This is a genomic window from Ancylobacter sp. SL191 (genome assembly GCF_026625645.1).
In the GTDB taxonomy this organism is placed as follows: Bacteria; Pseudomonadota; Alphaproteobacteria; order Rhizobiales; family Xanthobacteraceae; genus Ancylobacter.
The window spans coordinates 1890888-1948558 of record NZ_CP113056.1; the positions used below are offsets into that span (position 1 = coordinate 1890888).

The 57671-nt window shown below is 68.1% G+C and carries 44 protein-coding genes (2 of these 44 cut by a window edge); 24 read left to right on the forward strand and 20 right to left on the reverse strand.

The window, feature by feature from the left end; genetic code table 11:
• From OU996_RS08570 to OU996_RS08610, 9 genes are all read right to left on the reverse strand, one after another.
• Positions 1 to 675, reverse strand: partial view of an AprI/Inh family metalloprotease inhibitor gene (locus tag OU996_RS08570; protein WP_267585178.1) — the 5' portion only. It extends 84 nt beyond the left edge of the window; the window shows 675 of its 759 coding nt (coding positions 1-675); it begins with the start codon at positions 673 to 675; its stop codon lies off the left edge, out of view.
• A 2-nt stretch (positions 676 to 677) separates the two neighbouring features.
• The gene (locus OU996_RS08575; RefSeq protein WP_267585179.1) at positions 678 to 1667 is read right to left on the reverse strand and encodes a 2-hydroxyacid dehydrogenase; all 990 of its coding nucleotides are present in this window, start codon (positions 1665 to 1667) and stop codon (positions 678 to 680) included.
• A gap of 92 nt (positions 1668 to 1759) precedes the next feature.
• Entirely contained in the window at positions 1760 to 2263 is a 504-nt protein-coding gene (locus OU996_RS08580) for a MarR family winged helix-turn-helix transcriptional regulator (RefSeq protein WP_267585180.1), read from the reverse strand.
• Positions 2264 to 2383: 120 nt separating this feature from the next.
• Positions 2384 to 2971 carry an NAD(P)H-dependent oxidoreductase gene (locus tag OU996_RS08585; RefSeq protein WP_267585181.1) on the reverse strand — a complete coding sequence of 196 codons (588 nt, stop codon included), beginning with the start codon at positions 2969 to 2971 and terminating at the stop codon, positions 2384 to 2386.
• Positions 2971 to 4386: an FAD-binding oxidoreductase gene (locus OU996_RS08590; RefSeq protein ID WP_267585182.1), complete on the reverse strand. Its 1416-nt coding sequence runs from the start codon at positions 4384 to 4386 to the stop codon at positions 2971 to 2973. Before OU996_RS08590 ends, OU996_RS08585 begins: the two co-directional genes overlap by 1 nt.
• A complete protein-coding gene (locus OU996_RS08595; protein WP_267585183.1) occupies positions 4376 to 5686 on the reverse strand; it encodes a cytosine deaminase in 1311 nt (436 codons plus the stop codon). Before OU996_RS08595 ends, OU996_RS08590 begins: the two co-directional genes overlap by 11 nt.
• Position 5687: 1 nt before the next feature.
• On the reverse strand, positions 5688 to 6467 hold the full coding sequence (locus OU996_RS08600) for an ABC transporter permease (RefSeq protein WP_267585184.1): 780 nt from the start codon (positions 6465 to 6467) through the stop codon (positions 5688 to 5690).
• Between the two features lie 15 nt (positions 6468 to 6482).
• Complete coding sequence (locus OU996_RS08605; RefSeq protein ID WP_267585185.1) at positions 6483 to 7274, reverse strand: ABC transporter ATP-binding protein; 792 nt, start codon at positions 7272 to 7274, stop codon at positions 6483 to 6485.
• A gap of 71 nt (positions 7275 to 7345) precedes the next feature.
• Positions 7346 to 8359: an ABC transporter substrate-binding protein gene (locus tag OU996_RS08610; protein WP_267585186.1), complete on the reverse strand. Its 1014-nt coding sequence runs from the start codon at positions 8357 to 8359 to the stop codon at positions 7346 to 7348.
• 161 nt (positions 8360 to 8520) lie between these two features.
• Here OU996_RS08610 and OU996_RS08615 point away from each other — a divergent pair, with 161 nt between their 5' ends.
• From OU996_RS08615 to OU996_RS08625, 3 genes are all read left to right on the forward strand, one after another.
• The gene (locus OU996_RS08615) at positions 8521 to 8910 is read left to right on the forward strand and encodes a RidA family protein (RefSeq protein ID WP_267585187.1); all 390 of its coding nucleotides are present in this window, start codon (positions 8521 to 8523) and stop codon (positions 8908 to 8910) included.
• A gap of 90 nt (positions 8911 to 9000) precedes the next feature.
• On the forward strand, positions 9001 to 9819 hold the full coding sequence (locus OU996_RS08620; RefSeq protein ID WP_267585188.1) for a creatininase family protein: 819 nt from the start codon (positions 9001 to 9003) through the stop codon (positions 9817 to 9819).
• Positions 9819 to 10859 carry an Ldh family oxidoreductase gene (locus tag OU996_RS08625; RefSeq protein ID WP_267585189.1) on the forward strand — a complete coding sequence of 347 codons (1041 nt, stop codon included), beginning with the start codon at positions 9819 to 9821 and terminating at the stop codon, positions 10857 to 10859. Before OU996_RS08620 ends, OU996_RS08625 begins: the two co-directional genes overlap by 1 nt.
• Before the next feature lie 18 nt (positions 10860 to 10877).
• On the opposite strand, the gene OU996_RS08630 is transcribed toward OU996_RS08625, so the two are convergent.
• Together OU996_RS08630 and ppa are read right to left on the reverse strand one after the other, a co-directional pair.
• Positions 10878 to 11597: a phosphoribosyltransferase gene (locus tag OU996_RS08630; protein ID WP_267585190.1), complete on the reverse strand. Its 720-nt coding sequence runs from the start codon at positions 11595 to 11597 to the stop codon at positions 10878 to 10880.
• A 108-nt stretch (positions 11598 to 11705) separates the two neighbouring features.
• Entirely contained in the window at positions 11706 to 12233 is a 528-nt protein-coding gene (gene ppa, locus OU996_RS08635) for an inorganic diphosphatase (protein ID WP_267585191.1), read from the reverse strand.
• A 225-nt stretch (positions 12234 to 12458) separates the two neighbouring features.
• Here ppa and OU996_RS08640 point away from each other — a divergent pair, with 225 nt between their 5' ends.
• The 8 genes from OU996_RS08640 (at position 12459) to OU996_RS08675 (ending at position 21762) form a co-directional block, all read left to right on the forward strand.
• Positions 12459 to 12791 carry a hypothetical protein gene (locus OU996_RS08640; protein WP_267585192.1) on the forward strand — a complete coding sequence of 111 codons (333 nt, stop codon included), beginning with the start codon at positions 12459 to 12461 and terminating at the stop codon, positions 12789 to 12791.
• Positions 12791 to 13534, forward strand: a complete 744-nt coding sequence (gene aztA / locus OU996_RS08645) for a zinc ABC transporter ATP-binding protein AztA (RefSeq protein WP_267585193.1) — start codon at positions 12791 to 12793, stop codon at positions 13532 to 13534. Before OU996_RS08640 ends, aztA begins: the two co-directional genes overlap by 1 nt.
• A complete protein-coding gene (locus OU996_RS08650) occupies positions 13531 to 14400 on the forward strand; it encodes a metal ABC transporter permease (protein ID WP_267585194.1) in 870 nt (289 codons plus the stop codon). The genes aztA and OU996_RS08650 overlap by 4 nt, the downstream gene beginning before the upstream one ends.
• 11 nt (positions 14401 to 14411) lie before the next feature.
• A complete protein-coding gene (locus tag OU996_RS08655; protein WP_267585195.1) occupies positions 14412 to 15347 on the forward strand; it encodes a metal ABC transporter substrate-binding protein in 936 nt (311 codons plus the stop codon).
• 105 nt (positions 15348 to 15452) lie between these two features.
• The gene (locus OU996_RS08660; protein WP_267585196.1) at positions 15453 to 16427 is read left to right on the forward strand and encodes a CobW family GTP-binding protein; all 975 of its coding nucleotides are present in this window, start codon (positions 15453 to 15455) and stop codon (positions 16425 to 16427) included.
• A 188-nt stretch (positions 16428 to 16615) separates the two neighbouring features.
• On the forward strand, positions 16616 to 17614 hold the full coding sequence (locus OU996_RS08665; RefSeq protein ID WP_267585197.1) for a WD40 repeat domain-containing protein: 999 nt from the start codon (positions 16616 to 16618) through the stop codon (positions 17612 to 17614).
• Between the two features lie 204 nt (positions 17615 to 17818).
• Positions 17819 to 20896, forward strand: coding sequence for an autotransporter outer membrane beta-barrel domain-containing protein (locus tag OU996_RS08670; protein ID WP_267585198.1), 3078 nt, complete (start codon positions 17819 to 17821; stop codon positions 20894 to 20896).
• 125 nt (positions 20897 to 21021) lie between these two features.
• Complete coding sequence (locus OU996_RS08675) at positions 21022 to 21762, forward strand: acetoacetate decarboxylase (protein WP_267585199.1); 741 nt, start codon at positions 21022 to 21024, stop codon at positions 21760 to 21762.
• A 7-nt stretch (positions 21763 to 21769) separates the two neighbouring features.
• Here the strand turns inward: OU996_RS08675 and OU996_RS08680 are convergent, their stop codons facing one another.
• The 3 genes from OU996_RS08680 to OU996_RS08690 all read right to left on the reverse strand — a co-directional run bounded on the left by OU996_RS08680 (position 21770) and on the right by OU996_RS08690 (position 24639).
• Complete coding sequence (locus OU996_RS08680) at positions 21770 to 22717, reverse strand: nickel/cobalt transporter (RefSeq protein ID WP_267585652.1); 948 nt, start codon at positions 22715 to 22717, stop codon at positions 21770 to 21772.
• 41 nt (positions 22718 to 22758) lie between these two features.
• Positions 22759 to 23391, reverse strand: a complete 633-nt coding sequence (locus OU996_RS08685) for a DUF1007 family protein (protein ID WP_267585200.1) — start codon at positions 23389 to 23391, stop codon at positions 22759 to 22761.
• Positions 23392 to 23601: 210 nt separating this feature from the next.
• Entirely contained in the window at positions 23602 to 24639 is a 1038-nt protein-coding gene (locus OU996_RS08690; RefSeq protein ID WP_267585201.1) for an aspartate-semialdehyde dehydrogenase, read from the reverse strand.
• Positions 24640 to 25026: 387 nt separating this feature from the next.
• On the opposite strand from OU996_RS08690, the gene OU996_RS08695 reads away from it, so the two are divergent.
• Entirely contained in the window at positions 25027 to 27162 is a 2136-nt protein-coding gene (locus OU996_RS08695) for an EAL domain-containing protein (protein ID WP_267585202.1), read from the forward strand.
• A gap of 44 nt (positions 27163 to 27206) precedes the next feature.
• Entirely contained in the window at positions 27207 to 29657 is a 2451-nt protein-coding gene (locus tag OU996_RS08700; protein WP_267585203.1) for a sensor histidine kinase, read from the forward strand.
• A 42-nt stretch (positions 29658 to 29699) separates the two neighbouring features.
• Here OU996_RS08700 and OU996_RS08705 read toward each other — a convergent pair whose 3' ends face one another.
• Positions 29700 to 30665, reverse strand: a complete 966-nt coding sequence (locus OU996_RS08705; protein ID WP_420712724.1) for a crotonase/enoyl-CoA hydratase family protein — start codon at positions 30663 to 30665, stop codon at positions 29700 to 29702.
• 715 nt (positions 30666 to 31380) lie between these two features.
• On the opposite strand from OU996_RS08705, the gene bamA reads away from it, so the two are divergent.
• Entirely contained in the window at positions 31381 to 33843 is a 2463-nt protein-coding gene (bamA, locus tag OU996_RS08710; RefSeq protein ID WP_267585204.1) for an outer membrane protein assembly factor BamA, read from the forward strand.
• 1512 nt (positions 33844 to 35355) lie between these two features.
• On the opposite strand, the gene ispG is transcribed toward bamA, so the two are convergent.
• Together ispG and OU996_RS08720 are read right to left on the reverse strand one after the other, a co-directional pair.
• Positions 35356 to 36672 carry a flavodoxin-dependent (E)-4-hydroxy-3-methylbut-2-enyl-diphosphate synthase gene (ispG, locus tag OU996_RS08715; protein ID WP_267585205.1) on the reverse strand — a complete coding sequence of 439 codons (1317 nt, stop codon included), beginning with the start codon at positions 36670 to 36672 and terminating at the stop codon, positions 35356 to 35358.
• Between the two features lie 95 nt (positions 36673 to 36767).
• Positions 36768 to 37433 (reverse strand): Fur family transcriptional regulator, encoded by a 666-nt coding sequence (locus OU996_RS08720; protein ID WP_324290746.1) that lies wholly within the window; start codon positions 37431 to 37433, stop codon positions 36768 to 36770.
• A gap of 214 nt (positions 37434 to 37647) precedes the next feature.
• Between OU996_RS08720 and OU996_RS08725 the strand changes: the two genes are divergently transcribed.
• The 3 genes from OU996_RS08725 (at position 37648) to OU996_RS21380 (ending at position 40727) form a co-directional block, all read left to right on the forward strand.
• Positions 37648 to 38103 (forward strand): hypothetical protein, encoded by a 456-nt coding sequence (locus OU996_RS08725; RefSeq protein WP_267585206.1) that lies wholly within the window; start codon positions 37648 to 37650, stop codon positions 38101 to 38103.
• Between the two features lie 145 nt (positions 38104 to 38248).
• The gene (locus OU996_RS08730) at positions 38249 to 39034 is read left to right on the forward strand and encodes a 3-hydroxybutyrate dehydrogenase (protein WP_267585207.1); all 786 of its coding nucleotides are present in this window, start codon (positions 38249 to 38251) and stop codon (positions 39032 to 39034) included.
• A 16-nt stretch (positions 39035 to 39050) separates the two neighbouring features.
• Positions 39051 to 40727, forward strand: coding sequence for a patatin-like phospholipase family protein (locus OU996_RS21380; protein WP_324290747.1), 1677 nt, complete (start codon positions 39051 to 39053; stop codon positions 40725 to 40727).
• 49 nt (positions 40728 to 40776) lie between these two features.
• On the opposite strand, the gene OU996_RS08740 is transcribed toward OU996_RS21380, so the two are convergent.
• Positions 40777 to 43032 (reverse strand): serine protease, encoded by a 2256-nt coding sequence (locus OU996_RS08740; RefSeq protein ID WP_267585208.1) that lies wholly within the window; start codon positions 43030 to 43032, stop codon positions 40777 to 40779.
• Between the two features lie 214 nt (positions 43033 to 43246).
• On the opposite strand from OU996_RS08740, the gene OU996_RS08745 reads away from it, so the two are divergent.
• Positions 43247 to 44029: an RluA family pseudouridine synthase gene (locus OU996_RS08745; protein ID WP_267585209.1), complete on the forward strand. Its 783-nt coding sequence runs from the start codon at positions 43247 to 43249 to the stop codon at positions 44027 to 44029.
• A 6-nt stretch (positions 44030 to 44035) separates the two neighbouring features.
• On the opposite strand, the gene OU996_RS08750 is transcribed toward OU996_RS08745, so the two are convergent.
• Complete coding sequence (locus OU996_RS08750; RefSeq protein WP_267585210.1) at positions 44036 to 45007, reverse strand: glucokinase; 972 nt, start codon at positions 45005 to 45007, stop codon at positions 44036 to 44038.
• 293 nt (positions 45008 to 45300) lie between these two features.
• Here OU996_RS08750 and OU996_RS08755 point away from each other — a divergent pair, with 293 nt between their 5' ends.
• The 5 genes from OU996_RS08755 to OU996_RS08775 all read left to right on the forward strand — a co-directional run bounded on the left by OU996_RS08755 (position 45301) and on the right by OU996_RS08775 (position 52292).
• Positions 45301 to 46665, forward strand: a complete 1365-nt coding sequence (locus OU996_RS08755) for an RsmB/NOP family class I SAM-dependent RNA methyltransferase (protein ID WP_267585211.1) — start codon at positions 45301 to 45303, stop codon at positions 46663 to 46665.
• A 174-nt stretch (positions 46666 to 46839) separates the two neighbouring features.
• Complete coding sequence (locus OU996_RS08760) at positions 46840 to 48558, forward strand: heparinase II/III family protein (protein WP_267585212.1); 1719 nt, start codon at positions 46840 to 46842, stop codon at positions 48556 to 48558.
• 108 nt (positions 48559 to 48666) lie between these two features.
• Entirely contained in the window at positions 48667 to 50256 is a 1590-nt protein-coding gene (gene purH, locus OU996_RS08765) for a bifunctional phosphoribosylaminoimidazolecarboxamide formyltransferase/IMP cyclohydrolase (RefSeq protein WP_267585213.1), read from the forward strand.
• A gap of 107 nt (positions 50257 to 50363) precedes the next feature.
• Positions 50364 to 51392 carry a YeiH family protein gene (locus OU996_RS08770; protein ID WP_267585214.1) on the forward strand — a complete coding sequence of 343 codons (1029 nt, stop codon included), beginning with the start codon at positions 50364 to 50366 and terminating at the stop codon, positions 51390 to 51392.
• 18 nt (positions 51393 to 51410) lie between these two features.
• Positions 51411 to 52292 (forward strand): LysR family transcriptional regulator, encoded by an 882-nt coding sequence (locus tag OU996_RS08775; RefSeq protein WP_267585215.1) that lies wholly within the window; start codon positions 51411 to 51413, stop codon positions 52290 to 52292.
• A gap of 67 nt (positions 52293 to 52359) precedes the next feature.
• Here the strand turns inward: OU996_RS08775 and OU996_RS08780 are convergent, their stop codons facing one another.
• Complete coding sequence (locus OU996_RS08780) at positions 52360 to 53070, reverse strand: OmpW/AlkL family protein (RefSeq protein ID WP_267585216.1); 711 nt, start codon at positions 53068 to 53070, stop codon at positions 52360 to 52362.
• Between the two features lie 233 nt (positions 53071 to 53303).
• On the opposite strand from OU996_RS08780, the gene OU996_RS08785 reads away from it, so the two are divergent.
• On the forward strand, positions 53304 to 57671 hold the 5' portion of the coding sequence (locus OU996_RS08785; protein WP_267585656.1) for an NAD-glutamate dehydrogenase. 489 nt of this gene lie beyond the right edge of the window; only the first 4368 of its 4857 coding nucleotides appear in the window; its start codon is at positions 53304 to 53306; its stop codon lies beyond the right edge, outside the window.

Sequence of the window (57671 nt, forward strand, 5' to 3'; positions counted from 1 at the left end):
TCGCGCGCCGCCGGCGCCCAGCAGCAAGAGGTCATTCCCGTCCAGCCGCCAGCGATCGGGCAGGGGGCGACCGAGCAGCGGCGCGCAGGTCGCGGCCGCGGTGAGCCGGAACGCGTCGCCGGTCGCGCTGTCGGTCAGGGTGAGGCGGCAGGCCGCCGCGCCGCCCGTCTCCGACACATCCCAGTCACCGACGAGATCGCGCGGCTGCAGCGTGGCGGCGGGCTCCGCGAGGCGCGTATTGACGAGAAAATACACCCCATCCTTTTCGCGCAGCGCCTCCCAGGTGCCGCCGACCCCTTCGGTGAATTCCGCGATCAGCCGGCCCTCCGCGCTGTAGAGCCGGATGGCGTTGCCCGGCCCCGGCCCCCAGGCGGCGATGTCGGCGGCGAACAGGATGGCCCCGGCGCAGCTGGCGCGATCGAGTTCCACGGCGAAATGCGGCGCGCGCGCGGGCGTCTTCGCGCCCTCCTTCGCCACGCCTGGCTGCAGCCGGATCGGGCAGATGCGGTCGCCATCGGCGTTGGTGAGCTGATAGGCGTCGGCAAGCTCCGCAGCGGGCGACACCGCTTGGGGCACTCCTTGTGACGCCTCCGGCGACTGCGCGCCGGCAAGGCCGGCCATCGCCATCAGGCAGAGGCCGAGCATGGTCCCGATTGCGAGCGGGCGCGCGGCCATGGTCAGCGCCGCACGGGGAGCGGGGTCTCCGGCACCGGCGTCAGCGGCTCGCGCCCGTCGCGCCAGGCCAGCAAATTATCCACCACGAGCTGCCCCATGGCGTTGCGCGTCACATGCGTCGCTGAAGCGATATGCGGCAGCAGCACCACATTATCCAGGGCGATGAGCGCGTCCGGCACCTGCGGCTCGTTGGCGAACACGTCGAGCCCGGCGGCGGCGATGGTGCCGCGCTCCAGCGCCGTGACGAGGGCGGGTTCGTCCACCACCGAGCCGCGCGCGACATTGACCAGCACGCCGTTCGGCCCCAGCGCCGCCAGCACCTCGGCATTGATCATCCGGTCCGTCGTCGGTCCGCCGGGGACGATGACCAGCAGCACATCCACCGCCGCCGCGAGCTCCCGCAGCACGGGGTAATGCGCGTAGGGTAGGCCCTCCACGGGCCGCCGGCTGTGATAGGCGATGGGCCTGCCGAAGCCGGCGAGCCGGCGGGCGATAGCCTGGCCGATTCGCCCCATGCCGACAATGCCGATGGAGCGGTCGCGCAGCGTGGCGCTGAAGGAGAAGGCGCCCTTTGGCCAGTTGCCGGCACGCAGGAAGCGGTCCGCCTGCGGGATACGCCGCAGCGTGGCGAGAAGCAGGCCGACGGAGAGGTCCGCCACCTCGTCGTCGAGCACGCCTGGCGTGTTGGTGACAATGATGCCGCGCGCGGCCGCCGCCGTGACATCCACCGCATCATAGCCGACACCGAAATTGGCGACGATCTCGACCTTGGGAAGGCGTGCCAGCAGCGCTTCGTTTACCCGGTTCGCCCCGCCGGCTGTCGCACCGACACCTGTCGCAATGGCCCGGATGTTCGAGCCCGCCTGAGCCAGCATGGCGTCGGCGTCCCCCTTGTCCAGGCGGTGGACGGTAAAGTGCTCGGCGAGCTGCTGCTCGATCATGGCCATCAGCGGGCCGGTCTGCAGCAGTTCGGGGCGGGAGGATTCGACCATTCGCGGGCTCCTCAATTCTCGGGAGCCGTATTCGTCACCAAAGATGCCCCGGTTTCAAGCCGGGCATCGGTAGGGTGAGGGGCGGGCGTCGCTCAGGCCGGCTCTTCCGCCGTCTCGGCCTCGTCATCGGCGTCCGCTTCGGCCAGCGTTTCCGGCGCGGCGCCGAGCTGGGTGGCGAGGTTCTTCTCGATTTTGCGCAGCAGCTTGCGCAGCCTTTTGCGGTCCTTGCCGTCGAGGCCCGCCACCATGATGTCTTCCAGCGAATCCCAGATGCCGTCGATGGCGCCGGCGCGGGCGCGGCCTTCCTCGGTGAGGTGGACGCGCACGAGGCGTGCGTCGCCGTCCGAGGCGCGGCGCTCTAGAAGGCCCTGGGCGGAGAGACGGCCGACGGTCTTCGAGGCGGTCGGCGGGCGCACCCGCAAGGCGGCCGCGAGCTCGGTCATGGTCCGTCCGTCGCTGTTGGTGAGCAGCTTCAGTGCGGTTTCCTGCCCGGGGAACAGGCCGATGTCATGCAGTCGCCGGGCGGCAAGCGCCCGCTGAAGCCGCGCGGCATGATGAAGCCGGTGGCTGATGCTCTTTTCGAAGCCATCCTTCATGGGCGCCCCGCCTCTAGGATCGCAGCATCGGATCGACACGATAGTCAAACGTGATGCCGTGACAGGAGGATGGCTATAAACCGCTTCGCCGTCAAAGTTTTCGGAAACTATCGTGAATTCTCACAATTCGGCGAAGCGCGCTTCCACTTTGGCGAGGAAGCGGGCGCGTTTGGCGGCACCCGCGGAATCCATGCTGTGCAAGGCGAGCCAGAGCTTGCGGGCCCGTGGATGGATGATCCCGCCCAGCCCTTCCATGATGATGCGCCGGCCGGGTTGGCCGACCCACCGCCACCAGTACCAGGGTGAGCCGAGCGTGCTCACCGCCGCCAGAAGGCGGATATTGGTGAGCCGGCGTTCCAGTGGGCGGAAGGGCTTGGGCATGCCGAAGGTCTCGAATGGCACGAAGACGCGGTCGAGCCAGCCCTTGAGCATAGCGGGCGGCCCGTACCACCAGGTGGGAGCAACGATCACCATTCCCTGGACGGCCCGCACGCGGGCAAGATGGTCTGCGACGGGCACGGCGTTGACGCCGGGCGTGTGGTAGTCGAGCCGCGCCTGCCGGCTCAGCACCGGGTCGAACCCCTCGGCATAGAGGTCCAGCAGATCGACCTCGTGGCCGGCGCGCGTCAGGCCCCGGATCACCGCATCCCGTACCGCTGCGTTAAAGCTCTCCGCCACCGGGTGACAATAGACGACGAGCACGCGCATCAGGCCGCTCCCGCGGCGCCGTCCAGCCCGGCGAAGAGATACGTGCGCCCGTCGGCGATATCGAGGTCCGGATGGTCCCAGCCGAGCATCTTGCCGGGGTTGAGCAGACCCGCCGGGTCCGCCGCGCGCTTGAAGGCGAGCTGTCCCGCATCGGTCTGCTTCATGCCGCCTTCCTCCAGCGTGTAGCGGTGCGGATTGAACACCGGGATGCCCACCGCCTCGTGACGGGCGATGATCGCCTCCAGCCGCTCCTCGGAGGAGAAGCGCACCAGCGGCAGGCCGAAGCACGTCACCTTGCCGTCGAAGCGGACGAATTCGAGATGGGCCGGCACCTCGTCGCCGAGCTCGGCATGAATGCGGGCGACGAGATCGAGCTGGTTCGGGAAGGGGTAGAGCGTCTGCAGATAGGTGATCGCCGGCTCAATGCGCAGCGCGCGCAGCGTGGTGTGATTCCAGGAGAGCTCGTAGAGCGGGGGCAGGCCCTTGGCCTCCTGCGTGCCCAGCGCGTCGAGATCGAACAGCAGCTGGCCGCCCCAGTGGGCGGTGAAGCTGTCAAAGGCGGCGCGGGCCATGGGTGCGATCATCACCAGCACGATGTGCTGTCCATCCGGCAGGAAGGCGCGGTGGCGCAGGAAATAGGTCTGCGGCACCGGCGCGGCGATGACGGAGAGCAGCTTCTTGAGGATGGCGTCCTGCTCGCCCAGCGCATTGGCATAGGCGGCGGCGCGGGCGAAATTGTCGAAGCCGACGATGGCCTCTACCCAGTCATAAGCCGGGGCGAGCGGCATCTCGACCTCGAGAATGATGCCGTTGGTGCCATAGGCATGGGCGACCTTCTGCACCTCCTCGCCAGAGAGATCGAGAAGGCGCGGCACGGCTTCCATCGTCGCCACCTTGAGGCGGATGATGTTGCCGAGATCGCGCAGCCCGCCCCAGGTGATGGAGCCGACCCCGCCCGAGCCGCCGGCGATGAAGCCGCCGATCGAGGCGGTGCGGTAGGTGGAGGGGTGCAGGCGCAGCTCTTGCCCGCCGGGCCGGCAGGCGGCGTCGATGTCGGCGATCAGCGCCCCAGCCTGTGCGCGCACCCGGCCGGGGCTGATCTCAAGAATGCGGTTGAGGCCGGACAGATCGAGCACCAGCCCGCCCGCGAGCGGCATGGCCTGCCCGTAATTGCCGGTGCCGGCGCCGCGCGGGGTGACGGGAATGGCCAGCGCGGCGCATGCCGCGAGCACGGTCAGAACCTCGTCCTCCGTCGTCGGGAAGGCGACGATGTCGGCGGTGACGGCCTCAAGCTGGCGCTTCAGCGTCGGCGAGTACCAGTAGAAGTCCCGGCTGCGCTGGCGCACCAATGCCGGGTTCTCCTCCAGCCGGATGCCGGTGAGGCGGGTTCTCAACGCGGCGATGTCATAGGCCATGGGGCATCCCCTTGAGGCTGTCGAGTTCGGCATAGTCCGGTGCCACCGCATTGAGCCGCGCGCCGTCGCGGATGACAATGCGGTCTAACTGTGGGCGCGCCAGCGCCTCGTTGAGGCTGCGCGCCGTGAGGATGATGAGGTCCGCCGGGCGATCAACCGCGATGCGGCCAGCCGCCAGCCCCATCTGTGCCGCCGGCGCGCGCGCGACGATGGCGGGCCAGTCGGCGAAGGGGTGGTCGAGATGGGCGATGCGGGTGGCCTCCCGGTAGACCTCGACGAGGTCGAGATCGCCATAGGCGTAGAACGGATCGCGCGCATTGTCGCTGGCGACCATCACCTCGATGCCGCGCGCCTTCATCTCATGCAGCAGGGTGATGCCGCGCCAGCGCGGTGTGCGGCCGGCGTGGCGGTCCTGAAGGTAGAGATTGCACATGGGCAGCGAGACGACGGCGACGCCGGCACGGGCGACAAGGTCCAGCGTGCGGTCGATGGCGTCCTCGCTCTGGCGGGCAAGCGAGCAGCAATGGCCGGCGAGGATGCGCCCTTCAAAGCCATGGCGCAGCGCCGCTTCGGCGATGAGGGCGAGCGAGTGGGCGCCGGGGTCGGCGGTTTCGTCGACGTGAAAGTCGAGGTCGAGCCCGTGCTCGCCCGCCGCCGCGAACAGCCGGTCGAGCCCGGCGGGCAAAGCGGGGCTCATATAGGTGACGGCACCCAGCACGCCCCGGTGGCGGCGCACGGCGTCGAGCAGCGGCAGGAACTCGGCGTCTTCCAGCACGAGGTCGATGGGGGTGAGCGCCACCGCCTGAAGCGCGATGCGCTCGCGCCAGGTCTCACGCATCTCCCCGAAGACCGGCCAGGAAATGGCGGTTTGCGGGCCGATGGAATCGAGATGGGTACGGATGGCCACCGTGCCGTGGGCATGGGCGCAGCGCAAGGCGAAATCCATGCGGGTGCGCACGTCATCCGCCGTCCAGTGCGCGCGCCGGTCGGCATCAGCGGCGGCCAGCGCCCCGGCGAAGCTGCCGTCCCGGTTCTGCGCGCGTGGCCAGATGAAAGCCTTGTCGAGATGGGTGTGGACGTCCACCAGACCCGGCAGGACGAGCCGACCGTTCAGCGGAATGCGCGGCAGCTCCGGTAGCTCCAGCGCGGCGCCGATGGCGGTGATGCGCCCCGCCGCAACCGCGACGTCGACGCGGACGAGACCCTCAGTGTCAGCGGGGTGGGCGGCATCGATCAGGCAGGCCGGCACGCGGGCATTGGTGAGCACATAGGCCGGCGGCAGGTGGTCGAATTCACGCATGTCAGGCCCCGGCGAGCTCGCTCTCATGCCAGCGCCGCAGCACGGCCCAGGAGAACAGGCTGAGCATGGCATAGATGACGATGCCGCACAGCGAGATCAGCAGCAGCGCGGCGAACAGGCGGGGGATGTTGAGCCGGTAGGCGGATTCGACGATGCGGAAGGCGAGGCCCGAGCCTTGCCCGGCCGAGCCGGCGGCAATCTCGCCGACCACCGCGCCAATGAGAGCGAGACCGCCGGCGATGCGCAGCCCGCCGAGGAAGAAGGGCAGGGCGGTCGGCAGCTTGAGCTGCATCAGGGTCTGCCAGGGCGTGGCGCCGGAGAGGCGGAACAGGTCGCGCAGATTGGGATCGACCGATTTCAGGCCCAGCGTCGTGTTGGCGAGCATCGGGAAGAAGGCGACGATCCAGGCGCAGACCAGCACTGCTGTGCCGGTGTCGAGATAGATCAGCATCAGCGGCGCGATGGCGATGATCGGCGTCACCTGAAGGATCACCGCGATGGGGAACAGCGAGAATTCGATGATGCGCGAGGAGGCGAAGATGAGCGCCAGCGCCACCCCGCCCACCACGGCGAAGAATAGGGCGAGCCCCGTCGTGCGCAGCGTCACCAGCATGGAGTTGAGCAGCACCACATGATCCTTGATGAGCGTCTGGGCGACCAGAGCCGGGCTCGGCAGGATGTAGGGCGGCAGGTCGTTGAGGCGCACGATCAGATCCCAGCCGGCGACCGCAAGCGCCAGCACGGCGAGGGGCATCAGCCAGCGGAACGGGGAATGCTCCATACGCTCACCCCGCCGCTAGCCGGCTTCCATGGCGCGGGCGAGCGCCAGCGACGCCTCCCGGCACAGGCCGGCATATTCCGGCGAGGTGCGGAACGCCTCGTCGCGCGGCTGGTTCGGGTCGATCTCCAGCTCCGCCGCGATGCGGCCGGGGCGCGCGCGGAAGACCAGGATGCGCGAGGAGAGGTAGACGGATTCGAACACTGAATGGGTAACGAAGACGATGGTGCAGCCGAGCCGGCGCCACACCTCCAGAAGATCATTGTTCAGCTTGAAGCGGGTGATCTCGTCGAGCGCGGCGAAGGGCTCGTCCATCAGCAGCAGGCTCGGGCGCGTGACGAGGGCGCGGGCGATGGAGACGCGCATCTTCATGCCGCCGGACAGTTCGCGCGGATAGGCGTCGCGGAAGGCGGACAAGCCGACCATTTCGAGCGCTTCCTCGATGGCGGGCGTCGCCGCCTTGCGGCTCGTGCCGGCGAGGCGCAGCGGCAGGTAGACATTGCCGAAGACGCTGGCCCAAGGCATCAGCGTCGGTTCCTGAAAGACGAAGCCGATGGAGGGGCGCGCCGCCGCGCCGGCCGGCCAGTCGATACGCCCGCTGGTGGGTTCGGACAGGCCGGCGATGAGGCGCAACGCGGTGGATTTGCCGCAGCCGGAGGGCCCGAGCAGGGAGAGGAACTCGCCCTGTCGCACCTGCATGTTCAATCCTTCAAGCGCCGTCACCGCATTGGCGAAGCGCTTCTCGACGCCGGACAGCGCGAGGAGGGGGAGGGTTTGGGTGGCGGCGTCGGCGGTCAGGACGTCTGTCATCTTCAGGCAGCATTCCCGGCGAAGAGCCGTCACCGCTCTTCAATTGCGAGGCGTTGCAAAGGCGGCACAGGCTACTTCGCGAGATCCTTGCCCACGCCCTTGTTCACGAATTGCAGCGTATAGGATTTCTTGTAATCGATGTCGCCGTTCACCACGCCGGCGCGCACCATCTTGTCGAAGAAGCTCTTGATTTTGGCGTCCGTCATGGCGCCGACGCCGAGCGTCTTGCTGTCCCCTGAATCGACGATGCCATACTCCTTCAGCTTGGCGATGGAGAAGGCGATCATCTCATCCGTCATTTCCGGATTGTCCTTCTTGATCAGCGCATTCGCCTTGGCGTTGTCGCCATAGAGATAATTGTACCAGCCGATGATCGAGGCATCGACGAAGCGCTGCACCAGATCGGGGTTGGACTTCACCAACTCGCTGCGGGTCTCGATCGTCGTCGAGTAGGTGTCGAAGCCCTGATCGGCCAGCAGGAAGAGCGACGGCTTGAACTTGCCCTCCTTCTCCACCGCATAGGGCTCGGAGGTGATGTAGCCCTGCATGGCGCTGTTCTTGTCGGCGAGGAAGGGCGCGACGTTGAAGGTGTAGGGCTTCACCTGATTTTCCGAGAAGCCGAAATCCTTCACCAGCCACTGATAGTAGCTCGCCAGACCCTCCTTGGAGATGAACAGGGTGCGGGTCTTCAGATCCTCGAACTTGGTCACGTCCGGGTGGGCGATGAGAACCTGCGGATCCTTCTGGAACAGGGCGGCGACGATGACGGTGGGGATGCCCTCCTTCACCGAGTCGAACGCCTGCAGCATGTTGGCGCCCATGTAGAAATCTATCTTGCCGACAGGGAGCAGCAGGCGGTTATTGGCCTGCGGGCCGCCCGGCAGGATGGTGACGTTCAGCCCGTATTTCGCATAGGTGCCGTCCACGACCGCCTGGTAGAAGCCGCCATGCTCGGCCTGCGCCACCCAATTGGTGCCGAAGGTCACCTTGTCGGCGGCGAGGGCAGGGGCGGCAAAGGCGGCGCAGGCGAGGGCCGCCAGGGCGGCGATCCGAGGAAAACGCAGGCGCGGAAGACGCAGGCGCATCGATGTCTCCATCCGGTGCGAAGAGCGGCGATCAGGGGTGAGGGCGAAGCACTGCCACCATGATAGGCGAGCTTAATACGGATGCACATAGGGCTTGGATGGGCTCGTCGCATCCGGCGCGACGATTGCGCCGAGGCCCGCCCGCGCCTAGCCTTGCCCCCATGCTTCGCCATCTGATCCCCGTCGCTGTCCGCCGCCCCTTCGCCCGCTACAGCCACGCTGTCGAGGTGCCCGCCAGCGCGCGACTGCTGCTGGTGTCCGGCCAACTCGGCATCACGGAGGATGATGTGATCCCCGAGGATGTGGAAGCGCAGGCCGTGCTGTGTTTCCGCGCGATCCGCGCCTGCCTGGCCGAAGCCGGCATGGGGCCGGGCGACATTGTCCGCCTCAATGCCTATGTCACCGACCGGGCCTATCTTGCCGGCTACATGGCGGCGCGGGACCGCTTCATCGTCGATCCGCCGCCGGCCTCGACGCTGATGATCGTGTCCGGTTTCGCCCGGCCGGAATTCAAGGTCGAGATCGAGGCGCTGGCGGCGAAGGCGGATTGAAAAATCTGGAGTATTTTCTCTTCGCGAAAGTCGACCAACTTTCGCGGAAAATGCTCTAGAACCGCGCCGTCACGAACCGGATCGCCCGCCATGCCGCCCAAACGCTTCTGGACCGAACTCACCTGGACCGATTTTCAGGCCGGGGACACAGCGAACTGGATCGCCGTTCTGCCAGTGGCGGCGGTGGAGCAGCATGGGCCGCATCTGCCGGTCGGCGTCGATGCGTTCATCGGCGAGGGCTATCTGAAGGAGGTAGCCCGCCTGCTGCCGGACGACATTCCGGCGGTCTTCCTGCCGATGCAGGCCATCGGCAAGTCGAACGAGCATCTGTTCTATCCGGGCACGCTGACGCTTTCCTCCGAGACGGTGATCCGAGCTTGGACCGAGATCGGCGAGAGCGTCTACCGCGCCGGCGTGCGCAAGCTGGTCATCGTCAATTCGCATGGCGGCAATGTCTCGGTGATCGACATCGTGGCGCGTGAGCTGCGGGCGCGCCTCGGCATGCTGGCGGTCCACGTCTCCTGGCACCGCTTCGGTTACCCGGAAGGGCTGTTCTCGGCGCAGGAGCGCCAGCACGGCATTCATGCCGGTGGGGTCGAGACCTCGCTGATGATGAATTTCCGGCCCGACACGGTGCGGACAAGCGAAATCGCCGACTTTCCGCCGGTGACGCTCGGCATGGAGCAGGAATTCGCCTTCCTGCGCGCCGGCAGCCCGGCCGGCTTCGGCTGGATGGCGCAGGACATCCAGCCCACCGGCGCCATGGGCGATGCCACGCAGGCGAGCCCCGAGAAGGGCGAGACCTGCGCCCATTTCGGCGCCCGCGCCTTTGTCGAGCTGCTGGCCGATGTGCAGCGCTTCGACCTCGCCCGCCTGCCGGCTGGTCCGCTTGGCGGGAGCGCGCTCTGATGGAAGGTGCGATCGCTGGCGTACCGCTCCCCGAAATGGAACTGAGCGTGGAGGAGGCGCGCGCCTATGCCGCCCGCGTGCTCGAGCATTTCAACACAGCGCCGGAGAATGCCTGCATCACCGCGGCGGCGCTGGTGGCGGCGGAGGCGGATGGGCTCGGCACCCATGGCCTTGCCCGCCTGCCGAGCTATTGTGCCATGGTGGCGGCCGGCAAGATCGACGGCCATGCCGTGCCGCGCGCCCAGCGCCTGACGCCGGCGCTGGTGGCCGTGGATGCCGGAAACGGCTTCGCCTATCCCGCCATCGAGCAGGGCCTGCCGCTGCTGGCGGAGGCCGCGCGCGAGAGCGGTATCGGGCTGCTGGCGATCCGCCGCTCCAGCCATTTCGGCGTGGCCGGCCAGCCGGTGGAGGCGCTGGCCACGGGCGGGCTGGTCGGGCTCGCCTTCGCCAATGCTTCCGCCTCGATCGCGCCCTGGGGCGGCAAGAAGGCGGTGTTCGGCACCAACCCGATCGCCTTCGCCACGCCGCTGAAGGATCGCCCGCCGGCGGTGGTGGATTTGTCTGTGGCCAAGGTGGCGCGCGGCAACATCCTCGCCGCCGTGCAGCGGGGCGACGCCTCCATTCCCGAGGGCTGGGCCTTCGACGTGGACGGCAACCCGACCACCGACGCCAAGAGCGCGCTCGCCGGGACCATGGTGCCGATGGGCGATGCCAAGGGCACGGCGCTCGCTTTCATCATCGAGGTGATGGCGGCGGCGCTGACGGCCTCGACCTTTTCCTTCGACGCGCCCAGCTTCTTCGATGGCAAGGGCCCGCCGGCGGCCGTTGGGCAGATCATCATCGCCATCGACCCCGGTCGGCTGGCGGGGGACGCCTATCTCGACCATCTGGAGCGCCTCGCCGCCGCCATCGAGCGCGAGCCGGGCGCGCGGCTGCCGGGCACACGGCGGCTCACCAACCGCTCCCGTGCCGCCCGGCACGGGGTCAAGGTTGGCGCGGCGCTGCGCCGGGCGCTTGCCGGGATGGGCTTTCCGGACTGAGCGCCGGCGCACGCGCCGTCAGGCGGGCAGGGTCGACCAATCCGGATACCAGCCGCCCTCGCCCTTGCGGAACAGCGGGCAGGAGATCGGCGCGTGAACGAGGCCCGGCCAGGCCGGGTCTATGGCGCCGAGCGTCTTCTGCCAGACATTGGTTTCCCTGATCGCGGTGGCGACGCCGACGACATTGGCGCCGATCCGCCGCATCAGCTCCAGCTCAGCGGAGACCGTACCACCGGTGGAGATGACGTCCTCGACCAGCAGCACGCGCTTGTCTTCCAGCCGCTCCAGCAGGCGCGGATCGATGAACACCGTCTTGGGCTTGAGCGGGCTGGTGATGGAGATCACCGGGATGGAGAGTTCGTCCTCGAACCAGAATTTGCGCGAATAGCTCAGCGGCACATAGTGCGGGTGGCCGAGCTTCTTCGCCACCGAGGCGGCGAGCACCATGCCGAGCGTCGGCATGCCGACGACGATCTCCGGCGCGAGGTGGCGCACCTGATCCGCGATGGCGGTGGAGAGCCGGTCTTCCAGCTCGAAGGAGTTCTCGGTGATGCAGAGATAGGCGATGGCCGTCTCGAAATCAGGCGGCAGGGCGAGGAAGGGCAGGTCGGCCCAGTCACCGTCCGGCAGCCGGACGGGGTACCTGTCGCGATAGGGCGGGGGCCCGAGTTCCGGCAGTTCGGCGGCGGGAATGATGCGGTCGCGGTAGCTGCCGCGGTCAGAATAGGTCAGGGGCATGGGCACTCCGGCATGGGGGTGCGCTCCCACCAGCAACCAGAATGCCAAAGGCCGCCGGGATGAGCCGGCGGCCTACGTTCTCAGGCGTCGCGGCCGAAGCCGAGCGCCTCACTTCTTGGCGTTGGCGATCGACTGGAGGATGATCTCGCGGGCGCGGTCGACGCCTTCCCAATCGGCGACGCTGACCTTCTTGCCCTTCTCCAGATCCTTGTAGTGAGTGAAGAAGTGGGCCACCTGCTCAAGGACGAGCGGCGGCAGATCATCGCAGCTCTTGACCTTGGAGTGGTAGGGGTAGACCGAGTCCGCCGGCACGGCGAGGATCTTCTCGTCGCCGCCCTTCTCGTCGGTCATCATCAGCACGCCGACTGGGCGCGCGGCGATGACGGAGCCGGCCAGAAGCGGGATCGGCGAGACGACGATGATGTCGAGCGGGTCGCCATCGTCACCCAGCGTGTTGGGGATGAAGCCGTAATTGCCCGGATAGAACATCGGCGTGTGCAGGAAGCGGTCGACGAAGAGCGCGCCCGACTCCTTGTCGAGCTCATACTTCACCGGCGCGCCGCCGGCCGGGATTTCGATGATGGCGTGAACCTCGTCGGGGGGATTCGGGCCGATCGAGATGCGTGAAATGTCCATGAACGGGCTCCCAGGTCGAACAGGCCGGCCGCGCCGGCGGGCAAAGTCGGCCCTCTATTAAGTCGGCGCGGCGACGGCGTCGAGACGGGAAAGCACCATCCCTTCGATGGGAGCCGCCCGTCGGCGTGTCGGTCACGGCTGCGAGGTGGCGCTGATATAAAGTATCGAAGGGCTGGACGGGCAAGTGGGATATGATGTATCAGATGTGCCCACGGAGTTGTCTTCATGCCCGCCTTGCCAAAGCTCGCTGCCCCCTCCCACGGTCACCTCAATGACGAAGGAGCGGCGCAGGGCGAGGGTGCCGTAACGGCATCGGGGCGTCTGGCCAACGATGCCGTTTCCGCGCATCGCCATGCCCATGGGCACGGATCGGCGCATACTCATGCACTTCATCACGGCCACTCCCATTCCCATGCGCCGGGCCAGCGCCACCCCATGGCCGAGCCCGGCTTCTCGCTTCTGCGCCTGTCGGTATGGCAGCGGCTCGCCATCGCCCTGCCGCTGACCGTGCTGCTCTGGGCGGCGGCGATCGCGGTGATTTCCGGTGGGGGGCTGTGATGGGCAAGGTACTCGCCTTTCGCGACCTCACCCTCGGCTATGAGCGCCACCCGGCGGTGCATCACCTCCAGGGCGAGGTGGGCGAGGGTGCGCTGCTCGCGGTCTGCGGTCCCAATGGCGCGGGTAAGTCGACGCTGCTCAAGGGCATCGCCGGTGTGCTGACGCCGCTCGCCGGCGGCATCGACTGCACGGTTGCCGCGCGCGACATCGCCTATCTGCCGCAGGCAGCGGAGATCGACCGCTCGTTCCCGATCGACGTCTATGATCTTGTGTCCATGGGACTTTGGCACCGCGCCGGTCTCTTCGGCGGTATCGGCCGGGCGGATCGGCACAGGATCGAGCAGGCTATCGCCGCTGTCGGTCTCGAAGGCTTCGAACGCCGGCCCATCGGCACGCTGTCGGGCGGGCAGATGCAGCGCACGCTGTTCGCACGGCTGCTGCTGCAGGAGGCGCGGCTGATCCTGCTGGACGAGCCCTTCACAGCGCTCGATGCCGGCACCATCGCCGATCTCGTCGCGCTGGTGGAGCGCTGGCATGGCGAGGGGCGGACCATCCTTGCCGTGCTGCACGATCTCGAGCTGGTGCGCAGCCATTTCCCGCAGACGCTGCTGCTCGCCCGCGAGCCGGTCGCCTGGGGCGAGACGCGCGAGGTGCTGACCACCGCGAATCTCTCCGCCGCCCGCCGCATGTGCGAGGCCTGGGACGATGCCGCCCCGTTCTGCGCGCCGGAGCAGGCGGCATGATCTACGAGTACCTGATCGCCCCCTTTGCCGAGTTCGATTTCATGCGCCGCGCGCTGGTTGGCGCGCTGGCCCTGTCGGTCGGCGCCGGTCCCATTGGCGTTCTCATGATGCTGCGCCGGATGAGTCTGGCCGGTGACGCCATGGCGCACGCCATCCTGCCGGGTGCGGCGGTCGGCTTCCTCGCCGCCGGGCTCAACCTCTTCGCCATGACCATTGGCGGCCTTGTCGCCGGCTTCGCGGTTGCGATCGGCGCCGGTGCGGTGGCGCGGGCCACACAGATGAAGGAGGACGCGGCCCTTGCCGCCTTCTACCTCATCTCGCTGGCGCTCGGCGTGCTGCTGGTCTCGCTGCGCGGCTCCAATGTCGACCTGCTGCACGTGCTGTTCGGCACGGTGCTGGCGCTGGACGACGCGACGCTGCTGCTCATCGTGTCCATCTCCAGCTTCTCGCTGCTGGCGCTGGCCGTGCTCTGGCGCCCGCTGGTGCTGGAGAGTGTCGATTCCGGCTTCCTGCGCTCGGTCAGCCGGGCCGGGGCGCCGACCCATCTCGTCTTCCTGGCGCTGGTGGTGCTGAACCTCGTCGGCGGCTTCCATGCGCTGGGCACGCTGCTCGCGGTCGGCATGATGATGCTGCCCGCCGCAGCGGCACGGTTCTGGACGCGCGAGCTCACCGCCATGGTCGGTCTGTCGGTGCTGGTGGCGGCGCTCTCCGGCGTCATCGGCCTCCTGTTCTCCTATCACGCGGGCGTGCCCTCGGGCCCGTCCATCATCCTCGTCGCCGGCGCGAGCTACGCGCTGTCTGTCCTGTTCGGGCCGGTGGGAGGGCTGCTTCCGCGCCTCGTACCGCGCCGCCATCTCGAAGCCTGAGGAGAATTCCCATGCTGTCCCGCCGTTATCTCATCGCCGCGGCCATGGCCGTTGGCCTCGCCGGTCCGGCCTTCGCGCAGGATGCCGCGCCTGCCACCAAGCTCCCCGTCGTCGCCTCCTTCTCCATCCTCGGCGACTTCGTGAAGGAGGTTGGCGGCGACCGCATCGCCGTGTCGACCCTCGTCGGGCCGAATGGCGACGCGCATGTGTTCCAGCCGGCCCCGGCCGACGCCAAGAAGGTCGCGGCCGCCAAGGTTGTGTTCGTCAACGGCCTCGGCTTCGAGGGTTGGATGAACCGCCTCATCAAGGCCTCCGGCACAAAGGCGACCATCGTCGTGGCGACCAAGGGTGTCGCCCCACGCAAGATGGAAGAGGAAGAGGGCGGCCATGACCATGGCAAGGACGCCCATGCCCATGAAGAGACCGACCCTCATGCCTGGCAGTCGGTCGCCAATGCCAAGCTCTATGTCGCCAATGTCCGCGACGGGCTGATTGCCGCCGATCCGGCCGGCAAGGCGACCTATGAGGCCAATGCGACCGCCTATCTGGCCAAGCTCGACGCGCTCGACGCCGAGGTGAAGGCGGCGATCGCCACCATTCCCGCCGAACGCCGTCGCATCATCACCTCGCATGACGCCTTCGGCTATTTCGGCGCCGCCTACGGCATGGAATTCATCGCGCCGCAGGGCGTGTCGACCGAAGCCGAGGCCTCGGCCAAGGACGTCGCCAAGATCATCCGCCAGATCAAGACGGAGAAGATCCCGGCGGTGTTCATGGAGAACATTTCCGATCCGCGCCTCGTCAAGCGCATCGCCGACGAGACCGGCGCCAAGATCGGCGGCGAGGTCTATTCCGACGCGCTCTCCGATGACAAAGGCCCGGCGAGCACCTACATCGACATGATCGAGAACAACATCCGCGCGTTTTCCTCGGCGCTGTCGAGCTGACCCTTTTCCGGGGCGTTCCCCGGACATCGCTGGAGCTAGCAATCCCGGATCTCCGCGCGGCGGTGGTCCGGGATGACGCGTTTGAGACGACCTTTGGAGTGGCCTATGCCCGACACCCAGTCCGACAAGATCCCCGTCACCGTGCTGACCGGCTATCTCGGCGCCGGCAAGACGACGCTGCTGAACCGCATCCTGTCCGAGTCGCACGGCAAGAAGTACGCCGTCGTGGTGAACGAGTTCGGCGAGATCGGCATCGACAACGACCTGGTGGTCGGGGCCGATGAAGAAGTGTTCGAGATGAACAATGGCTGCATCTGCTGCACGGTGCGCGGCGATCTGATCCGCATCATCGACGGCCTGCTGCGCCGCAAGGGCGATTTCGACGGCATCATCGTCGAGACCACCGGCCTTGCCGACCCGGCCCCGGTCGCCCAGACCTTCTTCGTCGACGAGACGGTCGGCGCCAAGACCACGCTCGACGCGGTGGTGACGGTGGCTGATGCCAAATGGCTGAAGGACCGGCTGAAGGACGCGCCGGAGGCGAAGAACCAGATCGCCTTTGCCGATGTGATCCTGCTCAACAAGACCGACCTCGTCTCGGAGACCGAGCTGAAGGACGTGGAGATGCGCATCCGCGCCATCAACCCCTTCGCGCGCATCCACCACACCCAGCGTTCCAACATCGCCATCGACAAGGTGCTCGGCCAGGGCGCGTTCGACCTCGACCGCATCCAGGCCATTGACCCGGACTTTCTGGAGGGCGGTCACAAGCACTTCCACGACGAGGACATGCAGTCCTATTCCTTCTCGTCGGACAAGCCGCTGAACCCGGACAAGTTCTTCCCGTGGATCCAGGAGCTGACCCAGCGCGAGGGGCCGAACATCCTGCGCTCCAAGGGCATCCTCGCCTTCAAGGACGACCCAGACCGTTTCGTGTTCCAGGGCGTTCACATGATCCTCGATGGCGATCACCAGCGCCCCTGGCGGGCGGATGAGGCCAAGCTCAGCCGCATCGTCTTCATCGGCCGCAAGCTTGACCGCGCCGCGCTTGAAGCGGGCTTCCTCTCCTGCGTGGCATGACCGCTGCCCATCATCCCGGCCGGTGCCCCGCACCGCGCCGGGATCGTCGTGCCGTCCCCCGACCCGATCCCGGACACGGCCTGACGGCCGTTCCGGGATGACGTCTGTCTGGGGCGCACTGCCCCACCCGTGACGTCCGGCGCGAATTGGGTTAACCCCACAGCGTCCCCACGAAAGCCGATCCCCCCATGGCCGTCCTTCCTTCGACCCCGTCTTCCCTGACCTCCCGCCTCAATGCGCTCGATCTCGGCGCCAGCGTCGTTGGCGTGCGCTTTCTCGGCGGGGCGGCGGGCTTCGTTCTCGGCAATGGCGAGATCGTGCTGGCCGAGCGGGGCGAGGAGACACGGGTGCGCGCTCATGCCGGGGCGGTGCTGTCGGTCGCGGGAGACGCCCGGCGCATCCTCACCGGCGGCGATGACGGGCGCGTGGTGGCGGTGCGCGGCGATGCATCGGTCGAGACGCTGGCCGAGCAGAAGGGCCGCTGGATCGACCAGGTGGCGACGGCCAATGATGGCGCCTTCGCCTTCTCCGCCGGCAAGACCGCGCATTTCCGGCCGGTGAAAGGCGAAGCTAAATCGCTGGACTTGCCCTCCACCGTTGGCGGACTCGCTTTTGCGCCCAAGGGCACGCGCCTCGCTGTCGCCCATTATGGCGGCGTGACGTTGTGGTTTCCCAACGCGCAGGCCAAGCCCGAGGTGCTGGAGTGGAAGGGCTCGCATCGCGGCGTGGTCTGGCACCCAGAAGGGCGTTTCGTCGTCACCACCATGCAGGAGGCGACGCTGCATGGCTGGCGGCTGCCCGACGGCGCCAATATGCGCATGTCCGGCTACCCTTCGCGGGTGCGTTCGCTGGAGTTCACCGCCGGCGGGCGCTTCCTCGCCACCTCGGGCTCGGCGGAGGTGATCCTCTGGCCCTTCGGCAGCAAGGAAGGGCCGATGGGCAAGCAGCCGGTGATGCTGGCGCCGCGCGATGTGCGGGTGTCCTGCGTCGCCACGCACCCCAAGGACGAGGTGTTTGCCTGCGGCTATGAGGATGGTCTCGTGCTCATGGTTCGCATTGCCGACGGCGCCGAGATCCTGCTGCGCGCCCCGACCGGCAGCCCGGTGACCGCGCTCGCCTTCCGCGCCGATGGCGGCGCGTTGGCCCTTGGCGATGAGGCCGGCAAGGCTGGGTTGCTGTCCTTCTAAGTGCAGCTTCCGGCTGAATATTGCTAGATGTGACAGACGGTTAGCCAGTGGTTCTGTGTCGATCGGGCCACACAGCCCGGCTTTTGTGACCTCGTGGACGACGCCGGCAGCTGGAGGGGCGAAAACCCGTCCGGCTGTCACCCAACCGTCATCTGCCGCCGCTACCCGCAGGCTTGGGGATTTTCAGGTCTGGGGATATTTTCGATGAACCGTTTCTTCGTGTCGACGAGCATGCGCGCGCTCGCCGCGGCCGGTGTCATGCTTGCTGCGCCTCTGGGTGCGTGGGCGAGCGATTTCAACGTGACGACCGCGACCACCACGCAGCAAACGGTCTCCGGCGCCAATGTCGGCACCGTCACCAGCTCCGGCTCGATCACCACCTCGGGCGTCGCGGTGCTGTGGAACGGCGCAGCGACCGGCACCGGTGTCAGCATCACTAATGACGGCACGATCGGCAGCACGGGCGGACGCGCCTTCGACACCAGCGGCTCGTCGATCACCGGCATCTACACGCTGGTGAACAACGGCACGATCTCCTCGTCCAACGACACGTTCCGCATCAATGACGACTTCGCCAATGGCACGCTCAACGTGACCAATTATGGCACCATGACTTCGGCTACCGGGCAGGTGTTCGACCTTGCCAATGTCACCGCCGTAACCGCCGTGGTGACCATCACCAATTACGGCACGCTGCAATCCGGTACGGCCGACGTGGTGCGTCCGGGCGCCGGCGGCACCGTCATCAATTACGGGCGCATCGAGGCGACCGATCTGACCAGCGACGGCGACGGCGTGGACTTCCAGACCGCCGGCGGCACGGTCGTCAACAAGACCGGCGGCGTGATCCTTGGCGCCAAGCACGGCATCACCGGCGACGGCGCCACTACCGTCACCAACGAGGTCGGGGCGAGCATTACCGGCCAGAACGGCTCGGGCATCAATATCGACAGCACCGGTTCCACATTGGTGACCATCACCAATTACGGCACGATCACCGGCGCCGTGACGGGCCTCCTCGACGATGACGGCGCGGCCGATGGCGTGCCGGACGGCGATGGCGACGGCATTGATGTCGACGGCCAGATTCTGCTGCACAATTACGGTACGGTGCAGGGCACCGGCGCGACCGGCACCAATGACGGCATCCCCAACACGGCGGACGGCATCGCGGCGGGCGGCGGCACGATCTACAACTACGCCGGCGCCGTGATCGAAGCCTATGACAACTACCCGAACGACGGTTCCGACGATGTCGGCCGCGCGATCCTGATCGACGACAGCAATGGCGGCGCGGCACCCTTCGCGACTACCATCATCAATCAGGGCACCATCCGTTCGGACGGTGTCGCCATCACGCTGGTCGGCGACAACAACGACACGATCGAGAATTACAGCGTCATCTCCAGCGACGACGCCAAGGCCGTCGACATGGGCGGCGGCGATGACCTGTTCATCTACCATATCGGCAGCTCGGTGACCGGTTACGTGACCGGCGGGGCGGGCACCGATACGTTCGAGCTCGCCGGCACCGGCAGCTTCGACCTCTCGCTGCTCGGCACCAGCGCGCAGTACCGCGACTTCGAGGCGCTGCTGATCGCCGAAGGCGCGGTCATCACCGCGACCGGGACCAGCGACTTCGCCGGCACGCTTGAGATCGACGGCAGCCTGACGCTCAACGGCTCCCTCGCGGCGGCGGGCTTCACCATCGCGGATGGCGCGACGCTGACCGGCAACTCGACGGTAGCGAGCCTCACCGTGGAGAATGGCGGCACCGTCTCGCCGGGCAACTCCATCGGCACGGTGACCGTGACCGGTACCGCGACCTTCAACACCGGCTCGACCTATGTGGTGGAGATCGACCAGACCTCGTCCGACCAGATCGTCGCCGGCACGCTGGCGCTGAACGGCGGCACGGTGCAGTTGTCCTCTTCCGGCCCGCTGAACGCTGGTGCGGTCTACACGATCATCAGTGCGAGCAGCACCACCACATCGGGCACCCAGTTCGACACGCTGGTGAGCCCCGACTATCTCTTCATCACCCCGACGCTCGGCCGTGACGGCGCCTCCGTGACGCTGACGCTGACCCGCAACGGCACGAGCTTCGCGAGCTACGCCCAGACCGCCAACCAGGCGGCGGTGGCGAATGCGCTGGAGGCGGGCGGCACGGCGGCGTCCTATCTCACGGCCGCGACCACATCGACCGACACCAGCCAGTTCGCGACGGGGTTCGACCTGCTCTCCGGCGAGGTGCATGCCTCGGTCGGCAACACGCTCTACACCCAGTCGACGCTGATCGGCGACACGCTCGCCGCCCGCCTGCGCCAGAGCGCCCCGACGGGGAGCAGCCCGGCGATGGCGGCGCTCTCCGCTGGTGGGCCGGCGCTGGCCTATGCCGCGCCGAGCGCCACCAAGAGCCCGATCGTCACCAAGGCGCCCGTGGCCGCCCCCGCAGGCCCGGTCTATGCCGCCTGGGCACAGGGTTTTGGCCAGTGGAGCACGGCGGACGGCACGGGCAACTCGGCCGAGATCGACAGCTCGCTCGGCGGCTTCCTTGCCGGCGCGGATGTGACGCTCGATGCCAGCACCTTCGGCTTCGCGGCGGGTTACGTCTCGGCCAATACCGATGTCGATGCCCGGCTCAGCAGCGCCGACACCTCGACCTTCGTGATCGCCGCCTATGCCGGCACCAGCCTCGAGAATTTCCGCCTGCGCGGCGGCGCCTCCTATGGCTGGACCGACACCGACACGCAGCGCACGGCGAGCTTCATGGGCCTCACCCAGTCGCTCACCGCTTCCTATGATGGCGGCACGGCGAATGTCTTCATCGAGGCGGCCTATGCGGCGGAGATGAACTCCATTGCCTTCGAGCCCTTCGCCCAGATGGCGTGGAGCTGGATCGACACGGACAGCTTCACCGAGAGCGGCGGCAGCATGGCCCTCTCCTCGGACGGGCTGTCCTTCGACGTGCCCTATTCGACGCTCGGCCTGCGCCTTGCCACCTCCATCGAGATGGGGTCGGCGGTGGCGACGCCGCATGCCAGCCTCGGCTGGCGCCACGCCTTCGGCGACATCACGCCGGAAGCGGCCATGGCCTTCGCCGAGACCGGCGCCGGCTTCGCGGTGCAGGGCGCGCCGATTGCCGAGGACAGCTTCGTTCTTGGCGCCGGCATCGACGTGAAGCTCGGCAACGGCCTCAGCCTGAACATCGGCTATGAGGGCGAGTTCGCCAGCGATGTCGAGACCAACGCCGTGCGCGGCGGGCTGGTCTACCGCTTCTGAGCACCCGAGGCGGCGGGGCGTTTCCCGCCGCCTTCCCGGACGCCCGGCATTTCCGCAACGGTACCTCTACCGCACTGCGGCAAATGGGATAGGCTGGCACTTCCGCAGGAGAGGAACCGAGCGCCATGAAGATCGAGGACGTCCGCCGCACCGCCTATTCCATGCCGCTGACCAACCCGGCCTATCCGGTGGGGCCCTATCATTTCTTCAACCGCGAATACCTCATCATCACCTACCGCACCGATCCGGCGGCGCTGGAGAAGGTGGTGCCCGAGCCGCTTAAGGTGACCGATCCGATCGTCAAATATGAGTTCATCCGCATGCCGGATTCCACCGGCTTCGGCGACTACACCGAGACCGGGCAGGTGATCCCGGTGGAGTTCGAGGGCCGCAAGGGCGGCTTCGTCCACTCCATGTATCTCGACGATGAAGCCCCCATCGCCGGCGGGCGCGAACTCTGGGGCTTCCCCAAGAAGCTCGCCAAGCCGCGCTTCAAGGTGGAGAGCGACGTGCTGGTGGCCGATCTGCACTATGGCAGCGTGCTCTGCGCCTCCGGCACCATGGGTTACAAGTACAAGACCGCCGACCATGACGCGGTGATGGCCTCCATGCTCGCCCCGAGCTGGCTGCTCAAGATCATCCCGCATGTCGACGGCAGCGCGCGCATCCTCGAACTGGTCGAGTATTATCTTGAGGAGGTCACCATCAAGGAGGCGTGGACCGGCCCGGCGGCGCTCGGCCTCTTCCCGCATGCCATCTGCGATGTCGCCAAGCTGCCGGTGCTCGAGGTGCTCTCCGCCGTCCACATCAAGGCCGACCTGACGCTCGGACTCGGCAAGGTGGTGCACGACTATCTGAAGGATTGACGCGGCCTCAGCCGAGCCCCAGCCGCTCGGCCGCCATGAAGCCGAACATCAGCGCGAGGCCGAAGGCGATGAGGGCGAGCGCGGCGAGAAATTCGACGCCGCGCAGCACCACCGCCCCGCTCGTGCCCCGGCGGGTGGCAGCGAGCCTCACCGCCGCGTGCTTGGCGAAGACCGCGAGCGCGGCGATGGCGCTTACGGTGATCGCCGTGCCCACGCCCATCAGCAGGGTGGAGGCGGCGCCGACCCAGAAGATGCCCTGCGTCAGCGCGAAGACCAGCACGAGGATCGCCCCCGTGCAGGGCCTCAGGCCGACCGAGAACACCGCGCCCCACCATTCCCGCCAGCCGCCACCTTTGGGCAGCGTCTCGGGCGCGGGCATATGGCCGTGCCCGTCCTCGCAGCCGCAGTCATCGCCATGCACATGGTCCGGCTGCCCGCGCCAGGCGGCAACGAGCGCGCGGCCTTTGGCATAAGCGAGGCGCAGGCCGATCAGCACGATGAGGCCATAGGCGGCGAGTTCGATGAGGTAGACCGCCCGACTCATCGTCGCGGCGGTGGCGCCGATCAGCACAGCGAAGATGGCGGCGACAAGGATGGCTGTCAGCGCCTGTGCGAAGGCGCTGGCGAAGGCGAGGCCGATGCCGCGCTTCAGCGTCGCCTCATTGGCGAGCAGATAGGAGGAGATCACCGCCTTGCCGTGGCCGGGACCGGCAGCGTGGAACACGCCATAGGCGAAGGAGATGCCGCCGAGCAGGAAGACGGCGTGGCCGTCCTGCTTGGAGGCGCGCACGGCACCGGTCAGCAGCCGGTAGAACTCGGCCTGCTTGGCGAGGATGAAGCCGGCGATGCCGCCGACATCGCCCGGCACATTGCCCGAGGGCACGGGCGCCCCGACACCGAAGGGCGACTGGGCAAGGGCGGGATGGGCGAAAAGAAGCGCGGCGAGCCCGGCCATCGCGCCCGTCACCACCAGCGCGCTAACCGGGAGGTGAGGCTTCACGAGCAGGTCACCGTCACGCGGTTGGCGAATTGCGAGCCGAAATTGCTCGCCGAGGTCAGCGCGTTGAAGAAGCCTTCCGACAGCGTGGTGGTGCCCGTCGCCGGGTCCGGCCGGTGCAGCGCGAGCGAGCAGCCGGCGGAGTCGCCCGCCAGCTTGATCGGATCGTCGTCGGCCAGCGCGAAGGCGACGAAATAGGTGGGATCGTAGACGTCAATCGTCGTCGAACCCTTCTTTGCCTCCGGCTCGGCGAGCGGAAGGGTAAAGTGCAGCGTCAGCGACGTCCCGTCATAGGTGAGGGAGTAGTCCTTGGGCGGGGCGAAGCCGATCGCCTGCTTGCCGCGCTTGGCATAGGTGAAATAGTCGAATTCCTTGAGGGAATCGATGTTCACCTGGGCGAGTTCCTTCAGCGTCTTCTCGCTGGGCTTGCCGTCCGGCCCGGTCTCCAGTCCCTGTAGCGCGTAGCTGGAGAAGCCCTCGTCGAAGGTCCAGTCGTGGCGCACGCCGGTGAGCCGGCCATCCGGCGCATAATCGAGCTCGGCATTCACCGTGACCCAGACATGGGGATGGGCAAAGGCCGGGGCGACGAGCCCGCACAGCACCAGAACCGCCCCGAGAAATCGCCGGATCATCCGCATCATCACCCTTGCCGCACCGCGCTCCCGCAGCGCACCGAATCTTCGCTGCCGAGTTCGGCGGAATGGTGACCGGTTCGGGGGCGGGGGCCAAGGGGGCTAAGGCAGGGTGCTTGCAAAGCCCCCAAACGCAATCACCCCCGAGCAGGGCTCGGGGGTGATGATGTCAGCGTGTTCGGAGGCTCATCAGCCCCCGCTGGGCTGGCCTCAGGCCGCCTTGGCGGACTTGGGCTGGAGCAGCTTGCGGTTGATCAGCGCCTCGGCGATCTGGACCGCGTTGAGCGCGGCGCCCTTGCGCAGATTGTCCGACACGCACCAGAAGGAGAGGCCGTTCTCCACCGTCGCATCCTCGCGGATGCGCGAGATGTAGGTCGCGTCCTCGCCGGCCGCCTCGTAGGGCGTGATGTAGCCGCCTGGCTCGCGCTTATCGACCACCAGGATGCCCGGCGCGGCGCGCAGGGCCGCGGTAGCCTCCTCGACGGTGATCGGATTCTCGAACTCGACGTTGACGGCTTCCGAGTGCGAGATGAAGACAGGAACGCGGACGGCGGTGCAGGTCAGCTTGATCTTGGGATCAAGGATCTTCTTGGTCTCCACCATCACCTTCCATTCCTCCTTCGTGTAGCCGTCTTCCATGAAGACGTCGATGTGAGGAATGACGTTGAAGGCGATGCGCTTGGGGAACTTCTTAGCCTCTACCGGGTCCGACACGAAGACGGCGCGGGTCTGCGCGAACAGCTCATCCATGGCGTCCTTGCCGGCGCCGGAGACCGACTGGTAGGTCGCCACGACCACGCGCTTGATGGTCGCCAGATCGTGCAGCGGCTTCAGCGCCACGACGAGCTGGGCGGTCGAGCAGTTCGGGTTGGCGATGATGTTCTTCTTGGTGAAGCCGGCGAGGGCGTCGGCATTCACCTCGGGAACCACCAGCGGCACATCGGAATCATAGCGCCAGGCCGAGGAGTTATCGATCACCACGCAGCCCTGGCGGCCGATCTTGGGCGACCACTCCTTGGAGACGTCGCCACCGGCCGACATCAGGCAGATGTCGGTGTCCGAGAAGTCATAATTCTCAAGGGCTTTGCACTTCAGGGTCTTGTCGCCGAAGGAGACCTCCGTTCCCACCGAACGGCGGGAGGCGAGCGCGACGACCTCGTCCGCGGGAAAACCGCGTTCGGCGAGAATGTCGAGCATTTCGCGGCCCACATTGCCCGTGGCACCGACGATAGCGACCTTGTAGCCCATTGTGTCTCTCCTGACGGCCCTGCCATTCACAGGCTCGGGCGAGGGCGGGCTTTTACGCCGAAAGGCGGATGAGAGCAAGGTTTCGCCCGCGCCCGCGCGCCTTTGCGACGCTGCCCTCGCCGCGCGCCTCTGCCGCAACGTCACTGCGGCCGGAAGTGAGGATGGAACCACCGCCGGGCATCGCGGTTGTTCCATACCTCCATCAGGCGCCGGATGAGCCGTCGCGACCCCGCTCTATTATGCAACCTCGTACGATTTCCAGTTGTACGCGCCGGGGTCCACGCCGCGCCCGCGATGTCTAAAAGCATCCCAAACGGTATCGCCGGGCGGACATTGTCCTATTCTGATGTATAATATGCGCGAAGACCGTTCACAGGCCCCAGAGTGATGCCCGCGGTACTAATAATTGACGACAGTACGACCAATCGACGCATTTACTCGGAGTTGGCACGCCAGCTTGAGCCTAATGTTTACGTGGAGATGTTCGAGAACGGAGCCGAGGCTCTGGAATGGTTGGTGGAGCATCGCGCTGATCTGATCATAACAGATTACAAGATGCCTAAAATGAACGGCGCCGAGCTGGTCCGCGCCGTTCGTGCCCTGCCGCATCTGCGCGACGTGCCCATCATTGTCGTGACCGCCTATGACGACCGCAAGTTTCGCGTTGCCTCGCTGGAGGCCGGCGCGACAGATTTTCTGCTGAGCCCGGTGGATCACGTCGAGTTTCTGGCGCGATCGCGAAACCTGTTGAAGCTGCGTCGGCAGCACCTGTTGCTTGCGGACAGGGCCGAGCAACTGGAGATCAACCTGACCGCAAAGGACCAGTTGCTGCGCGCAAGTCGCGAGGCGCTGGCCCAAGTCATCGACACCGTGCCCGCTTTCATCAGCGCGTCCGATCTCGATGGCCGCTGCGTGCTGGTGAATGTCCAGCAGGCGGCGTCCATCGGCAAGGTTCCGAACGACCTCGTCGGGCAGCCGATCGAATCGTTGATCGGTGAGGAGCGCGGGCTTGTCAGCCGTCAGCTTGACCAGATCGTGCTCAGGACAGGAAAGGCGATCGCGCCCCGCGAGGAAGAGGTCGTCACACCTGGCGGCGACCACTACATCTACCTGACCAACAAGGCGCCGCTGCATGACGGCGCGGGCCGGATCAGCGGCATTCTGACCACCTCGATCGACGTGACCCAGCGCCGGCAGATTGAGCTGCGGCTGGAGTATCTGGCCAACCACGATTCGCTGACGGGGCTTCCGAACCGGCTTCTGCTCCGCGATCACCTGCGCCGCGAGCTCGCGCGCGGCCGGCGTGGCAATCAGAGCTTCGCGCTGCATTTCATCGATCTGGACCGGTTCAAGGCAATCAATGATGCCCACGGGCATCACCGGGGCGACCAGCTGCTGCAGGATGTGGCGGAGAGCCTCACGCGCCTGCTCGGTCCGGGCCTGACCGTGGCGCGCCTCGGCGGCGATGAGTTCGCGGTGCTGCAGCCCGACATTAACGGGCCGGAGGATGCGGAGCGGCTGGCCGTCACGATCCTGAGGATGCTCATTGGCGAGGATGAGAATTCGTCCTCCCCGCGTATCGGGGCGAGCATCGGCATCACGGTTGCCCCTCTCGACGGCGCTGACCCCGACGACCTGCTGCGCAATTCCGACCAGGCGATGTATCTGGCCAAGTCGGTCGGCGGCAACACGGTGCGCTTCTTCGCCGCCGATATGGCGCCGCTCGCCAGCCAGCGGGCCCAGATGGAAAGCGACATGCGCGACGCCCTGAAGCGCCGCGAATTCCTGCTCCACTACCAGCCGCTGGTCGATCTGCGCAGCGGCGATGTCATCGGGACCGAGGCCCTGCTGCGCTGGGCGCACCCACAGCATGGCCTGCTGGCGCCGGGCGCGTTCCTGAGCCTCGCCGAAGAAAGCGGGCTGATCGTGCCGATCAATGAATGGGTTCTGCGCGAGGCGTGCCGCCAGGGCACGGTGTGGCGGCAGGCGGGCTTGGGCGATCTGCGCATGGCCGTGAACCTGTCCCCCGTGCAGTTCCGGCGGCAGAAGGTCGGCGAGCTCGTCCGCAGCGTGATCGAGGAGAGCGGCTTTGCCCCCGAGCTTCTCGACCTCGAACTGACCGAAGGCATTCTCATCGACTATAATGAGACGGTGTCCGAGCAGATGCGCCTGCTGCGCTCGCTCGGCGTGAGCCTCTCGGTGGATGACTTCGGGACAGGCTACTCGTCGCTGAACTACATCCGCAATTTTCCGCTGCAGCGCCTGAAGATCGACCGGTCCTTCGTGAAGGATCTGGCCATCGACCCGCGTGCGCTCGCCATCGTGCGGACCATCATCGAGCTCGGCCACAACCTCAATCTGAAGGTTCTGGCCGAGGGCGTCGAGGAGGCGAGCCAGCTTCAGACCCTCCGCGCGGAGGGGTGTGACGAGGTGCAGGGGTACTATTTCAGCCGGCCCGTGCCGGCGGACATGTTTGTCCAGTGGCTGTCGCACCGGGAGGGTGGGACCAACCCGACGCCATGAGGTAAGGTGCCGCCATGCGATCCGCCCCGCTCCAGCGCCGCCTGATGTCACCGATTCACTGGATCGCGAGCCGCCTGCGCAACCGCGCGGACAGCGAGCACGAGATGAGCTTCAACCGGCTCATCTTTGCCTTCATCATCGTCATCGTTCTGGCGGTGAACAGCACGACCAGCGACGTCCATGAGTCGCTGCGGGTGATGGCGCTGTACATCGTGCTGGCGCTCGGTGTCCTCGGCCACATCCTCATCCGCCCTGCCATATCGCGGGCGCGGCGGGTGTTCGCGCTGCTGCTGGATTGCGGGTTTCTCGGCTGGCAGCTGCATCTGGGCGGCGAGGTTGCTGCGCTGTTCTACCCGATCTATCTCTGGGTCATCTTCGGCAACGGCTTCCGCTTCGGTGTTGCCGCCCTCCTGACGGCGATACCCGTTGCCGTGCTCAGCTTCGCGACGGTCATGTGGACCACGCCGTTCTGGCGGGACCAGTGGCACCTGTCCCTCGGTCTGCTAGTCGGCCTTGTCATTCTGCCGGCCTATGCCGGAACCCTCATCCGCAAATTGTCGACGGCGACCAAGGTGGCGGAGGAGGCGAGCCAGGCCAAGAGTCTGTTCCTGGCGAGCGTCAGCCATGAGCTGCGCACCCCGCTCACCGCCATCGTCGGCATGACCGGCCTGCTCCGCGGAACGCCGCTGGCGCGGGATCAGCGCGAGATGGTCGACACCGTCGATGTCGCGACCCGTTCCCTGCGGACCCTCATCGACGGGCTGCTCGATCTCTCCCGCATCGAGGCCGGGCGCATGCCGGTTCCGCATGCAGCCTTCGATCTCGTCGCGCTGCTGGTCGACGCCCGCCGGCTGGTCGAGGGGCAGGCGCGCGAGCGCGGACTAAGCTTCAACCTTCATGTGACGCCGCGCACGCCGCTCGATCTCGTCGGCAGCCGCCAGCACCTGCATGAAGTGTTGCTCAACCTCGCCGGCAATGCGGTGAAATTCACCGAGAAGGGCGGCGTGACCATCGCCGTCGACACCGAGCCTCGGGAGAACGGCCGGCTGACCCTCATTATCGAGGTCAGCGACACAGGGATCGGCATCGCCCGCGCCGATCAGGAGCGGATCTTCGAGGACTTCACCCAGGCCGATGCCAGCATCCTCAACCGTTTCGGCGGCACCGGCCTCGGCCTCGCGATCACCCGCCGGCTAGTCGCCCTCATGGGGGGCATCATCTCCGTGGACAGCGAGCCGGGCGTCGGGAGCACGTTTCGACTGGAAGTGCCAATCGACGGCGCCATCCTCGACGCGGCCCATGCCACACGGGATGCCCCTCCCGTTCTGGTCTGCCGTGATACCGCCCCGCTCGCCCCGCTGCTCGACACTCTGAGTGAACTCGATCTGCCGCCCGTGATCGCCGATCTCCGGCTCGGGCCGGCCCGGATGTTCTCCCCACAGGCGGCGGGCGCTGTCCGGCTTCTGTATGAACCGGACACGCGCAACCTTGCTTTGCCGGCGCCTCCCGCCAACTCCCCGCCGCCCGTGCTCGTTCGGCCCGCATCCGAGCCGGGACTGCCGCCGCTGGAGCTGCGCCGGCTTTATGCGAGCGTGCTCGATGTGGGAGCGCCCGTCCATGAGGTGCAGCGCGCATTGAGACTGGCCCGCCGCCTTGGCGTGGCCGCGTCACTTGAGGCCGAACCGGCCCCGCCGGTGCCCCGCCTCGCCTGCCAGCTCCTTTTGGTGGACGACAACCGCGTCAACCAGCGTGTTTTCCAGCGCATTCTGGAGGGCGCCGGCCACAAGGTGCGCGTGGCGGAAACCGGCGAGCAGGCGCTCGACCTTCTCTCGGATGATGCCGACGCGTTCGATCTGGTGCTGATGGACTTCAACATGCCCGACATGGACGGGCTGGAAGCCAGCAAGCTCTACCGGATGATGTCGACCGGCGATAATCGCCTGCCCATCGTCGGCCTCACGGCGGACGCTACCGCGCTCGGTGACAGCCGGTGGCGCGATGCCGGCATGGATGACTGTCTGATCAAGCCGGTGGAGCCGGGTGTTCTTCTGGCGATGATCGACCGCCGCGCGCGGGCCGGTGATGCCCCGGCGCCGCTGCGGGAGAATGGGGGAAGTCTCGCCTATCTCGACAGCCCGCTGCGGCCGCTGGATGACGAGGCCATTGAGAGCCTGTGCCGCCTCGGCGGGCCGCATTTCGCGGCCGAGCTGATGGAGGATTATCTCGAGGATGCGCAGGCCATCATCGGGAGGCTCACCGCCACGGCCCGGCGGGGCGATGTGATCGGTTTCCGCAACGAGGCGCATGCGCTGCAAAGCAGCTCCGCCAATGTCGGCGCGCTGGCCCTCAGCGCCCTGTGTCAGCCCTGGCGCGACCTGCGCGGGGATGAGCTTCGCGCCCGCGCCGACGACCTTGATCGTCTGGCGCAACATCAGTTGGCCCGCACCCGCGTGGCGATGCGGGCCTGTTCGGTGCGCCTGAAGAATGCGGGATAGACGCCCCCGGCGGCCCCAGAGCCGCCAGGGGCAGGTGGCGTGTCACTCGGCGGCCGTCAGCAGCGGCATGGGCGACTGAAGCCCGGCAAGCCGCTTATTCTGGGCGGCGCAGAGCCGGTCCATCTTCCGCAGATCGGCCTCGGTCAGGTTCAGGGCGGCCTCGGCCCAGATGTCGACCACGTCGATCAGCTCCGCCAGCGTCACCGGGTTCACCCGGCGACGTGCCCGGTAGACGGCGAGGTGCGCGTTATGCTTGCGGCTGTGGCGCGCAATGTAGTCCATCGCCGCCTGCTGGCCTTGCCCGTCCTCGGCGAGCACGTCGACCACGCCCATGGCGTGCAGTTCCTCGGCGGTATGGACCCGGCCGGAGAGAATGAGCGCTTCCGCCTTTGCCCGGTCCATACGCCGCGACAGGAAGCTGTAGGCGCCCATGCCGGGGAACATGTTGAACAGGATTTCCGGCAGGCCCATCTTGGCGCTGCGTTCGGCCACGATCAGGTCGAAGGACAGCGCATGCTCGAAGCCGCCTCCCAGCGCGTCGCCCTGCACCAGCGCCATGGTGACGACGGGGCTGTCGAAGGCCACCGCATTGCGGTGAATGGCGGTGACGGCGACATGCCCATAATGGCGCATCGCCGCGAGGTCGCGGGTGCGGATCCGCGCGGCGAAATGCCCGAGATCGCCGCCGAGATTGTAAATGCCGGGCACGTCCGAGGCCATGACGAACCAGGAGAAGGGGGCCGCCGCCGGGTCCGGGAGATCGGCGAAGCTGCGGGTGATGGCCCCCTGCAGGCAACTGATGTCGTGCATCAGTTCATGCGTATAGGACGGCTTTCCAACCGGTCGCATGAACGTCCAGCAAATCGAGTTCACCGTATCGATGCTGAGGCGAAGGTTAGCATAGCCGTTGCCATGTATGGCTTGAACGGCCTCTTCTTGGGCGTGGGTGGCGGGAAGGGCGGTGACGTCAACCGCGCCGGCGACATGATTCAGGGCAATCAGGGACACGATCTCGCTCCATGGTGGGTGAGGTGAGGAAGCCCTACCCGGCGCGTGGCGGCGCCCGGGCAGTTCACCTTCCATTAGGCGTGGCGCGGCGCCCGAGAGCCAGAAGTTATTCAGTCAATGGCTGCAATTTGTTGACATTGATACTCATTACAACTTAGGCGGCGCAAAGAACACCGATAACAACTTGGACAGTTGGATCCAAAGGTAGCGGGCTCTTCTAAGCAGCGGCAGCCACCAGGCGTGGCCCGCGCTCTGCAGCAAGGCGCTTGCGAAATGACGCAGCGGCAATGTTCGGTTCGGCCACGCGGCCCGACTCATCGCCTGATTATGCGATCTATGGAAACCCCGCAGAAGTAACTTGTAACACCACACTCAGTCATTCTGAGCTAGAACATTGTCACCTGATGTTAGCGCAACTTCATCAGGCTCGGCTGGGGCGCTGACCCATGACTTCACCCGTCGAACAGCGCCCCAGTCACCCTTCCGAGAAGCAAATAAGGCCAGTCATAGTGACGCGTATGCGTCGCAGTGGCATGCAGCGTCATGTGTCATATCAAAATAATACATAAGCGAAATGCTCGGACACGTATGCGCAGTAAAATAGCCTGAAATCGGTCGATTATCGTGCGACGGACGAAAGCCCCGGGGATTTTGCCGTCTCGGACGGCTCGATCGCGCCGGGGTCATGAAATAAATCGGCGCTGAGTGGTGTAATATGACGTGTAACGACCAGGGACTTGGCGCAAGATTAATTCACGCATTGCTCATCATACTGGTCGCCGTTTTATTCTATACGATAGGGGATGCCGCGCAGGCGCGACTATACGCGGCGGCTGGGCCGACGCAAGAGGCCTCCTCCATCGTCGTTGAGGGTAATCAGCGTGTGGATTCGGAGACGATCCGCTCCTATTTCGCGTCGAAGCCGGGCGAGGCGCTGACGCCGGCCAAGATCGACGAGGGGCTGAAGGCGCTCTACGCGACCGGCCTTTTTTCGGACGTCAATGTCAGCCGCAGCGGCAATCGCCTCGTGGTGCGCGTGACCGAGAACGAGGTCATCAACCGCGTGGCGTTTGAGGGCAATCGCAAGATCAAGGACGAGCAGCTCGCCAGCGAGGTTCAGTCCAAGGCCCGCGCGCCGTTCTCCAAGACCACGGTGCAGGCCGACACCCAGCGCATCATCGAACTCTACCGCCGCTCGGGCCGCTACGACGTGAAGGTCGTGCCGAAGACCATCGAGCGCGGGCAGGGCCGTGTCGACCTCGTCTTCGAGATCACCGAGGGCGAGAAGCTCGGCGTCGCCGGCATCGTCTTCGTCGGTAACAAGGCCTTCTCCGAGTACAAGCTCAAGGAAGAGCTGACCACGACCGAGACCAACTGGCTGTCCTGGATCAAGAACACCGACGTCTATGATGTCGATCGCATCAATTCCGACCAGGAGCTGCTGCGCCGGTTCTACCTGCGTCACGGCTATGCCGATTTCCGCATCGTCTCGGTGACGGCGGATCTCGACCGCGGCAAGAACGGCTTCATCCTGACCTATGTCATCGACGAGGGTCCGCAGTACCGCGTCGGCACGGTGGATGTCGTCTCCAACATCAAGGACGTCGATCCGGCCCGCATCCGCGCGGCGCTGCGCGTGCAGAAGGGTCAGGTCTACAACGCCGAGCTGGTCGAGAAGTCGGTCGAGAACGCCACGATCGAGGTGTCGAAGAGCGGCTATGCCTTCGCCCAGGTGCGCCCGCGCGGCGACCGCGACGTGCAGACCCGCACAATCTCGCTGGTCTTCGCCGTCGAGGAGGGCCCGCGCGTCTATATTGAGCGCATCGAGATCCGCGGCAACACCCGCACCCGCGACTGGGTCATCCGTCGCGAGTTCGATCTGGCGGAAGGCGATGCCTATAACCGCGTGCTGATCGACCGCGCCGAACGCCGCCTGCGCAACCTCGGCTACTTCAAGGACGTGAAGATCACGAATGAACCCGGCACAGCCCCGGATCGGGTGGTTCTGGTCGTGCAGGTCGAGGACCAGCCCACGGGCGAGTTCTCCATCTCCGGGGGCTATTCGACCTCCGACGGGTTCATCGGCGAGGTTGCGGTGTCGGAGAAGAACTTCCTCGGTCGCGGTCAATATGTCCGCATAGCGGGCTCGCTGGGCGAGGACACGCAGGGGCTCGATTTCAATTTCACCGAACCGTATTTCCTCGATTCCCGCGTCGCCGCCGGCTTCGACCTCTACTGGAAGGAGACGACCGCGACCTCGACCAGCCCCTATGACACGAGCACGGTCGGCGGCACGCTGCGCGCGGCCCTGCCGCTCACGGACGAGTTCACCCTCGGCCTGCGCTACAGCCTGTATCAGAAAGAGATCACGATCGACGAAGACACGATCGAGGATTACGGCACGCCGTCCTGGGCGCTGCTGGAGGTGAACGGCGATCCGGCCATCACCTCGGCCATCGGCTACACGCTCACCTACAACATGCTCGACAACAATAACGGCCCTTCGAACGGCTATCTGCTGGAGTTCAAGCAGGATATGGCCGGGCTGGGCGGCGATGTGAATTATATCCGCTCGACCTTCGACTCGCGGTTTTATTTCCCGGTCTATGGCGACGTCACCTTCATGGTGCGTGGCCAGGGCGGCAACATCGCCTCGTGGGGCGGCGAGGATCTGCGCATCCTCGACAATTTCTTCAAGGGCCCGGATCTGGTGCGCGGCTTCAAGTCGAACGGCATCGGACCCCGCGACCTCGCCTCGGGCTGCAGCGACGGCGTGTGCGACAGCTCCGACGCCGATGCGCTGGGCGGCACGGTCTATTGGGGCGCCTCGGCCGAGATGCAGTTCCCGCTCACCTTCATGCCGAAGGAAATGGGCCTGACGGCTGCCGTGTTCGCCGATGCCGGCTCGATGTGGGACTATCAGGGCGGAACGACCTTCGAGAATGTCTCCGGCTGGCAGGACAGCCTGACGGACTGCTCGGCCATCGCCGGCTCCAAGACCAAGGGCTATAACAATGTCTGCGTGGCGGACAGCGACTCGATCCGCTCCTCGGTCGGTGTCAGCCTGATCTGGAAGTCGCCCTTCGGCCCGCTGCGCTTCGATTATGCGTGGGTGCTGACCAAGGAAGATTACGACCAGACGCAGGCTTTCCGCTTCAGCGGCGGCACCAAGTTCTAGGCGGGCCGCCGCCCAAGAACGTCATCATCCCCACCTCTCCCCCGGTCCTCCCGCCCTCACACCGTCATCCCCGGGCTTGACCCGGGGATCCACGACTTCGGCCGGGCACGACGGAAGAGAAGACGTGGATGGCCGGATCAAGTCCGGCCATGACGTCGTGAGGGAGGGGAACGCCTTCCGCGCTACGCGGAGCCTGCTTTGGGCTTGTCGAAAGCGAGACCCTCACGCCCGCACCCTCACCGCCCGCACCAAAACCCCCGCGCCGCTGTCGCGGCCGGGGCTCTGCACCGTTCCCATCCGCCCTTGAGGGGCGCGCGGGGCACCGGGGCGGACGCCAACGGCGGCCGCCTGCACCTTTGTTTTGAAAGGTGGTGCAAGCCTTCACTCAGCCAACCGAAACGCCGACCCGGCGCCCCGCACGCGGTGTTTTATGGCTTGCTCCGAATGGCCCCTGGAGGAGTCAGACTTGCTATCCTCCACTGAAGGCGGCGCCCACGCGCCAAAAAGCGCGTAGCATCCCGCCCGTGAACGGCGCTACGCCGCACGGGAACACCCGACTTGGGCCGCGACGCCGCCGGGTGCGTTACTCCCGCCGACGCCGCCACCGCCCCCATCCCCCACGCCGGCCGCTCCGGACGCACCCCTCGGTGAGGACAGGTGCGGGCAGGATGACGGAGATTGGGGTGAATGTCTAGGTTTATTTTCCTAGGAAGCTCTGTCGCCACGCCGCAGGCACTCCAACGGATGACGATCCCGGCTCTCCGGCTTCGCCTCCGGCCGGGATGACGGCATCTTTGTGAAGCGTCAACCCGGACGGCCAAAGGCCGATCCGGGATCGCGTGCCGTCATGCTCACGCGGTCGCCCTCCCAGAACGCCGTCATCCCCGGACTTGATCCGGGGATCCACGACTTGGGGCCGTGCGCGGCGAGCCAAGTCGTGGATGGCCGGATCAAGTCCGGCCATGACGTCGTTAAGGGTGGCGGCGTCGCCCCCGAGGTTGGGTACCCGTTCCGTCCCCGCGCGTCCCGCCCTCACGCCGTCATCCCCGTCCCCGGACTTGATCCGGGGATCAGCCCGGGGATCCACGACTTCAGCCGGGCGCGACGGGAGGTAAGACGTGGATGGCCGGATCAAGTCCGGCCATGACGGTGTGAGGGAGTGCGGCGTCGCCCGAGGTTGGGTGCCTTTCCCGTCCCGCGCGTCCCACCTTCCCGCCGTCATCCCCGGGCTTGACCCGGGGATCCATGACTTCAGCCGGGCGCGACGGGAGGTAAGACGTGGATGGCCGGATCAAGTCCGGCCATGACGGTGTGCGGGGTGGCGGCGCCGCGCCCGAGGTTGGGTGCCTTTCCCGTCCCGCGCGTCCCACCTTCCCGCCGTCATCCCCGGGCTTGACCCGGGGATCCACGACTTGGGCTGGGCGCGACGGAAGGGACGTCGTGGATGGCCGGATCAAGTCCGGCCATGACGGTGCGCGGGAGGCGTGACGTCGCGCGGGGCAGCGCCCCTTCTCACTCCGCCGCGTCGACGCCCTCGGTGGGCGTGGCGCGGCTGCCGACGCCAAACCGGCGTTCGACATAGTCCTCGACGATCTTCTTGAAGTCCTCGCGCAGCGTCGGGCCGCGCAGGGTCATCGCCTTCTTGCCGTCGAGATAGACCGGGGCGGTGGGGAATTCGCCGGTGCCGGGCAGCGAGATGCCGATATCGGCGTGCTTGGATTCCCCGGGCCCGTTGACGATGCAGCCCATCACCGCGACGTTCAGCGTCTCGACGCCGGGATAGCGCGTCTTCCAGCCGGGCATGGAGGTGCGGATGAAATCCTGCACCTCGAAGGCGAGCTCCTGGAAAGTGGTGGAGGTGGTGCGCCCGCAGCCCGGGCAGGCGGCGACCAGCGGCACGAAGGTGCGCAGGCCCATGGTCTGGAGCATTTCCTGCGCCACCGTCACCTCGCGGGTGCGGTCGCCGCCGGGCTCGGGGGTGAGCGAGACGCGGATCGTGTCGCCGATGCCCTGCTGCAGCAGCACGCCCATCGATGCGGCGGAGGCGACGATGCCCTTCGAGCCCATGCCCGCCTCGGTGAGGCCGAGATGCAGCGCATAGTCCGAGCGGCGGGCGAGCTCGGCGTAGACGGTGATGAGATCCTGCACCGCCGAGACCTTGGCGGAGAGGATGATGCGGTTCTTCGGCAGGCCGATCTCCTCGGCGAGCGCGGCCGAGAGCAGGGCCGAGCGCACCAGCGCCTCGCGCGTCACCGCGCGGGCCTGCGCCGGGCGGGGCAGGCGGGCGTTCTGGTCCATCAGTTCGGTGAGCAGATCCTCGTCGAGCGAGCCCCAGTTTGCGCCAATGCGCACCGGCTTGTCGTGCTTGATCGCCTGCTCGACGATGGTGGTGAAGTGCCGGTCGCGCTTCTGCCCGAAGCCGACATTGCCGGGATTGATGCGGTACTTGTCGAGCGCCGCCGCGCAGTCCGGGTACTTGGTCAGCAGAAGGTGGCCATTATAGTGGAAGTCGCCGACCAGCGGGGTATCGAGCCCCATCTTCAGGAGGCGCTCCTTGATGGCCGGAACGGCCAGGGCTGATTCCTCGCGGTCCACCGTGATGCGCACCACTTCCGAACCGGCGCGGGCGAGCGCGGCGACCTGACGGGCGGTGCCTTCGGCATCGGCCGTGTCGGTATTGGTCATGGACTGGACAACGACCGGGGCGCCGCCGCCCACCGTGATCGACCCGACCTTCACCGCGACGGTCTGGCGGCGCGGCGCGGGGCCGGCAGCCTCCAGCTCCGGCGCGACGATGGTGGCCAGCGTTTCGGCCATCGGGTCGGTCATCGCTTCGCTCTCGCTTCGACAAGGGCCGCCGGGCCCGGCGCCTCATGGAATATCGGGTTAAGCCGGCCCGCGCGGGCCGTCAACAGGCCGCGCCATCAAGGTGTGGCGAGCGGGGAGGCGGTCCCGCTGGCGGTCGCGTCCGGCGTGTTCGCCGCCACGTCGCGGCAGCGCGCGCAGGTGCCGGCGATTTCCAGAACCGGGGTGCGCGGGGCAAAGCCGGCGGCGCGCGTGGCCCAGGCGAGATCGCGGCCAATGGCGTGCGAGGCGACCTCGGAGGTGAGCCCGCAGCTCTCGCAGATGAGGAAGACGATGACATCGTCCGGTCCATGCGCCCGGCCGCAGGCGAGATAGGCGTTGCGGCTCTCGATGCGATGGGCGAGGCCCTGCGCGACGAGGAAATCCAGCGCGCGATAGACCGACATGGGCGGGGGCTTGTCGCCGGCGATGCCGAGCCGCTCCACCAGCTCATAGGCGCCGAGCGGCACATGGCTGTCGGCGAGCTGTTCCAGCACGCGCCGGCGCAGCGGGGTCAGCCGCGCCCCGCTCCTGGCGCAGGCCTGCTCGAACCGCGCCATCGCGCCGGCGACGCAGGCGGCGTGGTCATGGTCATGGCCCGCCTCGGGCGCGGCACCGTGACCATGGTGATGGCCATGGTCATGGCCGTGCCCGTGGCCGTCGCCATGCGGATCGGCGGGGCGCGGCGCGTCGTCGTGCGGGGCGTCGTCGTGCGGGGCGTCGTCGTGCGGGGAATGAACCGTCATGGCCCCAATATAGTCCCTCGCGCCGTCCGCCACCATGAGGGGGCGATGTGTGAATCACGTCGCGCGTCTGTCATCGGCACGCGGCAGGTGGGGATGGCGCGCCCCGCCATCGCATCTCGGATTCTCTGGCGCGGGCGCCACACCAAACTACCGGCTTGAGCGGCTTCCTGCGCCGTCGCAGGATGGGCCGCTGGGCTTAACCATTGGGGGTTTCATGCGCTCGTTCAAACTTCTTCTCGTCGTTGCTCTCGCGCTGCCGCTGGCGGCCTGTTTCGAGGGGCCTGCGGGTCCGCCCGGCCCGGCCGGGGCCAAGGGCGATGCCGGTGCGCCGGGTGTGGCGGGCCCGGCCGGTCCCGCTGGTCCTGCGGGCGCGCCCGGTCCTGCCGGTCCCGCTGGTGCGGCGGGCGTGGCGGGCCCTGCCGGCCCGGCTGGTCCCGCGGGCGCTGCGGGCACGCCCGGCTCGGCGCAGATCGCGGTGCGGGCGAGCGATTGCCCGGCGGCGGGCTGCGTCGCCAGCTGCGACACGGGCGAGAGCGTCATCGGCGGCTACTGCCTCAACCCGCAGCGCGGCTTCCAGCACATCGCTTCCTTCGCCGAGGATGGCGGCAAGACCGTCGTCGAATGCGAGCATCAGGTGAAGCAGGTGGTGGCGGTCTGCCTCAAGCCGTGATGGCTTCCGGTAAACAGGCGGTTGCGTCGGCGGTTTTCGCGGCGCACCATCGTCCGGGAAGGGCCTGACGAAACGTCATGCCGAATGCGTAGAGTGCGACGGGCGGCCCGTGCCGCCCGTCCGGTCACAGAATGGGGAAGCGCCTATGTCCTTGAAGGGTAAGAACGCCGTCATCACCGGCTCCACCAGCGGCATCGGCCTCGCCATTGCCCGTGGCCTCGCCGCCGAGGGCGTCAATGTCACGCTGAACGGCTTTGGCGATGCGGCGGCGATCGAGACGGAGCGCGCGGGCATCGAGAGCGAGTTCGGGGTGAAGGCGATCTATTCCGGCGCCGATCTCACCAAGGGCTCCGAATGCGCCGCGCTGGTGGCGTTCGCCGAGACGGAGCTCGGCTCGGTCGATATCCTCGTGAACAATGCCGGCGTGCAGCATGTCGCGCCGATCGAGGAATTCCCGGACGACAAGTGGGATCTCATCATCGCGCTGAACCTCTCGGCCGCCTTCCACGCCATCAAGGCCGCCGTGCCGGGCATGAAGGCGCGCAAATGGGGCCGCATCATCAACACCGCCTCGGCCCATGCGCTGGTCGCCTCGCCCTATAAGGCGGCCTATGTCTCGGCCAAGCACGGCATTGCCGGCCTGACCAAGACGGTGGCGCTGGAGACGGCGACCTTCGGCATCACCGCCAACGCCATCTGCCCGGGCTATGTGTGGACGCCGCTCGTCGAGAAGCAGATCCCCGACACCGCCAAGGCGCGCGGCATGACCGAGGAGCAGGTGAAGAAGGACGTGCTGCTCGCCGCGCAGCCGACCAAGGAATTCGTCACGGTGGAGGAAGTGGCGGCGCTCGCCGTGTTCCTCGCCTCCGACGCGGCGCGCTCCATCACCGGCTCGCTGCAGCAGATCGACGGCGGCTGGGTCGCCGAGTAGGCGGGAGGATCGCGGCGTGGCCGAAGATAACAAGCCCGCGCGGGCTCGCCGCGCCACCTCCGCCCGCCGCGCCGGCACGACGGCGCCCACCCGCGAGACCGCGCCTGCGCAGGCTCCCGTGACAGCGGCACCCGCCGCGGCCGTGCGCGCACCCGCGACGACGCCCAAGGTGGCTGCCAAGGCGGCTCCCAAAGTGGCTTCCGAGACGCGCGCCAAACCGGCCGCCAAACCGGTAGCCAAGCCGGTAGCCAAGTCATCGGCGGTGGCCGCGACCCCGGTGGCAGCGCCCGCCGCCACCCCGCCCGCCGCGACCACGCCGGATGCCAAGCCCGCTCCCGCCCGACGGGCGGCGGCGAAGGCGGCGCCGGCGGAGACGGTGGCGGCTCCCCCCACGGGAGACGCCCAGACCCGCAAGCCGGCCCCGTCGCGCGGCAAGGCCAAGGTCTCCGCCACGCCGTCCGCCAAATCGCCCAAGGCGGTCGCCAAACCTGCCGCCAAGGCGGCGTCGACTGACGCTGACACCAAGAGCGACACCAAACCCGCGCCCAAAACGGCGACCGCCGAGGCGGCAGCGGGGGCGCTGTCGACACCCGCCGGCCCCGCTGTGGTGAAGGGCGCCGCTGATGCGCCCGAGCCCCATCCGCACAAGCCCGGCGCGGCGGCGCTGAAGCCCTTGAACCTCGCGCTGCAGGGCGGCGGCGCGCATGGCGCCTTCACCTGGGGCGTGCTCGACCGGCTGCTGGAGGATGGCCGCATCGCCGTCGAAGGCATTTCCGGCACCAGCGCCGGGGCGATGAACGCCGCCGTGCTGGCGACCGGCCTCGCCAAGGACGGCAATGAGGGCGGGCGCCGGGCGCTCGAGGCCTATTGGCGCGATGTCTCCAAGGACGGGCGCACCAGCCCGCTCCAGCGCACGCTGCTCGACCGGCTGATGGGCAACTGGTCGCTCAACAGCAACCCGAGCTACATCGCCTTCGACATGATGAGCCGGTTCCTGTCGCCCTATGATTTCAACCCGCTCAACATCAACCCGCTGATGGAGCTGATCGAGCGGCATGTGGATTTTCCGGCGCTGCAATCCTGCCGGCATGTGCATGTCTTCGTCAGCGCCACCAATGTCCATACCGGCAAGGCCCGCATCTTCGCCCGGCACGAGCTGACGCCGGAGGCCATTATGGCCTCGGCCTGCCTGCCCTTCATGTTCCAGGCGGTGGAGATCGACGGCGTGCCCTATTGGGATGGCGGCTATATGGGCAATCCGGCGCTCTACCCATTCTATAACGCGGTGAAGACCGACGACATTCTGCTCGTGCAGATCAACCCGATCATCCGCCGCGAGACGCCGAAGACGGCGCGCGACATCAGCAACCGGATGAACGAGATCACCTTCAACGCCTCGCTGCTGGCGCAGCTGCGCGCGGCCGAATTCGTCACCCGTCTGCTCAAGCATGGCAGCCTGAAGAAGAAGGGCGACGGCATCGACGGCTATCGCGACCTGCGGCTGCACCGCATTGACGGGGCGGAGAAGCTGGTGGCGCTCGATGCTTCCACCAAGATGAACGCGGAATGGGAGTTCCTCGTCTATCTCAAGGAGATCGGCCGCGAGGCGGCGGATGTCTTCCTCGCCCGCCACTTCGACGATATCGGCGTGCGCTCGACGCTCGATGTGAGCGACGAGCTGCGGCGCAGCTAGGCCCTGAGCCCGATCGGATGTCCTCGACATCCGATCGGGTTCGCTTTCTTTATCCGTCGCAGGGACCGGCGGCGTCGGAATGACGGATGTTGATCGACTTGAGGAACTTCAGAACCTCATCGGTGGCGATCGCGTAATTGAATTTCGAGGTGTCGCCGCGCGCCTTGCCGCCCGCGACATTCAGCACCGCCTGTGAGCCGGCATAATGCAGCCCGACCACGTCGCCACAGGCATTGGTGACGGGAGAGCCGGAATTGCCGCCCGAGGTTTCCAGCCCTTCCTGAATGTTGCGCAGGCCGGTCTTGCTGTCCACGAACACAGATTGGACATGCCCGAAATCAAATTTCGGCGCCGGAATGTCGTCGATGCCGGGAATACGATTCTGGCTGATGATCTCGAAGAAGCGCTCGGAGGAGCGGTCCACCTGCGAGGCGCGGCCGGGGAAACCGCCAATCGCCACCGGCTCGCCCTCGCGGACGGTCGGGTTGAAATTCAGATACCGGTCCGCCGTCCAGTTCACGGTTTCGAGGACGGCGGCATCAATGCCGACCCCTTTGTCGGTCATGCCGATACCGACAACATTGGCCGCCCGCACGCCGTAGCGCCGGCTGGCGACCACCACGCGCTTGGCGTCCATGACAACATGCGCGTTGGTCAGGATGTAGCCGGTTCCAATCAGGAAGCCGGTGCCCGAATTGCCGCTCGCCGGATCGTAGACGGAGACGATGGAATCCTTGATCAGGCTGGCGATCTCGGCATTGCTGAGCGTCCTGCGCAGCGGGACGCTTGCCGCCGAGGTTCCGCCGGCAAGCGCGGCAACCTCGGACGCCGGCGCCGCGGCCGGCTTCTCGGGGGCGGAGGGTCCGGGAGTCGCCACGATGGTCTCGGGCGCCGCCGGCGTATCGAGCTGCGGGATCAGCGTCGCCTCCGTCGCGGCGGCGACCTGCACCCGGTCCGGGCGCCCCAGCGCATCGGCAATGCCGGCGAAAGCGGCGATGTCCGCCATTGTCAGGGCCAGCGCCACCGGCGCGTCGCCCGGCGCTTCGGCCGGTCCCGCCGCGGTTTTGGTCGAGGCGTCTTGCGTTGCGGTATCGGCGCTTGCTGCGTCGGGGGACGCGGCGAGCAGATCCGGCAGGAGGGCGGGGGGAGGAGCTGCCGGCTGATCGACGGTGAGGCCGGCCAGATAGCGGTACCACTGCTCGGCCGCTTCGCCATCGCGTGGCTCGCCCAGGCCGAGGGCGAGAGAGGCCGCAATGAATTCGCCATAGGCGGGGCGGCCGAGGGCGGCCAACGCCAGGGCCGCGGCATTGACGATGCCGGCGTCGCGTTCGTTGAGGCCGACGCCGGTGCAGGCGAGGAAGTCCTGCATCGCCTTGGCCTTCACCGTTTCCGACAGCGCCCCGTAGCGGGTGCCGAGATCGCCGATGGTGGCAGCCGGGTCGGCCTCGGCCAGATCGCCCGCCATGCCCGCCACGGCGTCGCGGACCTTGCCGCACTGGGCCAGCAGCAGCTCCACATTCACGTCGCCGGCCGATTCGATGGCCGCATTGCCGGCCTCGGTCGCGATTGCGAAGCTGCGGCAGAAATGAGCCCGCAATGCCGCTTCGCTCTCCGGCGTGCCGGCCTTCTTCACGGCACGGCGGCCGATGCAGACGTCATTATAGGCCAGCTCCGGCGTCTCCCCCGCGGTATCGGCGGGAGTGAGCGCGGCCAGTATGGGGGCGGGGGATGGCGTGGTGGAGCCCGCCGCCGGTGTCCCCGCCAGCGCGGGACCGACAGCGGGAACGGCCGCAACGGGACCGGCTACCGCGGCTTGTGCGGGCGTGCCGTCATCCGGCGTGCGTGAAATGGCGGCGAAGAGCTGGTCGACGCCGGGGTCGCTGCGCGGCACGTTGCCGCCCGGACCGGCGGTCCCCTTGGTCTCGGCATAGGCCTGCATCAGCACGTCATATTGGACCTGCGTCAGCGTGCCTGTCGGCTCGACATCCAGCGTCTTCTGGAAGGCGGCCACGGCGCGCCGCGTGCCCGGGCCGTTCTTCCCGTCCACGGCGCCATTGTAAAAGGTGAAAAATTTCAAGGCGGTCTGGATGTTGACCGTGGTCTGGTCGACGACGACCGGCGCTGGCTTCGGCGGCTTGGTGCGGCGGTTGGCGGGCTGGCCGGGGTTGCGCGCCATGGCGTTGCCGGTCATCACCCCCAGCGCAAAGCCCACCGCCCCGCCGGCAAGTGCAGCGCCGACGTCACCCCCGTGAGCGTCGGTCACCGGCACCAGCAGGAGGCTGGTGCAGAGAAGAACGGCAGGCACGCCCCGTCTCCGCGGGTGGGAGCTCGGATCGACACGCGCACGCCCGAGGTTCCACGTCCCGTTCATCGCTGCCCCCCAGCTGCTTGGCGGTGCCTGAGTATGATTTCTGGCCCGGTGATGTGCAACCCGCGCGCCTTGCTTTCTTTACTCTTCGTCAATCAGTCGCGCCCGCCCGCCTCTCGACGGGCCGGCCGCTTTGTGGTGTTGAGGGAGCATGAGCGCACGCGCCCCCCTTTTCTCCGCCCCCAATCCGTCGGCATCGGCCGCCCCGGCGGCGTTCGACATCACCGCCCGCGTGCTGCACCGGGACGGGATGATGCTCATCATCGACAAGCCGGCAGGGCTCGCCGTCCACAAGGGGCCGAAGGGCGGGGAGACGCTGGCCGATTACCTCGGCGCGCTCAGCTTCGGCCTGCCCAACGCGCCCGAACTCGCCCACCGGCTCGACAAGGACACCTCGGGCTGCCTCGTGCTTGGCCGACACCGCAAGGCGCTGGCCGATCTCGGCAAGGCCTTCGCCGATGGCTCGGTGCGCAAGACCTATATGGCGGTGGTGCGCGGCGTGCCGGGTGAGCCGCGCGGGCGGATCGAGCTCAAGCTCGCCAAGCGTTCGCCGACGCGCGGCTGGTGGATGGCGGTGGACCCGAAGGGGCAGGACGCCATCAGCGAATGGCAGATGCTGGCGGCGGGCGAGGGTTTTGCCGTGCTGGCGCTTTCCCCGCTCACCGGGCGCACGCACCAGCTGCGCGTGCATCTCGACGCCATCGGCCACCCGATCCTCGGTGATCCCATCTATGGCGGTGGTTCGCGCCTGCCGGGCGGGCCGATCCTGCATCTGCATGCCCGCCGCGTGGTGGTGCCGCAGAACAAGGGCCGCGATCCCGTCGAGGCCCGGGCGGCGCTGCCCGCCCATATGCGCGCGACGCTGGAGCAGGCGGGCATGGACCCCGCCGCGCTGGAAGCGGCGGCGGACGGGATCACCTTCTCGCCGCGCTGAACCTCGTCAGACGAGATGCAGGCCGGGCTTCAGGCTGCGCGCCATGCGGGCGCCGAGCTGGCCGCAGCCGATGAGGCCGGGGGTGGGGTGAGTGATGATGTTCACCGCCATGCCGGCGAGCCGTGCCTCATGCGGCGGGTGCTCCTCGAACGCTTCGCGGAAGGGCGAGGCGGCGAAAAAGGGCGCGAGCCCGGCCGAGACGCCGCCGGCGAGGAAGACGCCGCCGCGCGCGTTGAAGGTGAGGGCGAGGTCGCCGGCGATGCGGCCGAAGATGCGCAGGAACAGGTTGCAGGTGGCGAGCGCGCCATCATCGCCCCGCCCGGCGGCGGCGATCACGGCCTCGGGCGCGATCGCCTCGCCGGTGGAGATGCGGTGGATGCGGGCAAGACCCGAGCCTGACAGCGCGTGCTCGACCACGACCGGGCCAAGCTCGCCGACCATATGAGCGAGCAGGCGCGCTTCCTCGGCGTCCGTGGCGCCGAGCCGGGAGCGTCCGCCCTCGCCGGTGATGACCGCCGGTAGGCGGCCGGACTGGATGAGGCCGGCGACACCGAAGCCGGTGCCGGGACCGCAGATCAGCACCGGGCCGCGCGGCTCGGACAGACCCTCGCCGACCGGGATGAGATCGCCCGTGCCGAGCGCGGTGACACCATGCGCCAGCGCCTCGAAATCATTCACCGCGGCGAATTTCTGCCAGCCGAAATAGCGGCGGATGGCGCGCTTGGAGAAGGACCAGTCGCGGTTGGTGAGCTTGACGAATTCCGCATCCGCCGGGCCCGCCACCGCCAGCACCGCCCCGCCAATGGCGGCGACCACCGCCGGGTCGCGCGTGGCAAGGTCCGCCTCGATCATCGCCTCGAAGCCCGTGAAGCTGTCGTTGCGGTGGATCTGGATGTCGGTCGGGATGCCATCGACGCCCGCGAGGGCCAGCCGGGACGAGGTGCCGCCAATGTCGGCAATGAGTATCAGGTGGGCCATAAATCCGATGCCAATCCACGCTTGTCCGACACGAGCCGATGAGCCGGCCGGCGAGGCCGGACCGACTCGCCGGGCCGGCCGCTCCGAGGTGGCCCGATAGGAACCAATCTCGGGCCCTTCGACAAGGCCCGCAAGGGGCGCGACGAAGGGGGAGGGGTAGCCGGCCCGCCTTCCCACAAGTCGTGGGGGCGGCGTCCGGTTCACGCCGCGCGGTGCGGCACGATGCACCCGTGCGGGCCGGCGAGGGGGTGCGACGGTTGCGTTCGCGCCCGCGCCGGCCTAGTGGCTTGGCGATGAACGATACACCCAGCGCCCCGCGCCGCCCCGCCCGCTCCGGTCCCGCCCGCTCCACCTCCGGCGGTTCGCCCGGCGGCTCCCCCGGTCTTGCCGTGCGCCGCGCGGCGGCGGATGCGGTCGATGCCGTGCTGGAGAAGGGGCGCCCGCTGGAAGAGGCGCTGGAGCGGCTGACGCGCGACCTCGACGACCGCGACCGTTCGCTCGCCCGCATGATCGCCGCGACCACGCTGCGCCGGCTCGGCAGCCTCGGCGCGCTGGTGCGTTCCACGCTGGAGCGCGGCCTGCCGGAGAAGGCGGGGCGGGTCGAGACCATCCTGCTGATCAGCGCGGCGCAGATTCTGTTCATGGACGTGCCGGACCATGCGGCGGTTTCCACCGGCGTCGATCTCGCCGGCGAGAGCGCGGCGACCGCCGGCTTCAAGGGGCTGGTCAACGCCGTGCTGCGGCGGATCGCCCGCGAGGGCCGCGCCGCGCTGCCCGATGTCGCCGACCAGCCGCTCTGGATGATCGAGGGCTGGACGAGCGCCTATGGCGCCCCCGCCGCGCAGGCGATTTCCCGCGCGCTGGCGCAGGAGGCGGGGCTCGATCTGACGCCCCGCGCCGATGCCGCCGCATGGGCGGAAAAGCTCGGCGGCACGCTGCTGCCGACCGGCACCATCCGCCTCATCGAGGCCGGCAATGTCACCGCTTTGCCGGGCTTCGCCGAGGGCGCCTGGTGGGTGCAGGACGCCGCCGCCGCTTTGCCGGCGCGGCTGCTGAGGGCCGGGCCGGGCCAGCGCGTGGCGGATCTCTGTGCCGCACCGGGCGGCAAGACCGCGCAGCTCGCCGCCACCGGCGCGCAGGTGGTGGCGGTCGACCGCGCCGCCCCGCGGCTGAAGCGGCTCACGGAGAATCTCGACCGGCTGGGCCTCGTGGCGGAGGTCGTCGAGGCCGATGCGGCGAGTTGGAAGGGTGGGGAGTTCGACGGCGTGCTGATCGACGCGCCCTGTTCGGCCACAGGCACGATCCGCCGCCACCCCGATGTCGCCTGGTCGAAGGCGCCGGGTGACATTGCCAGCCTCAGTGCGCTGCAGGCCCGCATCCTCGCCAATGCCGCCGGGCTGGTGAAGCCGGGCGGGCTGCTGGTCTATTCCACCTGCTCGCTGGAGCCGGAGGAGGGCGAGCGCCAGATCGAGGCGCTGCTCGCCGCGCGCGCCGATTTCGAGCGCGTGCCGGTGACGCCCGGCGAGGCGGGCATCGCGGCCGAGTGGATCAACGCGGCGGGCGAGGTGCGCACGCTGCCCACCCATCTGCCGGACGAGGATCCGCGCCGGGCCGGGCTCGACGGCTTCTTCGCCGCCCGCCTGCGCCGCACGGTGTGACGCTACGGAAGAGGGCGCGGCTGGACCTTCCCGTTCGCTCGGGTAATGTCGCGCCCCGACGGGGGCGTCGGCCGGCGCGGGAATCATCCGCGATTCGGCTGCTCCTCGCCCGCACCAACCGGATAGCTGAGGGGACAGGCGGCTCTTGAGGCACAGCAGGGGGACGAGGCGCTGATGGCCCGCGAGGTCTATGCGGACCGCGCGCGTCTGGCGGGGTTCATCGCCGAATCCGGCTGGCGGCGCCTGCGGGCCTGGGCGCTCACCCAGCGCTGGTACCCGTGGCGGTCGCGTTCCGTGCCGGTGCCGGCGCGGCTTCTGCTCGCCCCGCATGATCTGCGCACCGGCGACCCCACCCGCGCCGCCGAGTTCTATTCCGGCCGCTTCGCCTTTGCCGGCAAGGCGGTGCTGACCGACGGCCTCTCGCCCTTCGAGATCGAGCCGCCCTCGCGCGAATGGGCGGAGGAGCTGATGGGCTTTGGCTGGCTGCGCCACATGCAGGCCGCTGGCACGCCGATCGCCCGCGCCAATGCCCGCGCGCTGGTCGGCGACTGGATTTCGCTGAGCTGCCACCGCCTGCCGGCGGCCACCCTGCCGGAGGTCGCCGCGCGCCGCGTCATCAGCTGGCTCACCCAGGCGCCGCTGATCCTGCAGGATGCCGACGCCGCCTTTCACCGCCGCTTCATCCGCAGCCTCACCGCGCAGGTGCGCTATGTGAAGGGCGCCGGGGCGCAGGCCCGCGACGGGCGCCCGCGTCTTGCCTGCGCGCTGGCTCTCGCCTTTGCCAGCCTGTGCATGGCCGACCAGCCCAAGCTGATGCGCAGCGCGCAGAAGCGGCTGGTGGAGGAGCTGGACCGTCTCGTGCTCGCCGATGGCGGACCGGCGACGCGCAATCCCGGCCTGCTGATCGACCTGCTGCTCGACCTACTGCCGCTGCGCCAGTGCTATGGCGCGCGCCATCTGCCACCGCCGCCCGCGCTGCTCAACGCCATCGACCGGATGATGCCGATGCTGCGCTTCTTCCGCCATGGCGACGGCGCCTTCGCCCATTTCAACGGCATGGGCCCGACCCCGGCGGACTGGCTCGCCACCGTGCTCGCCTATGACGATGCGCGCGGACGCCCGCTCTCCAACGCGCCCTATTCCGGCTATCAGCGCATGGAAGCGGCCGGGACGATCCTCATCGCCGACACCGGCGCGCCGCCGCCCCCGCCGCTGAGCCATGAGGCCCATGCCGGGTGCCTCGCCTTCGAGATGTCGGCGGGGCGCAACCGCCTCGTCATCAATTGCGGCATGCCGGCCATTAGTCGGGACGAGTGGCGCCCCATCGCCCGTCAGACGGCGGCGCATTCCACCGCCGTGATCGAGGAGACCTCCTCCTGCCGCTTTGTCGCCAGCGGGCTGCTGCGCCGCATCTGCGGCACGCCGGTGCTGGACGGGCCGGCGCAGCTTCATGTCGACCGGATGGAGCGCGGCGGGGCGGAGGTGCTGCGGGCGAGCCATGACGGCTATGCGCGGCGCTTCGGCATTATTCACCAGCGCTCCTGGCGGCTGTCGCCGGATGGCGCGCGGCTCGATGGCGAGGATCTGTTCCGCCCGGTCGAAGGTGAAAGCCTGCCGGGCGGCGGGCGCGACCATTACGCGCTGCGCTTCCACCTGCACCCGCTCGTGCAGCCCTCGCGCGCGGCGGACGGGCATACGGTGATCCTCAAACTGCCGGATGGCGACGACTGGGCGTTCACCGCGCCGGACTGCACGGTGGCGATCGAAGAGAGCATCGTCTTTGCCGCCAGCGGCGGCCCGCGCCGCACCGAACAGCTCGTCATTGCCGGGCGCGCCGGTGAGGCGCCGCGCGTCGAATGGACCTTCGTGCGGGTGAAGGCGTTGCGGGGATAGGCGGCCTTACGGCGCACGCAGGGCTGCTCTACGCCCCTCCCGGTTCACGCGCGGGCGCAGACGTGATAGGGCGGCGCCCTGTTTTTCCCCGTTGCGAAATGGCCAGCCATGACCACCGATGTCCGCTCCGTCAGCCGCGCGCTGCTCTCCGTCTCCGACAAGACCGGCCTCGTGGCCTTCGCGCAGGCGCTCGCCGGCCATGGCGTCGAGCTGGTCTCGACCGGCGGCACGCGCAAGGCGCTGGCGGAAGCGGGGCTGAAGGTGCTGGATGTGGCCGAGCTCACCGGCTTTCCCGAGATGATGGACGGGCGGGTGAAGACGCTGCACCCGACTGTCCATGGCGGCATCCTCGCCATTCGCGACAATGCCGAGCATCAGGCCTCGATGAAGGAACACGGCATCGGGCCGATCGACCTCGTCGTGGTGAATCTCTACCCATTCGAGGCGACCGTCGCGCGCGGCGGCGACTATGACGACTGCGTGGAGAATATCGACATTGGTGGGCCGGCAATGATCCGCGCCGCCGCCAAGAACCACGCCGATGTCGCCGTCGTCGTCGATCCCACTGACTACCAGACCGTGCTGGACGATCTCGCCGCCCATGGCGGCACGCGCTTCCTCACCCGCCGGGGCCTTGCCCAGCGCGCCTATGCCCGGACCGCCAGCTATGACGCGGCGATCACCACGTGGTTCGCCAAGGTGGCGGAAGAGGACGCGCCGCAGACCCGGCTGTTCTCCGGCACGCTCGCCGAGGCGCTGCGCTATGGCGAGAACCCGCACCAGAGCGCGGCCTTTTATGTCGGCGGCGCGGCCCGTCCCGGTGTCGCCACGGCCCGGCAGATCCAGGGCAAGTCGCTCTCCTACAACAACCTCAACGACACCGATGCGGCGTTTGAAGCTGTGGCCGAGTTCGACCCGGCGCGCGCGGCGGCGGTGGTGATCGTCAAGCACGCCAATCCCTGCGGCGTGGCCGAAGGGGCGACGCTGGAGGAAGCCTACCGCAAGGCGCTGGCCTGCGACCCGACCTCGGCCTTTGGCGGCATTGTCGCGATGAACCGCACGCTCGACGCGGCGGCGGCGCGGGCCATGGTGGACATCTTCACCGAGGTGATCGTCGCCCCCGAGGCGACCGAGGAAGCCATCGCCATTGTCGGCGCCAAGAAGAATTTGCGCCTGCTGGTCACCGGCGCGTTGCCCGATCCGCGCGCCGGTGGTGTTGCCGTGAAGTCGCTGGCCGGCGGGTTGCTGGTGCAGTCGCGCGACAATGCGGTGGTCGACGACATGGAGCTGAAGGTCGTCACCAAGCGCGCGCCCACCAACGCGGAACTTGCCGATCTCGCCTTCGCCTTCCGCGTCGCCAAGCATGTGAAGTCGAACGCCATCGTCTACGCCAAGGATCTCGCCACCGTGGGCATCGGCGCCGGGCAGATGAGCCGGGTGGATTCGGCCCGCATCGCCGCGCGCAAGGCCATCGACGCGGCCGAGGCGGCGGGTCTCGCGGAGCCGCTGACCAAGGGCTGCGTGGTCGCTTCCGACGCCTTCTTCCCCTTTGCCGACGGGCTCATCACCGCCATCGAGGCGGGGGCGACGGCGGTGATCCAGCCGGGCGGCTCGATCCGCGACGCCGATGTGATCGCGGCGGCGGATGCGGCGGGCATCGCCATGGTATTCACCGGCGTGCGGCACTTCCGGCACTGAGTGAGGCGTATCGTTCGTTTTCGACGAACGTTATGACCATAACTATGCGTTGGATCGAACAATAACGGGCGTGTCATGGCTTCGTCGTGAAGACGGAGGCGACTGCCATGACCATGCCTGTGCTGACCAGCCGGCCCGCGCACCCCTTCCTGTCCGGCGCGGCGAACCTCGTGCCGGGGCTGCTGCTGACCGGTGGCATCGCCGCCGTGGCCTTCGGGCTGCGGCAATTGCCGGGCCTCCAGCTCTTCAGCCCGCTGATCCTTGCCATCGTGCTGGGCATGGCGCTGCACAATCTCGTCGGCACGCCCGTCGTCGCCAAGCCCGGCGTGACCTTCACCCTGCGGCGCATCCTGCGGGCGGCCATCGTGCTGCTCGGGCTTCAGCTTACCGCGGCGCAAATCGTCGAGGTCGGCGTGGCCGGTGTGGCGGTGATCGCGCTGACGCTGGTCGCGACCTTCCTGTTCACCGTGCGCCTCGGCCGGCTGCTCGGCGTCGACGCCCCGCTGGCGCAGCTCATCGCGGCGGGAACCTCGATCTGTGGCGCCTCGGCGGTGATCGCCACCAATACGGTGACGCGCGCGCCGGATGAGGATGTCGCCTATGCGGTGGCCTGCGTCACCGTCTTCGGCTCCATCGCCATGTTCCTCTACCCGCTGCTGCCCGGCCTGCTGCACCTCACCCCGCGCGCCTATGGGCTGTGGGCCGGCGCCTCGATCCATGAGGTCGCGCAGGTTGTGGCGGCCGCCTATCAGGACGGGCAGGCGGCGGGCGAGTTCGGCACAATCGCCAAGCTGACGCGGGTGATGATGCTGGCGCCGGTGGTGCTGACCCTCGGCTTCCTCGCCAGCCGTCGCGCCGGGGCCGGGACGGAAACGGCCCGGCCGCCCGTGCCGTGGTTCGTGCTGGGCTTCATCGCCATGATCGCGTTCAACAGCCTCGTCACCGTGCCGGCGGAGATGAAGACCGTGCTCGTCGGCCTCACCACCTTCCTGCTGTCGATGGCGCTGGCGGCGATGGGGCTGGAGACCGACATCCGCCGGCTGCGGGCGAAGGGGCTGCGCCCGTTGCTGCTGGGCCTCGCCGCCTTTGCCTTTGTCGGCAGCTTCAGCCTAATGCTGGTGATGACCATCGGCTAAGGGCTTTCGGACGGCGCCATGACGCTTGAGCAGTTGCGCATCTTCGTGGCGGTGGCCGAGCGCGAGCATCTCACAAAGGCGGCGCAGGCGCTGAACCTGACGCAATCGGCCACCAGCGCCGCCATCGCGACGCTGGAAGCCACCCACGCGACCCGGCTGTTCGACCGGATCGGCCGGCGCATCGCGCTCACCGAGGCCGGGCGGCTGCTGCTGGTGGAGGCGCGGGCGGTGCTCGCCCGTGTCGCGGCGGCCGAGCAGGTGCTGGTGGACCTCTCCGGCCTTACGCGCGGGCGGCTGGCGCTGGCCGGCAGCCAGACGGTCGCCAATTACTGGCTGCCGGAGATCGTCCAGCGCTACCGCGCGCTCTATCCCGGCATCGAGGTGCGGATCGAGATCGGCAATAGCGATGAGGTCGCCGCCCGCGTGCGCGACGGAGCCGCCGATCTCGGCATCGTCGAGGGCGGTGGCGAGGACGGCGCGCTGGCGGCGCGGCCGGTGGCGGAGGACGAGATGGTGCTCGTCGCCCCGGTGGTGCATCCCTGGACATGGAAGCCGCCCCGCACGGCGGAGGCGCTTGGCGCAGGGCCGTGGGTGCTGCGCGAGCCGGGCTCGGGCACGCGGGCGATCTTCGAGGCCTATCTGGCCGCGCGGGGGCTGGCGCCGGGGGCGTTGAACATCGTTCTGGAATATCCGTCCAACGAGGCGATCCGGGCGGCGGTCGAGGCGGGGAGCGGGGCGACGGTGATCTCCCGCCGCGTCGTCGACAGCGCGATCCGGGCCGGCACCATGGCGCTGATCGACCTGCCCATGCCCTCGCGCCGCTTCATCGCGCTCAATCACCGCGAGCGTTACATGACGCGCGCGGCGCAGGCTTTTCTCGATCTGGTCGGGCCAGCCTGAGCCCGGCGCTGGCGCCACGCAAAAGGGCCGGATCGCTCCGGCCCTTTCGACACCCTAAGCGGACGGCTCAGAACTTGTAGGTGACGCCGACGCCGACGATCCACGGGTTGAGGTCGGCGGTGCCGGTCAGCGGCGTGCCGGCCACGGTCACGTCGAAGTCCGGCTGGAGGAAGAGCTTCTTGAGGTCGACGTTGATGCCCCAGTGCTCGTCGAGCATGTAGTCGAAGCCGACCTGCAGGGCCCAGCCCCAGGTGTCGTGTACATCCAGCGAGTCGGCCGAATCCGCCTGCTGGTCGAAGAAGAAGGTGTAGTTGATGCCGGCGCCGACATAGGGCTTGAACGCGCCGAAATCGGTGAAGTGATACTGCAGCGTCAGGGTCGGCGGCAGCAGCCACACTTCGCCGATCTTGCCGAGGCTCGAGAGCGAGCCCTCGCCGTTGATGTCATGCGGCGTGACGCCGAGGATGAGTTCGGCCGCCCAGTTCTTGGTGAAGAAGTAGGTGATGTCGAGTTCGGGAACCACCGAGTCGGAATAGCTGAGATCCGAGCCCGACACGCCGTTCACCGTGCCACCGCTCTCCGGAATGACGCCGAGCACGCGCACGCGGATCATCCACGGGTTGAACTCTTCCACCGGGGCCGGCGCCTTGAAGACCGGGGCCGGAGTGGCGCCCAGATCCGCGGCACTGGCCAGATCAAGCGCGGCGAAAGAGGTGGTGGTGGCGAGCACCGCGCCCAGCGCGGCGAGCGTGTTGATGATGTTGTGGCGCGTGGACATGCGCGATCCCCTTGAATTCCCAGCCCCGGCCTCATGTCCGGTACACGGCGCTATTCCTGAAGCGGGACGCGGCGACGGCGTTTGATTCATGTCAACCGTGTGGCGGGCGGGACGGAAGTGTGACCGCAGTGCAACAATCGTAGGCGGTGCCGTCACCTTCACGACAGGTATAGGATGCAGAAAAGCATCGCGGCCGCACCATCGGCGGCACGCGGGAGATGTGGAGGATAATGATGGGCGTGGAAGGATTTCTCTCGACCGAGGACGAGCGCGCGGCGCGCCAGCTGGTCGAGCAGGCCGATCTCATCCTGCAGGCGCGCGACGGCGACATTCCGCCGCTGTTCGCCAGCCGGCTGTTCGGACGGGCCGTGGCCGAGGATGTGCGGCTCTACACGCCGCATGAGCTGGCGGCGCTGGCGCAGCGCGCCTACGCCCATCTTGCCCGCCGTAGCCCCGGCACCGCCGATGTCCGCGTCGAGATCCCCGAGGCGGAAGGCGAGCGCCTGGCCAGGGTCAGCGTCGTCGAGATCGTCAATGACGACATGCCCTTCCTGCTCGATTCGGTGATGGCGGCGCTCAATGCGCGCGGCCTGACCGCGTCGCTGGTGGTCCATCCGCTGCTGGCGGTGGAACGCAATTCGGCCGGCATGCTGGAAGGCGTGTCCGGCACCGATTCGCCCGCCGGCCAGCGCGCCCGGCGTGAGAGCCTCATTCACATCCATGTCGCGCGCATTGAGAATGAAGGCGAACGCGCCGCCATCGCGGCCGAGCTCACCCTCGTGCTGGCGCGTGTGCGCGCGGCGGTGCGCGACTGGAAGGCGATGACCGGGCAGGTGCGCGCCACGCAGGCGGACCTCGCCAATGCCCCGCCGAGCGTGCCCCGCGAGGAAGTCGAGGAAGCCAGCGCCTTCCTCGAATGGCTGCTCACCGGCAATTTCACCTTCCTCGGCTGCCGGCATTATGACGCGCGGCCCAGCGCCGACGGCGCGGTGACGGTGGCGAATTTCGACCGTCGCATGGCCGATGCGCTGGGCGTGCTGGCGGATGAGGAGTTTCGCCTGTTCCGCCGCGCCAGCGATGCGCGTGCGGTGAGCACGGACCTCGCCGACGTGCTGGCCGAGGCGACGCCGCTCATCATTACCAAATCGCGCACCCTTTCCGTGGTGCACCGGCGCGCCTGGATCGATGTCGTCGTCATCAAGCGTTACGACGCGGAGGGGCGCGTCATTGGCGGGCTGGCTCTGGCCGGCCTGTTCACCAACACCGCCTATACCGGCTCCGTGCGAGCCATCCCAATCCTGCGGCGCAAAGCGGCGGCGGTGCTGGTGCGTGCCGGATTCGTGCCGGACAGCCATTCGGGCCGGGCGCTGGTGAAGGTGCTGGAGAGCTTCCCGCGCGACGATCTGTTCCAGATGGACCCGGAGACGCTCTACCAGTTCGCCATCGCGGTGCTGCAGCTGGACGAGCACCCGCGCGTGCGCGTTCTCGCCTGGCGCGACCGCTTCGCCCGCTTCATGTCGGTGCTGGTCTTCGTGCCGCGCGACCGCTACGGCTCGGAGGTGCGCGAGGAGATCGGCGCGCTGCTGGAAACCTCCTTCGGTGGGCAGGTCGCGGCCTCGCGCCCGCTCTTCCTCGAAGGGCCGCTGACGCGGGTGCATGTCATTGTCGAGCTGACCGGCGAGGCCGCGCGCGAGCCGGGCCGCGTCGAACTTGAAGAGGCGGTAGCGGGCATCATCCGCACCTGGGACGATGCCTTCGCGGCCGCTCTCGGGCTGGTGTTCTCACCCGGTCAGGCCACGCTGCTGGCGCGTCGCTATGGCGAGGCGTTCCCGGCGGGCTACCAGAGCGGCTACACGCCGGAGGAGGCGCTGGGGGATCTGCGGCTCGTCGAGCGGCTCAGCGAGGCCAATCCGGTCGCGGTCGAGTTCCACCGCCCGGCGGCTGTGCAGGGGCGCGAGCGGATCGCGCTCAAGGTGTTCAGCCATGGTGTGCCGCGCCTGCTCTCCGAGCGGGTGCCGATGCTGGAGGCCATGGGCTTCATTGTCGTCGACGAACGCACCTTCACCATCTCGCCGGAGGGCCGGGAGCCGGTCTACCTGCACGACATGGTGCTGGGGCGCCGGGGCGGCGGGGCGATCGAGCTCGAATCGCTGGAGAGCCGGCTGCACGCCACGCTGATGGCGGTGCTGCGCGGGCAGGCGGAAAGCGACGGCTTCAACGCGCTGGCGCTCAACGCCCGCCTCGGCTGGCGCGACATTGCGCTGCTGCGCACGCTGGCGCGTTATCTGCGCCAGATCGGCCTGCCCTTCAGCCAGGATTACCTCTGGGCGACGCTGAACGGCCATGCGGCCCTCGTCGACCGGCTGGTGGCGCTGTTCCATGCCCGTTTCGAGCCGGGCGCGGATGAGGGGCGCGGGGCGCGGGAAGCGGCGATCCGCGAGGAGATCGAGGCGGCGCTCGCCGACGTGCAGAGCCTCGACGAGGACCGCATCCTGCGCCACTTCGCCAATCTCATCGGCGCGGCGGTGCGCACCAACTTCTTCCAGATCACCGAGGAGGGCGGCCCGCGCCCGACCATCGCGATCAAGTTCCGCAGCCGCGAGGTTGAGGGGCTGCCGCTGCCGCGCCCGCTCTTCGAGATCTTCGTGCATTCCCCCCGCGTGGAGGGCATCCATCTGCGATTCGGCCGGGTGGCGCGCGGCGGCTTGCGCTGGTCGGACCGGCCGCAGGATTTCCGTACCGAGGTGCTCGGCCTCGTCAAGGCGCAGCAGGTCAAGAACGCGGTCATCGTCCCGGTCGGCGCCAAGGGCGGCTTCGTGCCCAAGCAACTGCCGAGCGGGCCGCGCGACGCCATCCAGGCCGAGGGGACGGAGGCCTACAAGCTGTTCGTCACCAGCCTGCTGGAGGTGACCGACAACATCGAGGGCACGGAGATTGTCCACCCGGCGCATACGGTGCGCCATGACGAGGACGACCCCTATCTGGTCGTCGCCGCCGACAAGGGGACGGCGACCTTCTCCGACACCGCCAACGCCATCTCGCAGGCGCGCGGCTTCTGGCTGGGCGACGCCTTCGCCTCGGGCGGCTCGGTCGGTTACGACCACAAGGCCATGGGCATCACCGCGCGCGGCGCGTGGGAAGCGGTGCGCCGGCATTTCCGCGAGATGAATGTCGACATTCGCGTGACGCCTTTCACCGTGGCGGGTGTCGGCGACATGTCGGGCGACGTGTTCGGCAACGGCATGATGCTGGAGACCACCATCAAGCTGGTCGCCGCCTTCGATCACCGCGACATCTTCCTCGATCCCAGCCCCGATCCCGTGGCCTCGCTCAAGGAGCGCCAGCGTCTGTTCGCCCTGCCGCGTTCCTCCTGGCAGGACTATGACAAGTCGCTGATCTCCTCGGGCGGCGGGGTGTTCTCGCGCAGCGCCAAGAGCATTCCGCTCAGCCCGGCGGTGCGCGAGGCGCTCGGCATCGACAAGAGCTCGGCCTCGCCCGCCGAGGTGATGAGCGCGATCCTGCGCGCGCCGGTCGACCTGCTCTGGTTCGGCGGCATCGGCACCTATATCCGTGCCTCCGCCGAGACCGACGCGCAGGCCGGCGACCGCGCCAATGACGCCATCCGCATCGCCGGCGCGGAGGTGCGCGCCAAGGTGGTCGGCGAGGGCGCCAATCTCGGCGTGACCCAGCGCGCGCGCATCGAGGCCGCCCGGCGTGGCATCCGCCTCAACACCGACGCCATCGACAATTCGGCTGGCGTGAACACTTCGGACGTTGAGGTGAACATCAAGATCGCGCTGGTGCCCGCCGCGCGCGACGGCCGGCTCGACGCCGACAGCCGCAAGGCGCTGCTCGCCTCAATGACCGATGAGGTGGCCGCGCTGGTGCTGCGCAACAACTACCTGCAGACGCTCGCCCTCTCGCTCGCCGAGCGGCGGGCGCTGGACGAGCTCGGCTTCCACCAGCGGCTGATGCAGCAGCTTGAAGTGCGCGGCCTGCTCGACCGCACGGTGGAGTATCTGCCGGGCGATGCGGAGCTGAACGAGCGGCGCGGGCGCGGCGAGGGTCTCAGCCGGCCCGAGCTCGCGGTGCTGCTGGCCTATGCCAAGCTTACCGCCCATTCCGACCTGCTCGACACCGACGTGCCGGATGATCCCTATCTCGCCCGCGAACTCGCCGCCTATTTCCCGCCGGAGCTGAATGCCCGCTTCGCCGACGGCATTGACGGCCACCGGCTGCGGCGCGACATCATCGCCACGCGCCTGTGCAACGCCATGATCAACCATGGCGGGCCGGCTTTTGTGGCCCGGCTCACCGACGAGACCGGCGCCGATGTCGGCTCCATCGCCAAGGCCTATGCGGCGACGCGCGACAGCTTCGGCCTCGGGGCTCTGGAGAACGAGATCGACGCGCTGGACGGCACCGTGCCGGGCGCGGTGCAGCTCGCCCTCTATGCGGCGGTCAAGGACATGCTGCTCGACCGCACCGTGTGGTTCCTGCGCAATGTCGATCTGCGCCAGAGCCTTGATGAGCTGGTCTCCCACTACTCGGCCGGCATCGGCCCGGTGGAAGACGTGCTGGGCGGCGTGGTGCGCGAACTC

Bases quoted from the DNA above. Each gene is read 5' to 3' on its own strand.
- OU996_RS08575 (WP_267585179.1), bottom strand. From the start codon at position 1,667: ATGGTCGAATCCTCCCGCCCCGAACTGCTGCAGACCGGCCCGCTGATG.
- OU996_RS08580 (WP_267585180.1), bottom strand. From the start codon at position 2,263: ATGAAGGATGGCTTCGAAAAGAGCATCAGCCACCGGCTTCATCATGCC.
- OU996_RS08585 (WP_267585181.1), bottom strand. From the start codon at position 2,971: ATGCGCGTGCTCGTCGTCTATTGTCACCCGGTGGCGGAGAGCTTTAAC.
- OU996_RS08590 (WP_267585182.1), bottom strand. From the start codon at position 4,386: ATGGCCTATGACATCGCCGCGTTGAGAACCCGCCTCACCGGCATCCGG.
- OU996_RS08595 (WP_267585183.1), bottom strand. From the start codon at position 5,686: ATGCGTGAATTCGACCACCTGCCGCCGGCCTATGTGCTCACCAATGCC.
- OU996_RS08600 (WP_267585184.1), bottom strand. From the start codon at position 6,467: ATGGAGCATTCCCCGTTCCGCTGGCTGATGCCCCTCGCCGTGCTGGCG.
- OU996_RS08605 (WP_267585185.1), bottom strand. From the start codon at position 7,274: ATGACAGACGTCCTGACCGCCGACGCCGCCACCCAAACCCTCCCCCTC.
- OU996_RS08610 (WP_267585186.1), bottom strand. From the start codon at position 8,359: ATGCGCCTGCGTCTTCCGCGCCTGCGTTTTCCTCGGATCGCCGCCCTG.
- OU996_RS08615 (WP_267585187.1), top strand. From the start codon at position 8,521: ATGCTTCGCCATCTGATCCCCGTCGCTGTCCGCCGCCCCTTCGCCCGC.
- OU996_RS08620 (WP_267585188.1), top strand. From the start codon at position 9,001: ATGCCGCCCAAACGCTTCTGGACCGAACTCACCTGGACCGATTTTCAG.
- OU996_RS08625 (WP_267585189.1), top strand. From the start codon at position 9,819: ATGGAAGGTGCGATCGCTGGCGTACCGCTCCCCGAAATGGAACTGAGC.
- OU996_RS08630 (WP_267585190.1), bottom strand. From the start codon at position 11,597: ATGCCCCTGACCTATTCTGACCGCGGCAGCTACCGCGACCGCATCATT.
- ppa (WP_267585191.1), bottom strand. From the start codon at position 12,233: ATGGACATTTCACGCATCTCGATCGGCCCGAATCCCCCCGACGAGGTT.
- OU996_RS08640 (WP_267585192.1), top strand. From the start codon at position 12,459: ATGCCCGCCTTGCCAAAGCTCGCTGCCCCCTCCCACGGTCACCTCAAT.
- aztA (WP_267585193.1), top strand. From the start codon at position 12,791: ATGGGCAAGGTACTCGCCTTTCGCGACCTCACCCTCGGCTATGAGCGC.
- OU996_RS08650 (WP_267585194.1), top strand. From the start codon at position 13,531: ATGATCTACGAGTACCTGATCGCCCCCTTTGCCGAGTTCGATTTCATG.
- OU996_RS08655 (WP_267585195.1), top strand. From the start codon at position 14,412: ATGCTGTCCCGCCGTTATCTCATCGCCGCGGCCATGGCCGTTGGCCTC.
- OU996_RS08660 (WP_267585196.1), top strand. From the start codon at position 15,453: ATGCCCGACACCCAGTCCGACAAGATCCCCGTCACCGTGCTGACCGGC.
- OU996_RS08665 (WP_267585197.1), top strand. From the start codon at position 16,616: ATGGCCGTCCTTCCTTCGACCCCGTCTTCCCTGACCTCCCGCCTCAAT.
- OU996_RS08670 (WP_267585198.1), top strand. From the start codon at position 17,819: ATGAACCGTTTCTTCGTGTCGACGAGCATGCGCGCGCTCGCCGCGGCC.
- OU996_RS08675 (WP_267585199.1), top strand. From the start codon at position 21,022: ATGAAGATCGAGGACGTCCGCCGCACCGCCTATTCCATGCCGCTGACC.
- OU996_RS08680 (WP_267585652.1), bottom strand. From the start codon at position 22,717: ATGGCCGGGCTCGCCGCGCTTCTTTTCGCCCATCCCGCCCTTGCCCAG.
- OU996_RS08685 (WP_267585200.1), bottom strand. From the start codon at position 23,391: ATGATCCGGCGATTTCTCGGGGCGGTTCTGGTGCTGTGCGGGCTCGTC.
- OU996_RS08690 (WP_267585201.1), bottom strand. From the start codon at position 24,639: ATGGGCTACAAGGTCGCTATCGTCGGTGCCACGGGCAATGTGGGCCGC.
- OU996_RS08695 (WP_267585202.1), top strand. From the start codon at position 25,027: ATGCCCGCGGTACTAATAATTGACGACAGTACGACCAATCGACGCATT.
- OU996_RS08700 (WP_267585203.1), top strand. From the start codon at position 27,207: ATGTCACCGATTCACTGGATCGCGAGCCGCCTGCGCAACCGCGCGGAC.
- bamA (WP_267585204.1), top strand. From the start codon at position 31,381: ATGACGTGTAACGACCAGGGACTTGGCGCAAGATTAATTCACGCATTG.
- ispG (WP_267585205.1), bottom strand. From the start codon at position 36,672: ATGACCGACCCGATGGCCGAAACGCTGGCCACCATCGTCGCGCCGGAG.
- OU996_RS08720 (WP_324290746.1), bottom strand. From the start codon at position 37,433: ATGACGGTTCATTCCCCGCACGACGACGCCCCGCACGACGACGCCCCG.
- OU996_RS08725 (WP_267585206.1), top strand. From the start codon at position 37,648: ATGCGCTCGTTCAAACTTCTTCTCGTCGTTGCTCTCGCGCTGCCGCTG.
- OU996_RS08730 (WP_267585207.1), top strand. From the start codon at position 38,249: ATGTCCTTGAAGGGTAAGAACGCCGTCATCACCGGCTCCACCAGCGGC.
- OU996_RS08745 (WP_267585209.1), top strand. From the start codon at position 43,247: ATGAGCGCACGCGCCCCCCTTTTCTCCGCCCCCAATCCGTCGGCATCG.
- OU996_RS08750 (WP_267585210.1), bottom strand. From the start codon at position 45,007: ATGGCCCACCTGATACTCATTGCCGACATTGGCGGCACCTCGTCCCGG.
- OU996_RS08755 (WP_267585211.1), top strand. From the start codon at position 45,301: ATGAACGATACACCCAGCGCCCCGCGCCGCCCCGCCCGCTCCGGTCCC.
- OU996_RS08760 (WP_267585212.1), top strand. From the start codon at position 46,840: ATGGCCCGCGAGGTCTATGCGGACCGCGCGCGTCTGGCGGGGTTCATC.
- purH (WP_267585213.1), top strand. From the start codon at position 48,667: ATGACCACCGATGTCCGCTCCGTCAGCCGCGCGCTGCTCTCCGTCTCC.
- OU996_RS08770 (WP_267585214.1), top strand. From the start codon at position 50,364: ATGACCATGCCTGTGCTGACCAGCCGGCCCGCGCACCCCTTCCTGTCC.
- OU996_RS08775 (WP_267585215.1), top strand. From the start codon at position 51,411: ATGACGCTTGAGCAGTTGCGCATCTTCGTGGCGGTGGCCGAGCGCGAG.
- OU996_RS08780 (WP_267585216.1), bottom strand. From the start codon at position 53,070: ATGTCCACGCGCCACAACATCATCAACACGCTCGCCGCGCTGGGCGCG.